Origin of the sequence: Pseudomonas sp. B40(2017) (assembly GCF_002112855.1) — a bacterium.
Taxonomy (GTDB): domain Bacteria; phylum Pseudomonadota; class Gammaproteobacteria; order Pseudomonadales; family Pseudomonadaceae; genus Aquipseudomonas; species Aquipseudomonas pharyngis.
Map to the genome: position 1 here is coordinate 1 of NZ_NEIT01000010.1, position 55,325 is coordinate 55,325.

Genomic DNA, 55,325 nt, shown 5'->3' on the forward strand with positions numbered 1-55,325 from the left:
GGATTGGTTGAGTGGTTGGGGGCGGGGGCGGTGGGTTAAGGCTTGATCTCAAACGCGTATTTTTTAAAATCGAATTTGCAGGAGCGCAACTTGGGAGTTTTTTGAAATGTTTGCTTAGATCAAATCTAACAGATCAAAAAAAAGCACCTTTTTTTTATTTCACAAACATAACAACCAGATCAAAACTTAAACCCTAGAAACAACCTTAGGCAATTTTTAAGCGACAAAGGGGACCCACTTACCTCTTAAACAAAACAAAGAAGTGCCCCCCCTAAAATCACACCGCCCGACAACTAAAACCTTCAACACTAAAGCTTTCCACCAATTTTAAAATCCAGACACGCAACTGCAATCATCATGACAAGTAATTTGAGAGAGATTGCGCCACACTCGAGTAATAAGTTTTAATACAGGGATCTCGATCCAAGTCCACATGCTGAAAATGCTCAGCCATAAAAATATCCGCCATTGCACGTGGCAAGTTCTTCTGACCGGTCAGAGCTTGAAACCCTTCACAAAATATATCATATAGAAACTTAGCAAGTAGTTTTCCATAGCAATCCCTCTCAGAAACAATGCGATCCCCTCCAACATGCCTGAACTTATTGACCCGCCCTGCCTTTATAGTAGTTATAAGTTTTCGGAACGCGTCTTTCTTTACCCTAAGTCGATTGACATCTCGCGAATCTACAAAACTCCAAAATTTTTCCCTATGAATTCCTTGGACACGTTCAAGAGAGCAAAGCACATCCACAAATATCAGACGATTAAAATCAGTAAAAAAATTACGACATTTCATGCGAATTTCATCGGCGACCTCTGCTGGAACGCCACCCGCCGATATTCTATCGAGTTTGGATATCACTGATTCCGCTCGCCACGCATCATTTTCCCAACTGTATCCATATGTGTAAATAATACACGGGTGATTAATGATGCACTGACGATGATGATCATGATCCCTATCCATCACCACGATCGTGTTGGCAATTTTGGCATCAGCGATATCTTTCGCGTAGGGCAAAAGATTATCCTTAGAGCCTAAGGACTTAATTGAATACGAGAGGTCCGGGAGAAATCTCGAAAAAAAACCTTTCCAGAAAACAGCATCAATAGAACTACTGCTTTGACCGACAGCTTTATCAAACGCACCGCCCTCGGAGTAAATTATATAATTCACATCTAGAAAAGCATGCATATTTGACTGACCAGAATTTGTTCTTGTGAAAGTCATTTTATGCAACGATCCATATGAATGAGGCAATCCTGATCAGGACCAACAACGTCCGGAGAGTGTGTAGCAAAGATAATCTGCGCTGCCGGATTTAATATCTTTATATTTTTTGCCAAACTTTCCTGCCAAGCCACATGCAAGGAAATTTCCGGCTCATCAGCCATATAGATAAAATTCTCACCCTCTTGGAGGAGCGCTTCCCCCAAAATAACAATAATTTGTTTCTCTCCTGAAGATAACTGAGTTGGCTTCAGCATCTTCCCAGAAGACGTTTTAATTACCAATTCATTGCGTTCATTCAGCGACAAAGTCTTTTTCAAAAGGAGCTGATTCAAAATATCGATGAATTTATCTCTAGAAGAAAGAATGCTTTTCTTCTCAGCTGTGATGCCTTCCCAGAAATCGACTGTGCTCTCGATTCGATGGAGAGAAAAAAGAGCCATGAAATCATTGGGTTTTAGATCCGCAGTTTTCCCATTCTCCCATCTTCCGCGCAGATCTTCCAAAATCCCAAAATGCCCCTCCAGCTTTCGTTGGTAGTTCTTTTTATCAACTTTGAACTCGGAGAATATCTGAAGCAGAGCTTGCTTTTCGCTGTTAACCTTCGCCTTATCTGGCAAGGCAGTCAACTTGTCACTCTCTTTAACCAAGAGAGATAGAAAAATCTGTTCTTGAAACTTTTCATACAGCAAATTGACGCGCTTGCTCAGTGAAGACAAATACCTAACCAACCTATTAGAAAAATCTTCCAAACACAAATCAACAGGATCATTGCCTCCAGGTATTTTAAGGTTCGCAGCGCGTTGAACAGAAAGCCATGTCAGCGAAACCATTTCTGACAAATGCTTTTGAAGTGTCCTGCCTGCTACAGCGTTACCAGTAAACTGAGCACGTATAAAAAACGAATTCTTTGCAGCAGAGTCATAACCATCGACCTCGCTTAAAACATAGGAATAAGGTTTTTCAGTAGAGGACTCCACAATCTTGTAATCACAATGAAAAAATGGCACACCTAAATTCTTGGATACTTCTATATATGGTTTACGCTTAGACTTTGGATCCCTCAAATTAATTCTTACGGTCTCAAATTCCAAATCAGAAAGGTACTCTTTATCCGCACGTAAAACGCCCGAAATAATTTTCAGCGTAGTAGACTTTCCCGACCCGTTAGGGCCAATTATAAAATTAAGATCTTCTTTAGCTTTGAAGGCGATCTCATGGTTACCCCAGAATCCTTTAATCATCACGCTTTCAATTAAATTCATAGCATCCTACTTAACTGGGTTGAGCTAATGTGGCCTAATGATGCCACGAAAACCTAAAATCCTGCACCTGTCGGAGTTGAGAAATCATCGTGGTTATCAACACCTCGCGTAGCACGGCTGAAACGAGTAGTCGGTCATTCACTGCTTGAGATTTCGGGTGCCTCTGGTCATCGATCCATCTCCCCTACACCCCCAGAAGGAAAATGAGGTCCGCCCGCTCTTATCTTGAACGATGAAGGCAATGTGATAGCATGCATTCATCCCCCCGGAGAGGGGGATTTTTTCTACATCCCGCAAGGAATATGCCCTCGTGAAAGACTTCGTCATCAGCGTTAACAACACCGTCCTGTATCTCTCCCTAGCATTCATCTGGCTGGTCGCTATCGTCGCGATTTTCACCAGTGGGTTCTTGCCGGCGCTGGGTATCTTCGTGGCCGGCACCCTGTGCTGGTGCATCATTTCCGGCTTCTGGTTCGTCCAGTCGGCGACCTACGAAGAACTGCGCAAGCTGAACGCCAGCAAAAACTGAAACATCAGGGTGGAGCCGTAAGTGCCCCCGCCCTACCTTGAGCGCTTGGTTCCGTGCCAAGCGCTTCTCTCTGCTGCGAACTACTCACATAGCCCCCGCCATCTCGACATCCAAATCACTTCGCCCTCTCTCTTTCAGCCAATGAGGGACCGGACTGTTAATGAGCCCTCACCTTTGAGCGCTTAAACAGCACCGTTTAAAGCAACCCGCCGTAACTTCCCCAAGGCTACAACGCCTTGCGTCATTGCCTACGACTACGCCAGAATCCGCCGGCTTGTGCGCCTGGCATGCGGCTTTTATCGTTCTGGGGTCACTGAAAATCAGTGATCGGGTTTGGTAGCCCGGTATTTCCAGGCGCATAGCGCCACCTCTTTGCAGGGATCGTTCTCGTCTCTGCTTTTTTATGGTGGCCGTGCGCAGGGCTTCTTCGGAAGCGCCGGGTTCCTGGACCGGTCTACCAACCTGAGCATGGCCACCACCTTACGTTTGGTAGCGAAGGGTGATGGCTCCTAGATTGCTTTCCAGGAGATACATCATGATCAAACCAACACCCAACCCACCCGAAACCGACCCCACCTCCCCCTACGAATCCCCAAACTCCAAAAAACTCCACGACGCCGCCGAGCGTGCGCTGGATCATTACCTCTTCCCCGCCGCCGGGATCATGTCGTCCTTGAACGAGCCCGAGCGGATGTACCTGGCCAATCCGAAATTCAACACCGAATGCTTGCTGGCCAACGCCAGCGAAAACCTCGGAGCGGCCAGTGAGATGCTCAGTAATTTCGCGGCCACGCTTGATCCCTCGCATCGCAAGACGGCGATCGGTATTACGCAGATCGTGATGATTGCCGAGCTGGCGGTGAATCAGGCGCTGGATCACGTCGAGGTCGCGTAAGTCGGCGATGGCTGTAGGAGCCGTTCGTGGCGGCTTCTACAGCGCGACTTATTGAGTCTCCCGTTGCAGGAAAAAGTCCGGCTCAAGAGGTTATGGAATGCAAAACAGCCCGGGCCGACACCCTCGTTAACGACGAAGGCGTCGGCCCGGGCTGTTTGCGTTTCGAACCACGCGGGGCCTTGATCCAATTACTGCATCAAATGCACATATGAACTGCATTCAACCCGACTAGTGCTCCCCACGCACACCTTTAGACTCTCCCCACGATCAACGTAAGGGAGCGTCCAACATGGTCACCACCGCCGTCATCCATCAAACCGGTGAGCCTAAAGTCATTCAGTTTGCGCAGTCCACCGCGCAAACACCCGGCCCCGGCGAGGTCTGGCTTGAGCAGTTCGCCATTGGCGTCAACCCGCTCGACTTGAGCCAACGTTCCGGTGCCGCGCCGTTGGCGTTGCCTTCCGGGTTGGGGCTTGAGGGCGCCGGGCGGGTTGTGGCGGTGGGGGCCGATGTGACGAACGTGGCGGTCGGCGACCGGGTCGCCTATGCCACGGGCCCCATCGGCGCCTATGCCAGCGCCCGCCTCTACCCGGCCAATCGGCTGGTGAAGATCCCCGACAGCCTGAGTTTCGAGGACGCGGCGGCTGTGCTGTTCAAGGGCATTACCGCGCAGTATTTGCTCAAGTCCACTTACCCGGTCGGGCCGGGTTCGACGGTGCTGATCTACGGTGCGGCCGGTGCGCTGGGGCAGATCATGGTGCCGTGGGCGAAGCATTTGGGGGCGTTGGTGATTGGTGTGGTGTCCAGCGCCGAGAGTATCGAGCGGGCCCGGTTGGCGGGTTGTGATGAGGTGTTGGTGTTCGATGCGGCGACGCTGGCCGACGCGGTGGTCGACCTTACCCAGGGCCAGAAAGTGGATGTGGTGTACGACCCGATTGGCCGGGTGTCTTTCGAGGCGTCTTTGAATTGCCTGCGCCCGCGCGGGTTGCTGGTGTCGTTCGGCATGGCGTCGGGGGCGCCGGCGCCGGTCGAGATAAGCACTCTGAACGCCAAGGGTTCGTTGTTCCTGACCCGACCGTCCCTCGCCGCCCACACCGCCACGCCGGAGGAATACCAGCAGCGCGCAAAGGACGTGTTGCAAGCGATTGACGCCGGTATCATCCGGCCCAATGTCGGGCGTCGTTATCCGCTGGCGGACGCCGCCCGGGCCCATGCCGATCTGCACCGGGGCGGTTTGCCGGGGGCGGTTGTGCTGGTGCCTTGAGTCTTTTTTTCGGGTCATCCACGAGGGTTGTCGTTGCATGGATCTGTTCGATAGCCGTCAGGCCGATGAAGTCGCCACCCTGCTGGCCCTGGCCGAGCACGGCTCGTTTGCGGCGGCGGGCCGGACGTTGCAGCGCCATCCCTCGGTGCTGTCGAAACGGCTCAGCGCGCTGGAGTCGCGACTGGGGGTGCGGCTGATCGAGCGCACCACCCGGCAATTGCGTTTCACCGATGAGGGGCAACGGCTGGTGGCGCGGTTCGGGCATGCGGTCAGCCTGATCGCCGAAGCGGAGCAGGATGCGCGCGAGGGTGCCGCCGAAGTTCGCGGGCGTTTGCGCATCGCCCTGCCGGCCGCCATGGGGCGGCTGTGGCTGGGCGATATCGTTTCGGCGTTTGCCCTGTCCCATCCGAACGTGGCGCTGGAGGTTGAATATGCCGAGCGCTTTGTCGATATCGTCGCCGAGGGTTTCGACGCTGCGATCCGCATCGGCGAGCTGGCGGACAATCGGCTGGTGGCGAAGAAACTCTGCGATCACCGCCGAATCCTGTGTGTCGCGCCCTCCTATCTTCAACAGCACGGCGAGCCGAAAACGCCGGCGGATCTTGCCAATCATCATTGCCTGGGGTTTACCGGGTTGCATTCGTATCCCGAATGGCGACTGACCCGTGGCGACGAGAAACACACTCTGAAAATCCGCAGCCGTCTGGTCAGCAACGACAACGAAGCGCAGCTGTGTGCCGCGCGCATGGGCGTGGGGATTTTGGCCGGAGGCGACTGGCTGATGACCAAGGACCTGCGCGAGGGGCGTCTGGTGCGGGTGCTTCCCGAGTGGCAACTGGACGCCGACACGGGGGTTTATCTGGTGCGGCCGTCGGCGCGGTTCAACACGGCGACGACTGCGGCGTTCAAGGAATGGGTGGAGGGAGCTTTTGCTGAAGGTGCGCCTTGGGTGACGCTGGCCCGCTGATTTGCAAACGGTGATGGGAAATCGTATCGGCCTTTTTGCCCATTCCTGATGGGAATGCCCCCATAAGAAACATGAATTTTATTTAAAGCGCTCAATCTTTTAGCGTGGCCATTCCGCATATGGAGATGACGCTGTGAATGACTCAAGCCTGCGCCTTTACGTCGATGCTCAATTCACCAGTCCCTACGCAATGTCGTGCTTTGTGACCCTTCGGGAAAAGGGAATCGAGTTCGAAATGAGCACCCTGGACCTGGACAAACTGGAGAACCAGGCCAGCGATTACGCCCGTCTTTCCCTGACTCAAAGAGTGCCCACCCTCGTGCATGGCGACTTTGCGTTGTCGGAATCATCGGCGATCACGGAATACCTGGAAGATGTATTCCCCCAGACAGCTGTTTACCCACGGCCCCCCCAGAAGCGCGCGGCAGCGAGGCAAGTTCAGGCGTGGCTACGCAGTGATTTGCTCCCGATCCGACAGGAGCGCTCTACCCTTGTCGTGTTCTATGGTCAGAAATACCGACCCTTGTCAGCGTCGGCCGAGGCTGCCAAGCAAAAGTTGATTGATGTCGCTCAATGGCTGCTGACCGACAATCCAGACTACCTTTTTGGTGAATGGTCGATCGCCGATGTTGATCTCGCGTTGATGCTGAACCGATTGATACTCAATGGGGACACGGTGCCGGCTCAGCTGGAGGATTACGCTCAACGGCAATGGCAGCGCCCGACGGTACAAGAGTGGATCAAGCTGGAACGACCTCGAATTTAGGAAAAATGGGGACAAAAAAAATGGGGACAGATTTATTTTTCAGAAAATAAATCTGTCCCCATTTCTGCACTCTGGGGCGCTACAGCTCCAATGCCTTCTCCATGATGACCGTGCGCTCCGCCCCATGAAACTCGTCTCGTACCTTTTCAAACCCAAGCGAAGCATAGAAGCCTTCTGCAGTGATTGAAGAAGGCACACGCAGCTGGTTCAGACCTGCATTGATGGCAAGTGATTGAAGCCTCTCCATCAGGCGTCTTCCGGCGCCCTTTCCTTGATGGCGCGGATCGACAAACACACTTCGGACAATGCCGTGATCCAGACTCGCTGTTGCAATGATATGGCTGCCGGTTGTAGCCACCAGGACTTGACGCTCACTCAACAGATGAAGGATCGCCGGGGGAGAAAAGCTTTGCGCCACTTGCTCGATGATTTCGGCGGAGTAGTCCTGAACGTTGGATTCGCGCAAAGCACTGATGATCGTTCGACTGATCGCTGGCGCATCTGCATTCGTAGCGTTTCGAATCAAGTAATCCATCAAGGGCCGCTCCTTGCGCGTCATCAAAAAATGGGGAATACGAGCTGCGTTATATAAAACCCATCCCGGACCGGGAGTCGATCATGGTTTCGCGTGTTGCCAGGTAAAGCCGACGATACACCGTCACCAGTGGCGCCTGATTGAACGCCAGATTGCGCCCGCTGGGATTGGGCAGAATCCAGACGTTAGCGCCGCCGAACGTGTCCTCTTGCAGCCCCCACTTGATCGACTTCTTGCCGGATACCCGCTGCCGCCAATAAACCCGGATTGATTCCGCAGAACACCACGTAAAGGTCTTCGGTCAGGATGTCTTCAAGTCCCATTCGCCCCTATCTCCCCAAACCGAACTTTGCCCAAGGCCCACATTCGATTCAGTTGGCAACTGGTCCGTGGATCGGCCTCGAAACTGTAACTGTTCATCCTGCAGACCGTGAGCGAAATTAAGGCCACTCCCCGACCGAAATGAAGTGAGCACACGCCGTGGATCTGACCGTCACCACCCTCCTCGTCACCTTCGCCGGCGTGTTCCTGATCTGCTTCATGAAGGGCGCGTTCGGCGGCGGCTTTGCGATTGTCGGGATTCCGCTGCTGTCGCTGGTGATGGACCCGATCACGGCTGGCGGGCTGCTGGCGCCATTGTTCGTCGCCATGGATCTGTTCAGCCTGCGCTACTGGAAACCTTCCACCTGGTCAAAACCCGACCTGAAGTTGTTGGTACCAGGTTTGATCGTCGGCATCGGCGCCGGCTATTTGCTTTTCCGGGTACTGGACCACCGCGCCATCGCCATCGTCATGGCGGCGATCACGCTGTTGTTTGTCGGTTTGTGGTTCAAGGCGGGCGGAGAAGTGCGAGTGCGGCCGCGCTCCTCACCCAAAGCCGTGGCTGCCGGCATTACTTCGGGTATCACGACGATGGTGGCGCATTCCGGCGGGCCGCCACTGGCGATCTATCTGCTGCCGCTGGGGCTGAGCAAGCAGATGTATGCCGGAACAACCAGCCTGTTTTTCACCGTGGGCAATCTTCTCAAGGCAGTGCCATGGCTGCTGCTGGCCAAACCTACCGGCAACGTGCTGACACTGATGCTCGTCAGCTTGCTCGCTGTACCCTGCGGCGTCTGGCTGGGCTGGCGGCTGCACGCCAGACTGGACCAGCGTCAGATGTACCGCGCCTGTTATGGCTTGCTGGTGGTCACGGCGCTGAAGCTGTTGTGGGATGGAGTCGGGGGATACATGGCCTGAACGAAGTTCAGGCCGGGCCGGGGTTATTTGAACGCCGGCACGGCAACCGATTGATCCGAATGCTGGACGGATGAAATAGGCTTCATACCATTGCGAATCGACAACCTGGAGGTTGATTTGAAAACAGAGAGTGCAAGGCGTGTGATTGTCATCGGTGCCGGCATCGTGGGTGCGTCCGTCGCTTATCACCTGGCTTGCAAAGGTGCGCAGGTCACTGTGATCGAGGCCGGTGAGGTCGCGAGTGGCGTGACCGGGCGCTCGTTTGCGTGGATCAACACGTCGCACAGTGGGCCCGATCCCATTGCGCAACTGCGCGCTGCGGCAATCCAGGAGTATCACCGGCTCGAAGCGGAACTGCCGGACCTGAAGATTCACTGGACGGGCGCCCTGAGTTATCCGCCCGGCACAGACCTGGAAGCTTCAGCCAACCTGCTCACTCAACCACAAATTCTCGACCTTGAGCCGAACCTCAAAAATCCCCCTCGACAAGCCTTTTACAATCCACAGGAAGGCGCATTGGACGCCGTGCAAGCCACCCATGCGTTGATCGCCGGTGCTCAGGCTCTTGGAGCGACGGTACTGGTGCATACCCGAGTGCATGGTTTTACCCTCCGCAATGCAACGGTGACTGGCGTCGAAACCGCAACGGGTGCCATCGAAGCTGACCTGGTCGTATTGGCCGCAGGAACGGCCATCAGGCAACTGACTGAAACTCTGAACCTGTCCCTTCCGATCGAGACCTCGCCTGCTGTTTTCATCCGCTACAGGATGCAACCCGATCGGGTGAATACCCTCATCTCCAGTTCTGAGATGGAAGTCAGACAGGGTTCGCAAGGAATCTTGCTGGCGGCGGAAGACTATCTGGACAACTCCCTGGAGAACCGCCCGCAAGCCATAGCGCAACGAGCCGCAGCGGCCATCCGCAACGAGTTGGCGGGTATCATTTCCATTGAGCCAGAATTGGCGTGTATCGGGCTCAGGCCCATACCTGCGGACGGCGTGCCCATCATCGGTTATCTGCCCGGGATCGGCGCAATGTACGTTTGTACGATGCACCCTGGCGTCACACTCGCGGCAGTCGCAGGCCGCCTGGTCAGTGACGAACTGATCGACGATCAGGTTTCACCTGCCCTGGCGCCATGCCGGCCCGACCGTTTTTTCAAGACGTAAGAACAAGCCCGCGGTGGCCGGGCCGAGCACTCCCATTGACTGCATCAATAACAACCATTAATTCAATGAAGTTCTCATATCAAATCGAAAGCGTAGGATCTGCTCCATACCAACCCACTGCACACGGAGTACAGAACCATGAAACGCCAAACCCTCATCGGCATCGCCTTCTCGCTCTTCGCCCTGAATGCTTTTGCGGCGACTGAAACCGATCCACTGTTCAGCGATGCGGTTGCCGCTGCGACTCAAACCGACCCACTGTTCAGCGATGCCGTAGCTGCGACCGAAACTGATCCGCTTTTCAGTGACGCCGTAGCCGCAACCGAAACCGATCCGCTGTTCAGTGATGCAGTTGCCGCGACCGAAACTGATCCTCTGTTCAGTGATGCAGTTGCCGAAGGTGGTTCTGACCGTCTGATCGAAAGTCGTAACGCCTGAATGCTCGGTTTTACCGCAGTACCCGACGAAAGCCCGGCCTTATCCGCCGGGCTTTTTCATATGGGGACAGATCTATTTTTCAATCAAAGGCGCCATTCAGCACTTCATAAATCAGCCCTGTAGCCAGCGCGACCAGGATCAGATCGGTGCCAACCTGCTGCCATTCATAGCCGTCGTAGTGCGGCAGCCTGCCGACCAGTCGACCATCGAGCTTCTTCGCAATACCGGGCGGCAGCGGTTTGCCCCGCGCCAGGTTCTTCTGAATGCCGGGCGGCAACGCCGGGCCCGGGGTCCAGTAGCCACGATAGCCGTCCACAATCCCGATCACCCCGCCGCGATCGATACTCGGGCCGTGCCCCTGATAACCGCCCCCGCCTTTTTTCCCCTGATTGCCATGATCCTGGCTGTTATGCGGATTGCCTTTGCCCTGCCCCTTTCCGTTACCAGGATCGGCCAGCGCGGTCACCGAACTGCACAGCAGCGCAATACAGGTCGTGGTCGCAATCAACGTGCGTAAACCGGACATGGGTCGTTCCTTGAATGAATGGGTGTGTTTGGATTCTAGTCAGTTTTTTTTACAGGCATGGAGAGATGGCCCTGTCATCGCGGTCACGCGGCGACGCATCTGGAAACCGTGAGCCTCAGAAACATACGAACGGACACGACTGAGCGGTTTGTTCCGGCTGACTTTGCGTTCGGGGTCGTGAAATCATTCATTTGACTTGCTTGCCTAAGGCAACTATATAGTTGCCTAAAGCAAACATATGAGCATCACGCCATGTCCACGATCACCGACCGCGCCGACATCGTCAGGCAGTTCAACCGTTTCTACACCCATCAGATCGGCGTGTTGCAGGAACACTTGCTGCAAAGCGACTACTCGCTGACCGAGCTGCGCATCCTCTACGAACTTGCGTCCCAGGGCGATCTGACCAGCACCGACCTGCGCCAGATGCTGGGCCTCGACGCGGGCTACATGAGCCGGCTCATCAGCGGTTTCGACAAAAAGGGTCTGATCCAGAAAGTACCCTCCACCACCGACGCCCGCGCCAGTCAATTGCACATCACCGACCTCGGCCGCGAGATCCTCGCGCCGCTGGAGCAAGCCTCGCGGCAAGAAGTCATCACCCTGCTCGAACGCCTGTCCGAACCGCAGCAACTGCAACTGATCGCCTCCATGAAGCAGATCCAGACGCTGCTCGAGGGCGGTCAGCCAACGACCTATCTCCTGCGCGATCCGCAGCCCGGTGACATGGGTCTGGTGGTGCATCAGCAGACCGCGATCTACAGCCGTGAATACGGTTGGAATTCAGAGTTCGAAGCGCTGGTGTCAGAGGTCGTCGCCAAATACCTGCGCGAATTCGACCCAACCGGCGAGCGCTGCTGGATCGCGGAGAAGGACGGCAAGGTGGTGGGTTCGGTGTTCGTCATCCGCCACGACGAAACCACCGCGAAACTGCGCATGCTCTACGTGGATGCCAGTGCGCGGGGCTTGGGAATCGGCAATCGGCTGGTCGAGGAATGTCTGCGTTTTGCCCGGAATGTCGGCTACAAAAAGATGATCCTGTGGACCACCAGCAATCTGGTGGATGCCCGCCGGTTATACCAGCGGGCAGGATTTGAGCTGGTCGAGGAAGAGCCGATTCACAGCTTCGGCAAGGATTTGGTGAGTCAGACGTGGGCGATTGAGTTGTAAGGTCTACACCCGCTTTGAGTCGTTGTAGTCAGGCAGGACAATGGCGTCGGCTTTCGGCGGAAGGAATTGCCGAATAGTCTCTTGAGCCCCAGCGCAGCGACCAACCGAAGCACTGCATCAAGCAAAATGACGATAGACGAGGCGCTTGAATTTAGCCAAGGTGTCGAACGACAGAACCCTAGACCATGAATAACCGGGATGAAAACCGAGCATGCATCGATTAATAGCGAATGGATTTACTGTTATCAGCATTGCAATGCTGTTCTCTGGCTGCACTTCATATTCGTCGCAGCCCACAATCAACCAACACGTTGGAGCCGACAACGCAGAAATCATCTCCAGCTACAGTTACGAAATGGACTCTCCATTGAAAGTTAGTCGCTTTGGCAAGGACACATACGCAGCGACACAAAAAACCATTCCAGATGCAAAAGACGTCAGCTCCAAGCCGACAAATTCGCCTCTCCCTACGTTAGAGATAAAAGTCTCAGAGTTCACGTTTGGTGGTGCTTGCGGACAAGAGTATTTAACCGGTTTGAGTCTTGGTTTGATTCCTAGCTGGTGCACAAGGGAAAATCTGTTCAAGTTTGATTTCACGCTAAACAATGAACATGGCTTTTGCAGGCAAAAAACCTACTCAATAAACGCCACGACATTCTCACATCTGGTCTTGATTCCATTTGCCTTGTTTGAGGCTGACAAACGACCGTTAGCTATTTACCAGGCTGGTCTAAAAGATTTCCTTCAAAAAAGTCAATGCGTAACGCTCTGACATAAAACCGAGGGGGACTGTTTTTTTCAGAAAGTAGAAAATAAATCAGTCCCCTTTTTCTAGTCTTTATAGCCAGGCAGAACGGGGCACAAACCACGGGTGATTGCGCCCGAAACGGCTCAGTGCGGACTGGCGGTCGGACGAACCACGATCTCACTCACATCGACATCGTCGGGCTGTTCGATGGCATAGGCGAGCGCTCGCGCAATGGCGTCTGCATTGAGCGCCACACGGCGGAAGGCTTTCATTTCCTCGCGGGCCACATCATCGGAAATCGTATCGGCCAGTTCGGACTCGACGACCCCCGGGCACACCACGGTGACGCGGATCTTGTCCGTTTCCTGACGCAGACCATCCGAGATAGCCCTGACCGCAAATTTAGTCGCGCAGTAGACCGCAGCTGTCGGAGAAACCGCGAGGCCACCAATCGACGAGATATTGATGACCTGACCGAAACCCTGCGCCTGCATGTCCGGCAGGATAGCGGCAATACCGTGCAGTACGCCGCGAACGTTGACATCGAGCATCTGGTTCCATTCGTTGACCTTCAACGAAGCCAGCGGAGACAACGGCATCACGCCCGCGTTGTTGATGATCACATCGACCTTGCCATGTTGCGTCTTGGCGAACGCCACGAAGGCGTGCATCGATTGCAGATCCGTAACGTCCAGTGCGCAGGCACTTGCCGAGCCACCTTCGGCCTGGATCTCGCTGACCAGTTTGTCCAGACGCTCGGTACGGCGGGCACCGAGGACCACATGCGCGCCTTTGGCGGCGATCAACCTGGCGGCCGCTTCGCCAATACCGCTGCTTGCACCGGTAATCAGGACGACTTTGTTTTGAATGTTCGACATATCCGTAGCTCCTGCTGTCTGCATTGAGGTTCAGCACCGACCGCTGAAGACGCGTTCGTTGCTGCGGGGTACGTCGAAAAGATTAAGGGCACGGGCCTCGTCGGCGCGTGCCGAAACCTGCGCAACTTTTGCCTATTCGTGTCTGTGTGCATCGCTTGCAAATTTGTGATGAAGCGCCGCTCACGCCCCACGGAACTCGCTGGGCGTTACGCCCACTTCACGACGAAATACCTGCGAGAAATGACTGGGGCTCGAGTAGCCGACCTCCAGCCCGACGTCGATGATGCTAAGGCGGGTTTCCAGTAGCAGGTGCCGCGCACGAACCATACGCATGCGAATGAAGTACTGCGATGGCGAAAGTCCCGTCGCACGTTTGAACAGGCGGCTGAAGTGGTACTCGCTCAGCTCGGCAAGGCTGGCCAGTGTTGCCAGGCTGAATTCAGCGCTCAGATTTGCGCGCATGGCGTCGGTGACTTTGCGCAATTTGTAGGCTTGCAAGGCGTTGACCCGACGCCCGGGCTGGCTTTCAGCGAGATAGCTGCGCACCAGATGCACGGCCAGCGCCTGCGCCAGAGAGCGGGCGAAAAGCGCGCTGGGCGAGCGTTCCAGAAGCAATTCGGTGCGCAACTGCTCCATGACAAACGCGACGCGCCCGTCCCGTGCCCCTGAAACATCACGCAAACGCACAGGCCCGGCGTGCTGGCCCGACAGCTCTCGAGACGCCTGTTCGATCAGCGGCAGCCCCAAATAAAGATGCATGACTTCAAAGGTATCGCCTCCGTGCGTCTGCCAGCGCATTTCATACGGCTCATCGGAACTGGTGAGGAAAAAATCGCCGGCACTGACCTCGGCAGCTTCCCACTCACCCCCCAATGCGCGCTCCTCTACCGTCGCCGCCCCGGCCAGAACCAGAACGAGCAGCGGTTCCACCACTGCAGGCACGAGAATGGGCTCAGTAACGCTGCGATGGGTAAACAGCTGAATCACCACGTCCGTGATTTCCGGGCGCGAGGGTAACGCCTGCGGTTCACCTGGCAGGAACTCACCCATCGACTCGCCGGTGATGCGCAAGTCTCGAGAGGATGTCGACAACGCATCCTGGGAGGTACGCCGGGTATTTGCCATGAACTCGTCCTTTTCAGATTCGGCTGTGCGAAGCCAGACAGGTCTCCGATGCTTGCCCGCACGCCGTGTCACGGTGACCGGCTCGATGATATCGGGCTTTTCCCGTGGGTTGAATCGAGCGCCGAACCTCCCTCACTGACATTCAGCGCAAAACCCCGACAGCATGGGCAATCTCACGAAAGCCGACTTTGCATCGCTGCGAGACAGTAGGCCCGTCGCCGATGAAAGCGCCTCGCCGGCGCCAACACGGCTTATCCCTACTCGATCAAAAACGCTGGAGAACATCATGACCGACTTCAAGAACAGCACCCCAAACGAAGTAGCCGGTAAAGTCGCACTGGTCACTGGCGCGGCCAGTGGCATCGGCAAGGCCATCGCACTGCTGCTGCATGCCCGCGGCGCCCAGGTCATTGCTGAAGATATAAACCCTGAGGTGGAAGCACTGGCCCGCCCCGGCCTGGTCCCCCTGGTGGCCGACATCACTCAGGACGGGGCAGCCGAACGCGCGGTCGCCCTGGCCGTCGAGCAATTCGGACGGCTGGACATTCTGGTCAACAACGCCGGCATCATCATCAACAAACTGGTCATCGACATGACCCGCGAAGACTGGGAACGCATTCAGGCGGTCAACGCCACGGCGGCCTTTTTGCATAGCCGGGAGGCGGTCAAAGCGATGATGCCCAACAAATCCGGATCGATCGTCAACATCGCGTCCTACGCCTCCTATTTCGCCTTCCCCACCATTGCCGCCTACACCGCCTCCAAAGGCGCGCTGGCTCAACTGACGCGCACCCTGGCGCTTGAGGTCATTGGCCACGGCATCCGCGTCAATGCTGTCGGTGTCGGCGATGTGGTGACCAACATCCTCAACAATGTGGTCGACGACGGCCCTGCCTTTCTCGCCCAACATGGCGAAGCGGCGCCGATCGGCCGCGCCGCCCAACCGGAAGAAATCGCCGAAGTGGTCGCGTTCATCGCCTCGGACCGGGCCAGCTTCATGGTCGGTTCGGTGGTCATGGCCGACGGCGGCATGACTGTCACGGCCGGCTGAGCCGCAGCACAAACGCGCCGCACGACATGCCCGACCAGCCCGACCAGCCCGAGAGGATCAGGCAAATCTGCGGCAGTTTCGTCCTAACACCGCTGCGCTCGGCTACGTAATCTGAAAGCACGCAACGGATGCAGACACAGGCCACGGCAGGCCGCTCAGATGAATAACGTCAATGAGGACTGAACAATGAAAAACGCAAAACGGCTTTCCCTTTCACTGGTGATCGGCGCGATGGTGGCCTGCGCGATCAACCTTTCCTCGACCAGCCTGTACCTGGCCGCTGACGGTGCTGATCGAACCCCCGGCATGCGCGTGAGTGAAGGCGGCAGTGACCGCACTCCAGGGTTCCGCGTTGCCGCTGATGGTTCGGACCGTACGCCCGGCATGCGCGTAACTGAAGGTGGCAGTGATCGCACTCCGGGTTTTCGCGTTGCCGAAAACGGCTCTGATCGCACGGCTTTGGGCCGTATCGGCTCAGTCTGAACATCCGAGGGGAAAAGTGATGAAAGATGCCAAAAAAACCACCCAGAACCATCGCTACGCAGGCATGTGGGTTACCGCGGATGGATTCATCCGTCATGAGCTTCTGACGACTGGTCGTTACGACGAGGCCCGTGGTAAAAACAAGAGCGCCTATCAGGGCCGCTACGAACTGGTCGGTGATTACATCCAGTACTGGGACGACACCGGCTTCACCGCTGACGGCCACTTTCATGACGACGTGCTGTATCACGCCGGAATGATCCTCTATCGGCAATGAGTACTTTGATGATGTCGGGTGAATATCGTCTGCCTGAAAAGCTTCAGGCAGACGCTCATGAACACTTGTGAGAGCCTTGAAATGGAACAGAGCGATGCTTTCATCCTTCAAAACACAGCCGTCTACCGTGACGAACTGGTTCGCCTGCTGACGCAACGCTTTACCACACCCGGGATCTATGAGACCGCCATAGCTCCCCTGCATGTCATCCGTTTCGATGCACCTTCGGAGCTGATCCATACCGTGCACAAACCGGCACTTTGCCTGATCGTGCAAGGGCAAAAGGAAATCGGCCTGAGTGACGACCACTACCTGTACGACCCCCTCAGCTACCTGGTGGTTTCGGTCACCCTTCCGGTGTCGGGGCGCGTGCTGATGGCCAGCCCGGAGGCGCCTTACCTGTGTATCCGGTTTGATTTCGAGCCCACGGAAATCGCTCAGGTCATCGCCGACGCTCCGCCGGCAGGCGTCCCGGACGAGCCGGAGCTTGGTCTTTTCCTCGAGAAAGTCGATGTGCCCCTGCTGGAAACAATGCTGCGGCTGGTCCGGCTGCTGGAAACACCGAAAGACATCGGCATGCTGGCACCGCTCGCCCTTCGCGAGTTGTATTACCGCCTCCTGCGGGGTGTGCACGGCCGTCGTCTGTATGAGCTTGCCCTCGGCGACTCGCAAACACGGCGAGTAACGCGGGCAATCGATTGGTTGAACAACCACTACACCCAACCCTTGCGCATCGAAGAACTCGCCCGGGTCGCCAACTTGGGCAACTCCACATTGCATCATCGTTTCAAGGCAGTGACAGCCATGAGTCCGCTGCAGTATCAGAAACAACTGCGCCTGCAGGAAGCCCGCCGGCTGTTGCTCGGCGAAGGGCTGGATGTGGCGAGCGCCTGTTATCGAGTGGGCTACGAAAGCCCGTCGCAATTCAGCCGGGAATACAGTCGCCAGTTCGGATGCCCGCCCTCCAGAGATGCCAGCCGGGTTCGGCATCCTGCGTGATGGCCTGGCCGGAGCCAGTTCAGGGCAGCAGAGCGCCGGGGAAAGATCCAATACGAAGGTTATTGAAGGAGCCATCGGAGGTTGTTTAAGGGCTTTGGCCTTTGCTGTTTAAAGACACTCAGCGTTACTTCCTCAAGGCTACAACGCCTTGCGTCATTGCCTACGACTACGCCAGAATCCGCCGGCTTGTGCGTCTGGGACGCGGGTTTTATCGTTTCCGGGTCACTGAAAAACAGTGATCGGGTTTGGTAGCCCGAGTTAACTAGTCGCATAGCGCGCTATTCGCAGACCTCCCCAGGTCTGCACTTGATGGTGGCCATGCGCAGGGCACTTTCGAGTGCGCCGGGTTCCTAGTTACCGGTCTACCAACCCGCGTATTGGCCGCCACCCTTCGTTTGGTAGCGAGGGTGAAGGCTCCTTTTCAATAATTAGGAGTTTCACCATGATCAAACCAACACCCAACCCACCAGAAACCGATCCGGTTTCGCCCTACAAATTCCCCGACTCCCGAACCCTCAACGAAGCCGCCGAACGCGCCCTCGACCACTACCTGACTCCGCAGCAACGAGTCATGGGCAGCCACCACAAACACGACCCCATGTACCTGGCCAACCCGGCCTACGACACCGAATCCCTGCTCGCCAACGCCAGCGAATCATTGGGATCGGCCAGCGAGATGCTCAACAACTTTGCTGCGACGCTAGAGCCTGCCCATCGCAAGACGGCGATCGGGATTGCGCAATTGGTGATGTTGAGTGAGTTGGCGGTGAATCAGGCGTTGGATCATGTTGAGGTGAAGAGCTAAACGCTTGTCCTCTACGGGCGGATAAACCGCAACGATAGAGTGAATGAGCGTTGGCCGAAGCTGCCACGATGAATGGCAGCTTTCGGCCAGAAGCGGACGCTCGGGAGTTACCGATTACGGCCAATATCAGTCGACGGAGCCGATTGAGGCTGTTCCATTTTTCTAATCCGCATTGCGCCCCGACACGTGGCCGTTCCACTCCATATCTGTAAATCCACTGGTTTTGAGTTAGCAGCGACGTTTAGGACGACTGTATCCGGCTTGTTCTAGAAGTTTACTAGCCTCGTGAATGTCGAGTGAGTACCTATCTGGATCCATTAGATCGGTGTAGAACTCTGCGCAACCGCCGACTACATGACCGCTCCAGATTGAGACCTCTCTACTTTCTCTGCGAAATAATTGAAGAAAGAAACGTTTAAAGTCAGATGTAAGAGAAAACCTAGCTCTGTAAGGGTTACCCTTGCGCAGATAGTCATCCCAATTTAGCCTAATCGGAAGGCGAAAACCTTCCATTCTAGTGGACAGGTCTAAAATGATATTAAATGTCAAAAACTCTACTCTAACTCCTAAAAGATCCTGCACCAAAATCCTATTCAATACGTTATTTCTTCCTTCGTCGGTATTGTATAAGCTGGTCCATATGCCTTTTTGTGAAGACTGCACCACAACAATGTGGGCTCGTTGTATTGAACCAGAACTATCAACGACTATTGCATATTCTGCTGCACACGGTTGACGATCATTGCCAGCATAAAAAATTTGCTTCACAAGATAATCTCACTCTCTAAGCGGTCAACTCAAAAAAGCCACGAGCTTGCTTCCGAATTTTGTGTTCTGTTTTGACAGGCAACTATCTGCACTTAGAATCATTTCAAGCTGCTTTACCTCAACCAACCCCTTTTGGTAAAGGTCACTCCATATGCTGTCAAGGATTTCATGATTTGCAATTAGTTCGGGCATAGCACTTGCAATAATTTGAGATAGAGATACTGAAGTTTGGTATGGTTTAACACGATTATTCTCTGTAAACCACCGTTCAGGATCCTCGAAAAGCTTTAGGAGCCTAATGTGTGAAACTGTGCACACGTCTACAAAATTAAGGAAAATCTGTCGATAATCATCACTTGGGCATGTAGGTAGCGCAGAGTTTATTACGGCATTTCGTAATGCTTCAAGCTTTTCTGCCTGATGGTTCCTTAGTGAGATATTGCAAACTTCTGCAACCGTACTTATAAATGCTTCATTTTCCTTTAGCCCTGCTTCCGTTACAACCCCTTGATCTATGAGGTCGTTTAAAGCCGCTCCAATCGCAAGCATTGTTTCTGTGCGGCGCTTATTTAAGGGGGCCTCAAGTAAAGAATTAAAAATCTCCAACAACGGACTTCCAACAATGGGTGCTGCACCTATGACAACTCTTCCAATGCGGTGTAGCTTCTCATCAATTGGTTCGACTTTTGGATCAATCGCTTCAAGATTAATTTTTTCCATGATTAGAGACTCCTTGATGCCATACGGCCTATGCTAAATATTGGTATGCTTTCCGTTGTCAAGCATATCAATTTTACCCAACTCAAAGTAGTCCATCGCGGTGAGCCCCAAGTGCTAATCAAAATTAGAAAAGAGGACGCATTTATTTTTAGGATCAACCGGCTGCTTTGGGTCGATAGCAGCCATTCGCGTACGACAGCTTTCGGCCAGAAGCAGACATCTAAACACCCCCACTTGTATATTCCCGACAGACAGATCTTCACCACTAACGCGCGGAATCAGGAAGGCACACATTCATGGATCAGAAAAATGGCCAAGCTGGCAATGCCGACTGGGTCATCCGCAGTGTTCAACCTGGAGGGATCGAGCGTATCGAAGCGTGGTTTGGCAGCCACGGCTACGATCCACATCGCCATGACACCTATTCGATCGGTCGAACGTTGGCAGGCGTGCAGAGCTTTCACTACGAAGGCTCGCTGCGCCACGGTGTTCCCGGCAACACGCTCGTGCTTCACCCCGACGAACTCCACGATGGTATGGCCGGCACCGATGCAGGCTTTCGTTACCGTATGGCCTACGTTGATCCGGCATTAATCCAGAACATCCTGGGGGGAGAACCCTTGCCCTTTATCGCGGGGGGAATTTCGAGCGATCCGCGTCTGTTCCATGCCAGCGCAGCTTTCGTGCAAGCAGTGGATCATCCACTGGAAACACTGGAGGAACAGGACGCGCTATTTGACTTGGCAATGGCGTTGCGTGCCGTCGGTGGCAAGCCACGCGGGCGCAAGCGTCTGGACTACCGCGCAGCCGAGCGCGCCAGAGCGTTCATCCTCGAACATCTGCATTCATGCATTACGCTGGAGATGCTGGAGCATGCCAGTGGGCGCGAACGCTGGAGCCTGTCACGCGACTTCAGAACGCTCTACGGTACGAGCCCTTACCGATTTGTCACCCTGCGCCGCCTGGATCGGTTCCGCGCATTGGTGCTTGAAGGTTTCACCTTGGTGGATGCAGCCCTCGTCGCGGGTTTCCACGATCAAAGTCATATGACGCGACACTTCACCCGCTGCTACGGAATACCGCCCATGCGCTGGCTGGAACGATTGCGGGCCGCGCGCTGACTTGCAGGATCGTACAAGAGCGCCCCGTTCCATGCGCTATAGGCTGGCGACTTCAACCACAGAGGATCCGTCATGTCAGAGCTCCGTCATCAACCATCTTCAGTTCCTGTAAACCTTGCACGTAAGGCTTCACTCATCGAACAGCAATGGAGCCCAAGGGTTGTTGCAGAGATGAATGACTACCAGTTCAAGGTTGTGCGAATCGAAGGCGAATTCATCTGGCACTCACATCCTGAGACCGACGAAGCATTTCTTGTCCTGGAAGGCACTTTGCGCATCGACCTGCCGGCAGGCTGCGTCTATGTGAATCCGGGTGAACTGTATGTGGTACCCCGTGGCGTTGAACATCGGACGGCTGCAAAAGGTGAAGCAAAACTGATGATGATCGAGCCTCGAGGTATTTTGAACACAGGGCATGAAGATGGCGAAAGAACGGCCTTGAACGACGTCTGGATATAATCCAACGCCACCCTGTGCAATCGGCCGGAGATTGCCATTTGTGTACTTCGGAAAGCGGCTATGGCAGTCGATCAAATACGCAAAAACCGGCACTTGATTTGCATGCCACTCAGTAACAACTGGCCATAAGGAAATGATATGGGGAGGCAATGGCGTACAACCGGCAACATTCACGAGAAGGATCTGCGGGCCGTTTCTGACGGCGTCATACAACATGGGCAGAATCTGTCGCGCGGACGTGGCGGCAGTGCGGATCCTATAGCCTGTACGCTGATGGAAGAGGATGACTTGGTCGGCGGCGTCACCGGCCGGACTGAATTTCGCCGTCTTTTTATCAATTACCTATGGGTAGATGTTTCATGGCGTGGCCAAGGTATCGGAACTGAACTCTTGCACAGACTTGAGGCACTTGCTCTGGAGCATGGCTGCTGTGACGCACTTATTGAAACTCTCGATGACAGCGTGGCGCATTGGTACAGGCGGTGCGGCTACCGCCTTGTCGCACATCTGCCTCAGTACTGCGGGCCTTGGAATCGCCACACGCTCTTGAAGGACTTGAGGTCGGACGGCGTTGAATGATTGGAGGGATTTCAAGTTGTATGGGCCTTCTGAAAGATTACTTTGGCCTAACTGTAGTTGCTTATGAGTAATCGCTTTCGGCCAGAAGCAGTCTTTCGAGGCTTAAGTCGGACCTACCTCGAAAGCCCGCTTGCGCCGTCGTCGACCTCACGCAATATTCTCTTCAGCTCAGGCCGCGTCCACTTCTCCCAAGGACATACATCCCGGTCATCGTCGCCGTGCCAATACTCGCCTGCATCAAATGCCTGGTAGATCGCGTGGCAGTCTCTGGGGGCTATCCCATCAGACCTTTAGGGATTCGTCGTTGCGCCGAGCATGGCGACATGCGCAATGCTCAGCGGTATGACTGCAAAGGAGAAGCCGCTCAATGGAACATTGTGAAGTTATCCAAGTACGAGGCGGATGCTCCAATGATTATATCTATGAATTTAATTTCTTTATTTGGTGCTTCTGTAATGTTAACCCATACTCGTCTTTGTTCATCATATGGTGGGGTGGACTGAGTTTTAATTGGCTGTAGGTTTTCGTCATAGCATTTGTATGACGAAGGGATGTTATACCATGAGGCAGTGCCGAATCTAATGCTTTTTGCTGGGTGGTTTAGTGTGATTCTTATAGTGGTGTTGGGGTGCGTGAATAAATGCACTCCGCTTATATGAGGGGCATAACGAGTGGAGAGATGAGAGATGTGTAAAAGTCCTGCTACTACCTTAACGGTCATGCTGGGGAGCTTCTCTTCATGGCCAGGCTGTATGTATTGCTCTCTAGCTGTCTCAAAATCCTCTGAAGTCACTAAAGGGTTTTTCAATAACTTTAAAGTCAAAGTCGGAAACGCAATGGGCGTCAAATTGTTGGTCGCGCTTGGCAATGCTTCAAAGGAAACTTTGAATTCAGTGTCATGCTTCAGGGTTGATAGTTGTTCTCTAGTCAGTATTTCTTTTATTCCAGAGGTTGTTTCCGGATCTGTTATTTTGTGGTTGGTCAATATCGGGATTGTGTGGTCGTTATTGTTATTGTCTTTCCCCGAAAGTGTTAGTTGCACAATGTTTTCAGTGCTGATGCCTGTCCACGGCCGCACGGTAACCTCAGCGTTTCCTTGAAAAGAATTCAAATCCAGCACTTTGTCATCCGGTGCCTGTGGGATTTTTGGCGAGGGTAGCCGCTCATCTCCATCCGCGATCTTCAACAATGTCACCCTGGTCGCATCTGATTTACCCGCTTGTTCACCATTGCGATTCAAATTCCAGCGAAACTCGATCACTTTTCCATGCCGCGCGGAGAGAAACGCCGGGCTCAACACCGTGTTCACCCGCTTATTGCTGTTGAACTCCACCAGCGGAAACTGTGGCGAACCTGCTGGCGGATTGACTTCCACCAGTCGTGCGCGGTCTCCTTTCAGTGCGCCAAGATACTCGATGCGCACAGTCACCCCGTCGGGATAGGCCAGCACATCAATCGGATCAACGGCCGGTGCCACCAGTGTTGGCGGCTCCAGATCGACCGGAGCGGTTCCTGTCACCGTTGCGGTGGCTGTGTTGGAAATCCCCACCAAACCAACTGTGAGCCTGTGCAATTCATAATTCGCAGTCACCTTGCTGCCAGCGAAGACCTTGTCATTGGGCACTTCAAGGAAACAGGGCAGTTTCCCAATGAAAGGATCCTCTTCGACTTTGCCCCGGACTACCACGGGGTCGGATTGCCCTGTAGTGGTATAGGTCGCCACAATCTCGTCACCCACCACAAAGCGGTTGTCTTTGGTGATCACGACCAGCAGCAATGGATTACCCGCCAGTTTTTCCAGATCAATGATGCTCGCGTCATCACCGGGATAGTCCTCTTTACGTTCAAGCAGAATTGGCATTGGAAGTAAGACGCCATCCAGATCCTCATCCACCGTCTGTACCGGCGACCACGGTGCATCGGTGTCCGGGCCGTTGCCGAGCTGGTCGGTGACGGTGTAGGAAAAATGCAGCTTTTTATCCAGCCGTTTTGCCTTGTCCAGATAGTCGCGGGTGATGGTGAAGCAAATGGTAATGGGGATTTCGTCACCGGGATTCGGCGGTTGCGGCGCCTGATTCGGATTGACCCTGGGCTTGGGCTCCAGCAGTTCGCCATTGCACTTGAGGGTGATGAGGTCATACGCCCGGCAATACGGGTAGGCCACGCAGACTTCGGCGCTGACGAAGTCCGGGCCGACGCCGTTCTTGATCTCATCGGGCAGTAGCAATTTGAGTTCGGAGTGGCCACCGGGGTCGGTCAGGCGATCCTTCAGGCCGGGACGGATGCGGTTGTAGAGCATTTCGAGCGGGGGCGTGGAGGTCCCTAAATTGCTGCTTCCACGCCTGATCGTGTAGTACAGCTTGTTGACCCGGTCCGGATGTAGTCGACCCTTGGGAATACGCAGCGTGGTGCGTGCGTTCGGATCGACAATGGTTTCGCTGTCCAGTGCTGCCGGTTCCTCCTCAAGCCAAAGCTCCATGACATCTCCGGGATCCATGGTGCCCGTCGACGGCGGATCGACGAGAACGACTGCACCTTCACCATCGGTGACCAGATCATAGGCGACCAAGGGCACTCCGATATGTGCACCTTCCACGGGCGTGGTCTGGCCATTGACGATTGGCGGATAGAGAACGAAAACGGTGTCGTCCGGTGGGGTTGAAGTGGTCACGGTTGAGGCTCCTGGGCGGTGGGAACGGGCAGGAGCTATCAGAGCGCTAAACGATGAATTTCGCACCTGTCAGATCTGACAGGTGACGGCGGTTTTGCGACGAGTGGTCGTGTACTGTATGAAAAAACCGCCGTCCCGGTTGATTCGCAACGGCGGTTCTTTTTGTCTGGAAAGATGTGTTGCCTGTAAGTCAGCCGTCTTGAGCAAGCTCACTCCCACAGGAGGGCAACAGTGGCATAACGCGATAGGGATGACGGCAAGCCCGACTTCGATAAAGAGGGTAGCAGGACACAATCTATTTGCCCTTAGTCTGTCCACCGAATGCTTTTGGCCGAAACCAGCCACTCCCATCCAAACCACCAACGTAGAGTCCCCATGAAAACTGCCCTAATCTCCGACACCCACAACCTCCTCCGCCCCGAAGCCCTCGCCGCGCTCCAGGGCTGTGACCAGATCATCCACGCCGGCGACATCGGCAACCCGGACATCCTCGCCCAACTGGCCAAAATCGCCCCCGTCCACGCCGTGCGCGGCAACAACGACCTCAACAGCCCGTGGGCCGAAAACCTCCCCGGCCTCCTGACCTTCACCCTCAACGGCTGGCCAACCCTCCTCGTCCACGACATCGCCGACGTCCCCGCCGATCTCGATCCGGGCATCAAGCTCATCATCACCGGCCACTCCCACAAACCCCGCATCGAATGGCGCGGTGACCGTCTCTACGTCAACCCCGGCAGCGCCGGCCCTCGGCGTTTCAAATTGCCGGTCACGCTGGCGATCCTCGAGATACAACCCGACCGCATCGAACCGCGCCTGATTTCACTGCTGGATCCCCCCGCCTGAAATCGCTACCGTTCCCGCATCCAGAACAGGGAACCCACGCACCATGTCCATCGCCGACAACCTCCTCGCCTTCACCCTCGCCGCCACGCTGTTGACCCTGACACCCGGCCTCGACACCGCACTGGTGCTGCGCACCGCCACCGTCGAGGGCAAGCAGCAAGCGTTGCGCGCGGCGTTGGGGATCAATGCCGGTTGTCTGTTGTGGGGCGCGGCGGTGGCGTTTGGGTTGGGGGCGTTGATTGCGGTGTCGGAGCTGGCCTACAACCTGTTGAAGTATTGCGGCGCGGCGTATCTGGGGTGGCTGGGGTTGAACATGCTGCTGCGCCCTCGCCGTTCGCTGGCACCGGCCGAGGCCGATGGCAAACCGGGGGCGAACTGTTTTTTCAAGGGCATGCTGGGGAATGTGCTGAATCCGAAGATCGGGATTTTCTACGTGTCGTTCCTGCCGCAGTTCATTCCGCAAGGTCAGCCGCTGGTGCCGTGGACATTCGGGCTGGTGAGCATTCATGTGGTGCTCGGGCTGATCTGGTCGCTGGTGTTGATTGGCGCGACGCAGCCGCTGTCCGGGTTTCTGCGCCGGGAGAAGGTCATTCGCTGGATGGATCGCACCACCGGGATGATTTTCGTGTTGTTTGCTGCGCGGCTGGCGTTCAGTAAGCGTTGAAGCGCCTGCGCTAAACAAATCTTCGGTCGAGAGCTGCCGCCTTCATCAAACTCGAGGCTTGCCCATTACATATGGATATCCGTATATTCGGACAACCATATGTACTCAAGGCATCGTCATGCTCACCCCCGCCTCCGTTTTCAAATGCCTTGCCGACGAAACCCGCGCCCGGGCCACGCTGCTGATCACCCGTGAGGGTGAGTTGTGTGTCTGCGAGCTGGTCTGCGCGCTGGACGACAGTCAGCCGAAAATCTCCCGCCATCTCGCGCAATTGCGCACCTGCGGTCTATTGCTGGATCGCCGTCAAGGCCAGTGGGTTTATTACCGGCTCAACCCTGATTTGCCGACATGGATTCGCACGCTGCTTGAAACCACATTGGCCGCCAACACCGCCTGGCTGGAAGAAAACAGCGCACGGCTGGCGGCTATGGGCGATCGCCCGCTCAATACGTCTGCCTGCTGCTGAGGATCGAAAATGCGAGTTCTATTCATGTGCACCGCCAACAGCTGCCGCAGCATCCTGTCGGAAGCGATGTTCAACCATCTGGCGCCGGCCGGTTTCGAAGCAGTCAGCGCCGGCAGTTTCCCCAAGGGCCAGGTGCTGCCGCGCAGCCTGACCATGTTGCAGGCGGCCGGCATTTCCATCGCCGGGTTGAGCAGCAAGGGCAACGAGGCCTTCGAGGACAACCCGCCGGATATCGTCATCACCGTCTGCGACAAGGCCGCCGGTGAGGCCTGCCCGGTGTACTTCGGCCCGGCCCTTAAAACTCATTGGGGGCTGGAAGATCCATCGGATGTGGTCGGCGATGAACGGACCATCGATGCCGCCTTCCGCGCCACCCTCGCCCGCATCGAAACCCGCTGCCGAGCCTTCCTCGCCCTGCCCTTCGCCCAACTTGACCGTGATGCCCTCAAGCGCGAGCTCGACCGTATCAGCGCGCTGTAACCGGAGCCGACATGACCGATTTGCCCAACCTCGACCCTTCACTGGTTCAAACAACCACGCGTGACGAAGGCGCGCACAAGCCGCGCATCCTGCTGCTTTACGGCTCGACCCGACCGCGCTCCTTCAGCCGCTTGCTGGTCGAAGAAGCCGCCCGCCTGCTGGAGCACTTCGGTGCCGAGACGCGGATCTTCAATCCTTCCGGCCTGCCGCTGCCGGACGATGCGCCGGGCGATCACCCGAAAGTCCAGGAACTGCTCGAGCTGATGCAATGGTCCGAAGGCCAGGTCTGGTGTTCACCGGAACGCCACGGTGCAATGTCGGCAGTGTTCAAGGCGCAGATCGACTGGGTGCCGCTGGCCCTTGGCGCGGTGCGTCCGACCCAGGGCAAGACCCTCGCGGTGATGCAGGTCTGCGGCGGTTCGCAGTCGTTCAACGTGGTCAATCAACTGCGCGTGCTGGGCCGCTGGATGCGCATGTTCACCATCCCCAATCAGTCATCGGTGCCCAAGGCTTATCTGGAATTCGACGAAGGCAACCGCATGAAACCCTCGGCGCTGTACGACCGGGTGGTGGACGTGATGGAAGAGTTGGTGAAGTTCACGCTGTTGCTGCGTGATCGCCCGGATCTGGTGGATCGTTATTCCGAGCGCAAGGAATCGGCGGAGGAATTGATGCAGCGGGTCAATCAGCGCTCGATCTGAATAACCGCAACGCCGCGAACGGTGGCCCGTCGCCCGGGTCACCGAAACTTTTCCGCGCCCTCCGGCCCCATCACCTAACCTCAATGTTTGTGTGATCAACCGGAATCGCCCAGTCCCATGCGTAATGCATTGAAGTCATTGATGTTCATCACCCTGACGCTGCTCTGTCCGGGTGTCTCGATGGTGTCGGCCGCCGACCTGCCCGGCACGCCCGATGTCGGCGCCCCGCTCCCCGGCGTCACGCAAAGCGATCTGCAAGCCCTTCAACTGCGCCTCGACGGCCTCAAGCAGCAGATCTCGTCCGCCAACAATTACAACCAGCTCGAAGGCCCGCAGGACCGGGTGCAGACGTTCATTCTGGACATCGATCGGCTGTCCGCGTCGCTGTTGCCGCAGCAGGCGCAACTGACCGTGCAACTGGGCGTGCTCGGTGCCGCGCCGGCCGAAGCGGTCGCTGCCGAACAAGCCGATATCGCCGCGCAACGGGCGACGTTGATCGAGCAGAAAACCAAAGTCGATACGGCGCTGAAGAACCTCGCCACCCTCAAGCAAAGCGCCACGGAGCTGATCACCCAGATCGCCGGTATCCGCCGCACCTTGCTCGAAAGCGAACTGACGCTCAGCACCCACAGCATTCTGAATCCCGGCTTCTGGGCGCCCCTTGTCAATCCGTCGGCGGATGATCGCCAGCGTCTGCGCTCTTTCGTCGATCAAGTGCAACAGACCGGCGCCGAAGCCTGGCAACCGGGTCAGCGCTTTTACACCGCCCTGCTGGTGGTACTGGCCTTTATCGTCTGGACGCTGGGCCGGCGGCTGGCCGATCGCTGGCTGGCGTGGGTGTGCATTCACCGCATGCCGGAGGGTCGACTGCGCCGCAGTTCGCTGGCGTTCGCCTCGGCGCTGGCGACTCTCGCGACCACCGCCATCGCCCTGCAACTGCTCTATTACGCCTGCACCCGTCACGTGCCGTTGCCGCCGATGCTGGCGACATTTTCCGATGAGTTCGGGAAAGTGGTTTATGCCTGCGTGCTGATCACAGGGCTCAGCCGCGCGTTGCTCTCGACCGAGCATCCGTCCTGGCGACTGCCGGCGGTGGCTGACCCGGTGGCGCTCGCGCTGCATCCCTACGCGCGGTTCCTCGCCGCAACGCTGCTGGTGCTGGTGACGGCGGTGCAAGTCAGCAATGCCGCCGGCATGAGCAGTCAGATTGTGCTCGCAGGCCGGGGCATCATTGCGCTGGCGGTGCTGGGCATCGTCACCACGCTGCTGATGCGCGTCGGCAGGGTGCGCAAAACACTGGCCGCAGCCGGTGACACCCAAGTGGCGGGCAACACCTTCGCCGGGGTGGTTTACACCGTTGCCACCCTGGCTATGGTGCTGTCGTTCGGCGCCCTGCTCACGGGTTACGTATCGCTGGCGCGGTTCATCACCTATGAACTGGTGTGGGCGTTTATCGTGTTTTCCGGGTTTTACCTGCTGATGCAGTTGCTCAAGGACAGCTGCGAGTATTTCTTCTCACCCCGCCATTCCAGCGGCAAGGCGCTGAAACAGCTGCTGGGTGTCGGCGACCGACGCCTTGAGCAGGCCTCAACGCTGCTGGCCGGTTTCGGTCGAGCCGCGCTGTTGCTGCTGGCGGTCATCACCCTGTTCGTCGGCGGGATCGGCACCACCCTGGGCCAACTGGCCAACAACATCGGCACGATCCTCGGCGGCGCCGGCCTGCGCAAACTGAACATCGTCCCCGGCCATTTGCTCAACGCGGTGCTGGCGCTGCTGATCGGCATCTACCTGATCCGCGCCCTGCGCCGCTGGCTCGACAACGAGTTCCTGCCCAAGACCGACATGGACCCGGGCATGTGCGCCTCGCTCAGCACGCTGTTTTCCAACATCGGTTATGCGGTGGTGATCCTGCTGACCCTGTCATCGCTGGGGGTGCAATGGACCAACCTGGCGTGGATCGTCAGCGCCCTGTCGGTGGGCATCGGCTTCGGCTTGCAGGAGATCGTGAAGAACTTCGTCTCCGGGCTGATCCTGCTCACCGAACGCCCGGTCAAGGTCGGCGACCTGATCAGCATCAGCGGCGTCGAGGGCGACATCCGCCGGATCAACGTGCGCGCCACCGAGATCCAGCTCAGCGACCGCTCGATCGTGATCGTGCCCAACTCGCAGTTGATCTCGCAGAACCTGCGCAACGTCACCCTCGGCGGCAGCGCCCAGGGCGTGGCGACGCTGGAGCTGATGTTCCCGCTGGATATCGACCCCGAACAGGTGCAGAACCTGCTCTTCGACACCTACAAGGAACACGAAACCATCCTCGAAAAACCGGCGCCGTTCGTGCGCTTCAGCAAGCTGACGCCGGACGGGATTACGTTGACGGTGACCGGGTATGTGGCGAGCCCGAGGATTGTCGGGACGACCAAGAGTGATTTGCTGTTCGAGATTCTCAAGCGGCTGGGGGCGGCGGGGATTGAGCTGGCGAAGCCGCCGAGTACCTGAGGTAAAACCTGCTGCGCGCCTGCCTGATCAGGCCTCAGGGGTTTCAATCGACTCTGGAGCCGCTTGCGCCTCGAGCTTCAGGCGATCAGCCTTGCTGATGTACTTCGGCTTGTTGCTCTTGGGTGCCAGTTTGGCGTTGGCCTTTCTGGATTTTTCTTTGAAGAGCTGTTGCAGTTTTTTCTGACGGTTCATGGTGTTTTGGCCTGCTTGAAAGTTGTTGGATGATATCAGCGTTGGGCCTGCTTCACCCCAGCACGTCAGTAATCCAGCGCACCTGCTGCGTCAGCTCCTGCACCTTGTGTTCACAAACGGCATGCCGAGCCCGTCCAAAATGAGCCAGCGTCTGCTGCTTGTGCCGCAGCCGGTGCTGCCACTTACTGACAAACGCCGGACTGCGCGCCTGCAACTGCAGCGGCCCGAAGTACAGTTCCTCGGCGGTATAGGAAACCGGCCCGCCCCGCTCGGCCACGATGACTTCGTAGTCGAAGCGGTTCTCCCGAAGGATTTCCTCACAGAGGATTCGGTAGTCGTTGTCCATCAGCCATTGGCGCAGCGGTTGCTCGCCGCCGTTGGGTTGCAGGATCAGCCGTTCGCGGCCGCTGAGGCGTGCCTTGCCGGCTTCGAGGATGTCTCGGATGGTCTCGCCGCCCATGCCGCACACGGTAATTGCCGTGATCCCGTCGACAGGATCGACAGCCATCAAGCCATTGGCCAGGCGCACGGTGATCTGCTGCTCAAGATCGTTTTCGCGCACGGTGCGTTGCGCCGAACGGAACGGCGTCACAGCCATCTCACCCGCCACCGCCGCCGTGATCGCGCCACGGCGCATCAGGGCCACCGGCAGGTAGCCGTGATCCGAGCCGATATCGGCCAGCCGCGCACCGGCGGGCACATGCGCCGCCACCCGCTCCAGGCGCAGGGACAATGTCTGTTCGTTCAACCGCAACCCCTTTCACTCTGAACGCCTGGCACTGGTGGCCGGATCGGGGCGCGATTCTGGGGGGATACGCCGGGGAATTCAAATGTCTGCGACCAAATCACTTTGATCGATCCGCGCTTCTCCTCAACTGCCGATAGTTGCCAGGAGCCGGCCGGCCCGCTCGGCCAGAACAGGATTTTCCCCCTGCGCCAGAATCCGCAGCTTTTCCCTGGCGTTGTCAGTTCCGATATCACACAACGCATGGATGCATTTGACCCCCAAAGCGTATTCGGAGCCGATATAGGAATACTCCGCCAATGCGGCCTCGAACAGACTATCGACCGACGCCGGACATTTGAGAATCTGCAAGGCACTGGCGATATCTTCATGCCGCGTGTGCCAGCGCTCACCCAACAGGCGACTCAATACATTTGAACAGTCTGCTGGCAACGAAAACAGATAACCAAACGTCAGCGCACACTCAACGCTATCGGCGTCCTTGTCGCCAAGTGCTGTCTCCAGTTCCTGACGTACATAGTTTTCGGGGATATCGCCTCCCGAAAAAAACAACTCGAGGAATGTCTCCCGCGACACTCTTTTCAAAGCGAGATCGATCACCAGGTCTTGCTGTTCGTTATTCACCGTTAACTCGCCCTCCAGCCGGACCAGGACGCGATTGTGTCGGATAACGCGTTGAATTCAAGAGGGCTCTACGCCTGCGACCGCAGAATTAGTAAAGTGGCCACCCTGCACCCGGACAACTACAGAAAGGATCATCGCGTGACATCTCCAAAGGACTGGCTGGACCGGCTGAGAAACAAACCCGTGACCGAGCCCACATGGGCGGAGCACCGGCGCAACGAAGCGCTGGAACTGCTCGCGAATGCCAACGGCAGCGGTACGTGGATAGAACTCAGCACCCACTACAACGGCTTCGTCCGCGAAGTCGCCGTGAGAGAACTCATTCGCGACTGTTCTCCAGAAGCGCTTGTAGCCCTGATAGAACGACTCAACGATTGGGTGCCGCAGATTCGCGATCTGGCGCTGTCCGGGCTGAACAACTACCTGAACCCCGCTCAGGCGCCTGCGTTGCTGTATGCGCTGGACTCGATCATGGCGCTGGCGGCGCGGCAGCGGGTTGACCATGCCCCCACCTACACCGCCGCACGCACTGTTCTTCAATCACCGGAAATCCGCGATAAGGTTTTCGCAAACTTTCTCACGCGGCAAGGCAAAGCCGCGCGCTACCTGTTCAGTTTGCTGCTGGAAACGGATTTCGACCCGGAGAGACTCCTGCGTAGCGCCCTGGCCCATCGGGAGCTGACTGTAAGGCTAGCTGCGGTGTCGGTCTGTCAGGATCTATCGCCAGCGCAGGCCTCGCCTTTGCTGATTGAGGCCCTGTCGCGGCCGGGTGCCAAGGTGCGTGTCAACATACTCCGCGCGCTCCTTCCCTTGTCTGATGATCCAGGCCAACTGTTGCGGATGGCTTTACTCGATCCTTCGCCCTCGATCCGCAGCCTGGCGCGTTGGGCTGCACCTCGTCACGGCGTCGATGCACCTGAGGTACTGGCGCAGCGACTCAGTCAGGATTTCCCCACCCGCAAACGCGAATGGCTTGGCGTACTGGGCCTGGCTGCCGAGCTGGAAATCAGACTCCAGAAGCACTGGCTTACTGAAGCGCTGAGCTCGATCTATCCCTCTGTGCGGCAGGCTGCGGTTCGCCTGCTGGGCGACGAAGATCTGCCGCTGATGCTCGGGGCGTTGGGTGATTCTTCGGAAAAAGTGTACCTCGCCGCCTACGCGCTAACAGACAAGCAGCCCTGGGCCGCGCTGAATGCCGGGGTCGCCGCGAAACTGGATTGCGAATGGCATGACCTGCCCCCGCAACGCAGCCGGGCAATCTTGCACTTGATGTCGAGTTGGCAGCAGGTCGCCTATCTGTTGAAACGGCTGGAAGCAGAACCCGTGATCGAGACATTCTGGCTGCGGCAGGTGGATCTCTGGTGCGATCGTCAGTATCAGGCGGTCGACCCGGTCACCTCAAAAGACCAGCGCAACGCGTTGGTGCAACGGCTCAGAGCGCTGGCCGCCAGCGGCCTTATCCAGAGTGACAGGGTTGCGCTCTTTACCGACTGATATCTGAACCGATCTACACCAACACCGCCAACCAGGCCGACAGCAACAACAAAAACGCCAGCCCGGCATTCATGCGCCGCAATGCCCGTGGCGAGCCAAAAAACCGCGCACTGCCCACGCCCAGTAGCGCCCACGCCGTCATGCACGGCAGGCAGACCATTAGAAAAACCGCCGACAACAGCAGCATCCGCGCGCTGTCGTCGCCGTTGCCGCCAAACACACTCACCACCGCCACGGCCATCATCCACACCTTGGGATTGATCAATTGCAGGCCGGCGGCGCCGAATACGTTGAAGCCTTCGTCACTCGACGTTGAAGACTCCAGCGACGGCGGCGTGCTGCGAAAGATCTGCCACGCCAGCCAGCTCAGCCACAACACCCCGGCCCAGGCCATCGCCTGCTGGACACGGGGATAGCGCAGCAAGGTTTCCCCCACGCCGAGTCCGACCACCAGCACCACCAACGCCGCCGACACACACGCGCCGAAGATGATCGGCACGGTGGCCGTCAGACCGCGCCGCGAGCTGTGGCTCATCACCAGAATATTGGTCGGCCCCGGGGTGATCGAGGCGACGAAGGAAAACAGCAGAAAAGGCAGCAACGATTCCATGACAGGACTCCCGAATCAAAACAGGAGGCCATGGTCGCGGTTGCGCGGGGGTTCAGTCTGGAAGGTTTGAGCAGCGCTTGCGGTAGTCCGCCGGCGTCAGGTGATAGGCACGGCGAAACCAGCGCCCGAGATGGCTTTGATCGGCGAAACCAAGGGCGCTGGCGACGGTCGCGGGTGTTTCGCCGCGCGCCAGCAACTGGCGGGCGCGGGCCAGGCGCAACTGGATCAGATACGCATGCGGCGCCAGTCCGAAAGCGGCCTTGAATGCACGGGTCAGACGAAAGCGATCGACCCCGCAGGTCTGGGCCAGGTCGTCCAGCCCGATGTCCTCGAAGGCGTGCCCATGCAGATAATCCCGCGCCACCTGGGCCACCCATGGCAGGCGCGGATCGAACGGCTGGCGCTTACGCCAGTCGAGGTGGGACGTCAGCGCACCGAGCAAGGTGTCGATGGCGGTCTGGCGCACGATGCGCAAGTCGCCTTGATGCAGGGCGTTGAAGGCCTGATTGATGGCCGTGGACAGGCGCGAATCCTGGCTCAGGGTATCGGTGAACCCGAGCTGGCTGTTGTCCGGCGCATGCTCGAACAGCACGCGCAATTCGCGCTCCAGCCAGTGCGGGTCGAGGTAGAGCATGGAATAGGTGAAACCCTCCTCCGTCGGCGCGTGCCCGTCGTGGATCTCCCCCGGTTCCAGCATGAAAATCTTGCCCGGCGTACTCAGATGGCGCACGCGCCGGCAATGAAACTGCTGCACACCCTGCTCGGTGACGCCCACCAGAAAGCTGTCATGCCAGTGCGGATCGTAGGCATGCCCCTGGAAATGGGCACGAATCGACTCGATCCCGGTGTCGGCATCCTGAGACAAGTCGATCCAGTTGCGTTTGTCCACGCAAGGCTCCGAAGGCAGTGGTTGTTCGTCAAGGACGTCTACGTTACCGCGACTTTGCCGATGGGTTTAGAACATTTGTGCACGTGAGCCAGGCAGGCCATCCAGTAAATTTAATGAACCCTGAGTGTCACGGCCCGCCTAAGCCAAAGACCATCAGGAGGTAGCTCATGCAAATTGAAACCACGTGGATCGTACTGGCCGTCGTGCTTTTGCTCATCGAATTGTGGGCGATCAACCGGGTGCGCAAGAGTGGGGGGAAAGCCAGCAACAAAGGTGTCTGGATCGTATTGATCGTGTTTGTGCCGCTGTTCGGGCTGATCGCCTGGGCGCTGGCCGGGCCCAAGCACGTCACGCAGGCCTGAAGCCCAAGGCAAGCAAGAGCCCCGAACATTCGGGGCTTTTTGTTGGCCGCTGGTTTGTATCGCAGTGTGTACGAACGCCTCCCGGATACATGCCCGCGCATCAGCTGATGAAAACGGAAACAGCGCAGATACGTGGCCAGTCTTTAATGGGCTCCAGATTCGAAGGGTTCAGCCAGAACCCGGCCCTCGCCGATCATAAGGAGACTTGCCATGAAGCACGCACCACACGCTACCGTCACCACCGGGAAAAACCGTCACCGTCTGCTGGGCCTGTCGCTTCTCGCCACTGCGCTGCTGCAGTTTGGCGCCTTCGCTCAAGCGCAAACCGCAGCACCCGAGCCGATCAAGACCGCAGCCGCCAGCGTCACGGCTGACCTGCCATTCGGCCCGCTCAAGCACGTGAAGGCCGGCGTATTGGACGTGGCCTACGCCGAAACCGGCCCGGCCAATGGCCCGGTGGTGATTCTGCTGCACGGCTGGCCGTATGACATTCACAGCTACGACGACGTCGCGCCGCTGCTGGCGGCCAAGGGTTATCGGGTGCTGATGCCGTACGCCCGGGGTTATGGCGACACGCATTTCCTATCTGAAAAGACTGTGCGCAACGGCCAACCGGCGGCGCTGGCCAGTGACGTGATCGATTTCATGGATGCGCTGAAGATCAAGCAAGCCGTGCTCGGTGGCTACGACTGGGGCGCGCGATCGGCAGACATCGTTTCGGCGCTGTGGCCGGAGCGGGTCAAGGCGCTGGTCTCGGTCAGCGGTTACCTGATCGGCAATCAGGCCGCCGGCAAGAATCCGCTGCCGCCCAAGGCCGAACTGCAATGGTGGTATCAGTTCTACTTCGCCACTGACCGTGGTGAGGCGGGCTACACCAGGAACACCCATGATTTCGCCAAGCTGATCTGGCAACTGGCGTCACCGAAATGGGCGTTCGACGACGCCACCTTCGACCGCAGCGCCAAGGCGTTGCAGAACCCGGATCACGTCGCGATCACCGTGTTCAACTACCGCTGGCGTCTGGGCCTGGTGCAGGGTGAAAAACAGTACGATGCGCTGGAACAGAAACTCGCCACCGCGCCTTCGATCAGCGTGCCGACCATCACCCTCGAAGGCGATGCCAACGGCGCACCGCACCCGGCGCCCGAGGATTACGCCAAACGCTTCACCGGCAAATACCAGTTCCGCCTGATCAACGGCGGCATCGGGCACAACCTGCCGCAGGAAGACCCGAAAGCCTTCGCTCAGGCGATCATCGACGCCGATCACCTCTGAAGCGGCACGCCGAACGGCTCGTCATTTGACGAGCCGTTTTTCTTTGGACGGGCGATAACCGAAATAGGCGCTGTAGCACTTGCTGAAATGACTCGGCGAAACGAATCCGCAGGCCACCAGCACGTCCACTTGGGACAGCTCGGTGTGTTGCAGCAGGCGCCGAGCCTCGGTGATGCGCAGTTCCATGTAATAACGCTGCGGCGTGGTGCCCAGTTGTTCCTTGAACAGCCGCTCCAGTTGACGCCGGGAACGCCCGGCATACACCGCCAGTTGTTCCAGCTCCAGCGGTTCCTCCAGATTGGCGTCCATCAGCTTCACCACTTCACGCAACGGCGCGCTGACGCAGAGGTTCTCGGTCGGTTTGATCCGCCGGTAACGGGATTCCTCGAACGCCAGAATGTCTTCGATGCCTTCGACCAGCGCCTTGTCGTGCAGGCCCTTGATCCAGTCCAGCGCCATGTGGAACGCGCCGGACGGACTGGACGCGGTCAACCGGTCGCGGTCGATCACGTAGGGTTCGCTGCTGACCTGCGTCGCCTTGGAAATCTCTGCCAGCGCCGGTCGATGCTCCGGGTGAATCGCACAGCGATAGCCTTCCAGCACCCCTGCCCGACCCAGGAACCACGCGCCGTTCCACAACCCGGCCAGTATCACGCCAGCCTCGGCGGCCATTTTCAGCAGGTTGATGAGCTCATCGCTCGCCTTCAATTCCGTGCGGTAACCGCCGCAGATCACCAGCAGATCCAGTTCCTGCAACACGCTGGTTTCCAGACGCGAGTCCGGGCGAATCACCAGCCCCAGGTCGCTGATCACTTCACCGTCGCTGAGGCCGAAGGTGCGCGTGGAAAACAGACCGGGGCGCAGCAGATTGGCGGTGACCAGGGTGTCCAGCGCCTGGGTGAAGGCCGGCAGGGAAAAATGCTCCAGCAGCACAAACCCGGTGCGGGTCATGCGTCCCGGCCCGCTGGCGGGCTCGTTCAGGTAGCGAAGGTTCTTGCCCTTCATGCCACCGCTGAATTGGCGTCGTTCGATCAAGGTGGGGTCCATCGTTTCGTTGTTATGCCGCCATGCTAACCGGCGCCGCAGCAAATTACTCGCGAACGACGCAAGCACCTCAGTGCGATCGCTGCTGATACCAGCGAGCCTGCGTCCCAACGTCGCAGGCCCGGCACCTTGGCAAACGCCACACAAGGCTTAAAATCGCGCCTCCTCTTGCAGTCGCCCGAACGGCGCCTGCCCGCAGCCATGACAACCCTCAGGTTTGAACAGCCGGCCACTTTCACGAAGTGCGCCAGGCTCAATCGTCCTGCCCGTTCGGCGGTCGTTTGTCTTCAACACACTTCGGCTTGGCACTCGCATGCGCAGAGGCGCACGTTCCGCTGTTCGATCACTTGAGGTTTTTATGACACCGCGTTTGCTGGCCATGGCGCTGGCGCCCCTGCTCGGGCTGTTCATTGTTGCCCTGGGCAACGGCTTTCTGTCTTCTTTGACCACCCTGCGCCTGGGCGCTGCCGGCGAATCGGCGACGATGATCGGCATCGTGTCCTCGGCCTATTTCATCGGCCTGACGCTGGGCGCGATCTTCAACGACCGGCTGATCCTGCGCATCGGCCATATCCGCGCCTATAGCAGCTTCGCCTCGCTCATCGCCGCGACCATCCTGCTGCAAGGGCTGTTTTATGACACCTGGGGCTGGGTCGTCCTGCGCCTGATCAACGGCTGGGCCACGGTCGGTGTGTTTCTGGTGATCGAGAGCTGGCTGCTGCTGGCCGGTGACGCGAAGATTCGCGGCCGTCTGCTCGCGTTGTACATGATCGTTCTCTACGGCGCCGGCGTGCTGGGTCAGGCGTTTTTGGGAAAAATCACCGGGCTGGGCGACACCGCGCCGTTCATGGTCGCCGGCATGCTCGCCACCCTGTCGGTGCTGCCGATCGTGATCCTGCCGCGGGTTTCACCGCTGCTTGAACAGGTCGAACCGCTCAAGCCACGGGCGCTGCTGGGTGTGTCCCCCACCGGACTGGTCGGGTGCTTCGGCTCCGGCGTGACCATCGCGGCGATCTACACCCTGCTGCCGCTGTACCTGCAACGCATCGGCCTGAACGTCGGCGAAGTCGGCAGCATGATGGCCTGGACGATCCTCGGCGCGATGCTGCTGCAATACCCGGTCGGGCGCTGGTCCGACCGCAAGGATCGCCTGCAAGTGCTGACCGTGCTCTGCGCCGCGTGCACCGTGCTGTCGCTGGTGATCGTGCTGGTGCCGCTGTCCTCGGCCATGCTCGCGGCGATGTTGTTCCTGCTGGGCGGCGGCGTGTTCGCGTTGTACCCGGTTGCGGTCAGCCACGCTGCCGACCGTGCGCCGGTCGAAACGTTGGTGCCGATGATTCAGGGCATGTTGCTGATTAATTCGCTGGGCTCGGCGATGAGCCCGCTGCTGATCTCGCCGGCGATGAACGCCCATGGCGAAACTGGCCTGTTCTGGGCCTTCGCGCTGGTCAATCTGAGCATGGTGACGTTCTTCTTCTGGCGCCGTGGCAAGCGCCCGGTGCCGGCCAATCCGGCGCCGTTTGCGGCGGCAGCGACGTTCTCGCCAACCGGCGCCGAGCTGCGAGTGACCGAGGATCTGCGTCAGGCGGCGCAGGACCATCCGCCGATGGTCGATGCGTTGAGTGGCGAAGCGGCGCCGCAGACAGGATCGCGCTACGAAGCCAGTTGAGTTTCTGGCAGGCATAAAAAAACCGGTGACTTTCGTCACCGGTTTTTTATTGCCTCTGAATCAGTGCGGCGCGCGCGGGATCGTTTTCATCAGATCCTCAGGGCTGATATGCCCCACCACACTGCCCGGCTGCGGCAAATTCAGGATGTGGCCCTTCATCTTGCCGATCACGTGCATTTCGCACGGTTTGCAGTCGAACTTCAGGGTCAGCACTTCATCGCCGTGAATCAGCTGCATCGGCGCGACCTTGGTCTTCACACCGGTCACGCCTTTGGCCTGTTTCGGGCACAGGTTGAAGGAGAACCGCAGGCAGTGCTTGGTGATCATCACCGGCACTTCGCCCGCCTCTTCGTGGGCCTCGTACGCGGCGTCGATCAGCTTCACGCCGTGACGGTGGTAGAAGTCGCGAGCCTTCTGGTTGTAGACGTTGGCCAGGAACGACAGATGCGCCTCCGGATACACCGGCGGTGGCGTGGTCTCGGCCTTGCGCGAACCGCGCGGGTGGGCGGCAACGCGGGCGGCGGTCAGCGCTTCGATCACTTCGCGGCGCAACGACTTGAGCTGCGAGTTCGGGATGAAGAACGCTTGCGGCGCATCCAGTTTGATCGAGGTCGCGTGGTACTCGGTGGTGCCGAGTTGGCCAAGCAGATCGTGCAAGGTCTCCAGCGCCTGTTCCGGTTTGTTGGCGACGCCGAACGGGCCTTCCAGCGCGACGCTGGCGCTGATGCCCTCTTCGCTGGTCACGGTCAGTTCCAGACGCGCTTCACTCAGCTTCGCCAGCCAGCTCACGCCGATCCGACGCTCGGCAGAAGTCTTGAGCAAGGCCTGCTGCCAGTTGTGGTCGAGGTTGCGGTTCAGCGGGTGGTTCGGGCGCAGCTTGTACAGGCCTTCAGGCATTTCGTTCGGCTCGACGCGGTAGCGGTAGCGCTTCTCGCCTTCTTCCTCGAACTCGCCCTTGGCTTCGGCGATGTTGGCGCGAAACCCCACCACTTCGCGCTTGACCAGCACGTTGAGGCCGTCGCCGTTGGACAGCGGCTCGTGGGTGATGACCTGCATGTCACGCTTGCCGACTTTCTCGACCACGCCCACCGCCAGACCGGTGAAGGTCGGCGAATCGAAGGCGCCGATGTCGATCTTGCGCTCGCTGACGAAGTAGTCGGTGCTGCCCCGGTGGAAGGTCTTTTCCGGGTCCGGCATGAAGAAATGCGCGGTGCGGCCGCTGGAGGCGCGGGCCAGGTCCGGACGGTCGTTGAGCACATCGTCGAGGCGCTGGCGGTAATAGGCGGTGATGTTCTTCACATAGCCCATGTCCTTGTAGCGACCTTCGATCTTGAACGAACGCACACCGGCCTCAACCAACGCGCGGATGTTGGCGCTCTGGTTGTTGTCCTTCATCGACAGCAGGTGTTTTTCGTAGGCGATCACGCCACCCTTTTCGTCTTTCAGGGTGTACGGCAGACGGCAGGCCTGGGAGCAGTCGCCCCGGTTGGCACTGCGCCCAGTCTGCGCGTGGGAAATGTTGCACTGACCGGAAAACGCCACGCACAACGCGCCGTGGATGAAGAACTCGATGGCGGCATCGGTTTCATCGGCGATCGCGCGGATTTCCTTGAGGTTCAGTTCACGGGCCAGTACCAGTTGCGAGAAACCGGCCTGATCGAGGAACTTCGCCCGCTCAAGGGTGCGGATGTCGGTCTGGGTGCTGGCGTGCAGCTCGATGGGTGGAATGTCCAGCTCCATCACGCCCAGGTCCTGGACGATCAGCGCATCGACGCCGGCGTCGTACAACTGATGGATCAGCTTGCGCGCCGGCTCCAGTTCGTTGTCGTGCAGGATGGTGTTGATGGTGGTGAAGATGCGCGCGTGATAGCGACGGGCAAATTCCACCAGTTCGGCAATTTCGCTCACCTCGTTGCACGCGTTATGGCGCGCGCCGAAGCTCGGGCCGCCGATGTACACCGCGTCGGCGCCATGCAGGATGGCCTCGCGGGCGATGGCCACGTCACGGGCGGGGCTGAGCAGTTCCAGGTGATGTTTGGGCAAGGACATATGTTTTTTTAGTCAGGCTGTCACGGTCGAGGCGCGCATTGTACCTGCGAACGGCCTGACCGGCACCCATGGGGCGATGTGATGCATAAAGTCACTAGCACAGTTTCGGGAATGGCATAACTGTAAGTTCTGTCAGTTGTTGGGTCGGCTTATATGAAGCACTCTTTTCGCCAGGTATTCCAGCGTATTGCAGTGCCTTTTCCATTTTTCGATTCATAAAAAAGGATTTCGATAATGAACACTGAAATTTACAAAGCATTAAATATTAATGAAAAAGACATGACGGCCGGTGACGCACATTCAGTAATGAACAATTATTGCGAGGCAACGTTCAGTCCACCCATTCCGGGCGTAGGGGAAAAGTTTTCAGCTGGCACATTCATCTATGCTTCGTTAGTTCCAGAATTTTTAAGTGTCCTGGGTCGTAGCCTGCCAACTGAGGAACACGTACAGCTCGGGCTCATAATCCCCAAAACGCTGGAAGACGGTACATACAAAATAGAGCGCGAAGGTACTGGCGTTGTATCGGGCCACCTAACAGCAGGCTTTTATAATGTGTCGGGTTTTAAGGGTAAGGTTACGTTCAAAAGAGACAGGATCAGCAACACTATTGAAGCGAATTTTGAAATGTATGTTATTTATGAAGGCGTCGAATACCATGTGAAAAACGCACAACTTTTTCTAAATGCCACCGGCCCACTGGACGATAAATAGCCTTAATAGAAAGTTCGAAGCGCAGCCAGGCTCGGAGCGGCCGTATTGGCTGCGCTGGTCTGTAGGGAAGTTTGCCCGTAAAAACGCCGGCACAATACAGCAGCAATGAATGACTGACTTGGAACACCTGCTCCTGCGGGGAGCAGCTGTGCTGAAGTCAGGCCTTGGCGGCCATCGCAGTCACTTCCACCTTCATCCCCTCAACCGCCAGCGCCGCCACGCCCACCGCCGCACGCACCGGCCATGGCTTGGCGAAGTAGCGCTTGTACACCTCGTTGAACGCAGCGCGATCAGCCATATCGGTCAGATAAATGGTCAGGTGCAACACGCGATCCATTGAGCTGCCGGCCTTTTCCAGCGCCACTTTCAGCGCCTGCAACGTGCATTCGCTTTGCGCGATGATGTCGCCCAGTTCCAGGCTGCCGTCGGCACGGGTCGGAATCTGGGTCGACATCAGGATGCCGTTGAATTCGGTCACGTCCGAAGAGATTGAGTCTGCATCCGGGTCCGGGGTGTAAGTGATGTCTTGGTTGGCCATGGGAAAGTCCTTCGCTGGCAGTGAGGACGGCGCCATCGCGCGCCGTTTCGGGCGGCCAGTTTACAGACCCGGTCGGCGGTGGGAAGTCCCGACGCGGTGTGTCAGCCCTGCGCCAGTATCCGCCGCAGTTCCAGCGCATTGCCGAGTGCCGCGCCGCTGGCGGTGTTGTCGAAAATGCACCAGGTGTCGACGCCGTCGACAGCCGCCACCTGCAAATCGCCGGCGAGCGTTTCCAGATACGCCGAGTCGTAGGGGCTGTGATAAATCCGTGGCGAACCGTGCAGCCGCCAGTAGCGCACGCCCGGCCAGCCGCACGGAGCCGTGTCGGTGCTGATTCGCGAGGGATCGACCACCGCTTGCGCGATGCGATACGCCATCAACAACAGTTCGGCGGCGGTCCAGGATTCGTGGCGCGGCTCCAGCACCACGGCCCCGGAATAGCGCTGGCGCAAGCCGATGAAAAACGCCTCGGCAACCGCTTCGTCAAACGCCAGCGACGGTGGCAACTGCAGCAGCAGGCAACCCAGGCGATCACCCAGTCCCGAACACTGCTCGAGAAAGGCGTCGAGCTCAGGTTCACAGTCCCGCAGGCGTCGCTCATGGCTGATCGATTTCGGTATCTTCACGCAGAAGCGAAATCTGTCCGCCACCGACTCGGCCCAACGGGCATAGGTTTGCAGTTTGTGCGGACGGTAGAAGGAGCTGTTGATTTCCACGCCATTGAGCAGCGCGGCATAACGTTGCAGATGAGTGCCCTGCTCCGGAAAGGCCGGCCAGTGCTGCCGGGGCAGGCTCCAACCCGCGCAACCGATGAAGATCGACGACACATTCAAAACAGCACCTTGCCCGCTTCACGCATGAAGATTTCCACGGTTTTCGGGCCGATCCCTTCGAAGGCTTGCAAACGCTTTTCGAAGTCCTGGCGGTCGGCGCTCGCCTCGACCATGTTCATTACCCGCCCGGCATATTCGTCATTCAGTCTGGCGGCCAGGGCCAGCAAGCGTTCGGCGGTGGTTTCGTCGTAACGCACGTAATGCGCCTGGCCGAGCATCCGCACCAGCTCGCGGTGGGTGCAATGGCCGAGTTTGCGCGGCGTATCGCGCTGGTGTCGTTCAACGATCACTCGGTAGGCTTCGGCGGCGATGTCGGCCTGGATGCGTTTGCCCATCAGGAAACTGGCGAGCAGCCATTTGAACAGCGCTGATTCGTTCAGCGGATGCAGGTCGATGTGCAAGTCTTGGGCGTTGATGGTTTTGGTCATGCAGCTTTTGAGCGAGGGGCGGCGTGATGAGTGCGGGGCTGGCGACGAATGGTTTTGGGGCTTAACGCGTCAGGTTTCTCCTCGTCGGGCGATGATTGATAAACAGGTTTGAATCACGCCGTTTAAAGACATGTCGGAATGCTTCCGGATGCCTACAAATCCTTGCGCCAGAGCCTACCGCTACGCCAGAATCCGCCGGCTTGTGCGCCTTGGGGTCGGCCGGTAACTTGGATCGGGTCACTGATTTGCAGTGATCGGGTTTAGCAGCCCGGCAGATATTCCCCGGTTGTACGAGTCTCATCAGTCAGGCGGTCGCCTGCACTTGATGGTGGCTGTGTGCTTGGCACCTTCGGGTGCGCCGGGTTTTGGGGATGTCTACCGGTCTGCTAACTCGCACACAGCCGCCACCCCCTTCGTTTAGCAGCGAAATGGATGCGGCCTTATAGAAGGATGACATCCCATGTTCAAAATAACGCCAAATCCCCCGGTCACCGAACCGGCCAGCATCACCAATCCAACATCCCCCTACGAATGCCCTGACTCCAAAAAATTCAACGAAGCCGCCGAACGCGCCCTCAACTACTACCTCGGCCCGCCCGCCCCCTACATCATGGCCGCGCCCTACGTCCCCAACCGCCTCTACCAGGCCAACCCGGCCAGCAACACCGAATCCCTGCTCGCCGACGCCGTCGAAACTCTCGGCTCGGCCAACGTCATGCTCAACAACCTCGTCGACGCCCTCGAAGGCCCCCACCGCAAAACCGCACAAGGCATCGCACAGATCGTGATGCTGGCGGAACTGGCGGTGAATCAGGTGCTGGATAACGTCGTGCCGACGGAGTAATCAAAAATGTGACGCGGGCAATCCTGCGTCACTTTTTCTGTTTTTTCATATCGTTTCAGGGAGCGTACAAGTCCAACGCTCCTTCCACCCTTTTTTCACATTGAAAACCGTTCACAACGCCTAGCAGCGTGCCCTTGTAGTTGTTAGCGATCGTCGTGGGTTTCGTATTGACCGTTACTGAGGTCTTTGCTGCCGAAAACGTCTGGTTAGCCGACGTGAGTATTGAACCCGGCCCTTGAAAACCAGTGAATTGCACCACACCACTAACACTCCCCAGCAAATCGCTGCGTACTGTCACCTCGACTTCAATGGGCGACCCTCTGGCTACATCGGGAGTCATCAGAACGACGACAACTCCATCGCAAATGCTTGGAGCTGCTTGCACCAGCGCAGGTGCGCATAGAGCGACAATCGACGCTACAACTACACTCGCGACAGATTGATTCATAGGATCACCTGTGTTGCATACGAGGGCGGACCAGAGAAACGAAATTAAAAAGATAATTAAAAGGACGGACAATCAAAGGAACCAACCAAAGGGAGCAGATTTATTTCCCAAGGGACGATTAAATAAATCTGTCCCCCTTCGATTACACCCCAGAGTTAAAGAGCGTACAGGTCCAGCACCTCAACAAACATCAACATCATTAATAGACTGGATCACCATAAGCATAAGTACCAAAGCCGCCGCAGCCACACTTACAACCGTAACCATGCCACTGAGTTTGGCGGCCACTTCCAATCCCATGTCCTCCACTCGCACCTCCGGACCCAGACCCGACTTCTATATTCGGTGAAGGCTTATCCCCCAAGAACCCCTTTCCTTGTATCGTAATCGCAGTCGCATCAGTAATATTTTCCCGCAAAACATCTTTTGGCTTCCCATCCGAGAGATCATTAATAACAACTCCCTCACGTGTCACGCTTTCAATTAGACCCTCAACAACCTGTCCACTGAGAAGCGTAATCTTATGACGAGTCCCAACTACAAAATCCTTAGTTAAATCCACCATAATAAATCTCCTTCTTTCACCAGACAGCCATAAATATTAAAAACATCCCACTACCCAATCACAGCCTACATAAAGCCACCAACATTGCCACCTGTCATAAATGACAGGTTTTAATAATTAATAGAAATAAATCAAATTCCAACCAAGAATTAGGCGAAACGCATATCCGCAGCGGTGACTCAGTAAACGGTCTGGGAAGACGCGCTAGGGCTAGGGAAGGCCCAGTCTGCTACTCCTTGTCGTTGGGCAACTGCACCAGAGGTAGAAGCGGCAATTCTTTAATGAAAAAACTCCCGGTAGACGATGCGCAGGTGGATTCCCGCCGCGAATGTATCGTTGTCAAATCTCCCCAACTGGATATCCCCCCAATCCCAATTATGCTCAATGAAACCCCGCCCTCCCGCGCGGGGCGGTGATTCTGTGCACGCTCCACGAAATACCTGAACCGGCATCCGCCACAGGCCTTGGGTACGCGACGTTGATGAAGTGCTCCGGCCTACAAAAACAAGCACGACGGAGAACACCCATGGCAGTACTCGACAGCATGTCCACAGGCAGTGCCCCGCACCACAGCGTCAGCCGGGAGGAGCGCAAGGTCATCTTTGCGTCGTCGCTCGGCACGGTGTTCGAGTGGTACGACTTTTACCTCTACGGCTCCCTGGCGGCGATCATCGCCAAGCACTTCTTTGCCGGGGTGAACGAGACCACGGCGTTCATCTTCGCCCTGCTCGCCTTCGCCGCCGGTTTTGCGGTGCGGCCGTTCGGGGCGATTGTGTTCGGGCGGCTGGGCGACATGATCGGGCGCAAGCACACGTTTCTGATCACCATTGTGATCATGGGTGTGTCGACGGCGATTGTGGGGTTCCTGCCCGGTTACGCGACCATCGGGGTCGCGGCGCCGATCATTCTGATTACCCTGCGCTTGCTGCAAGGCCTGGCGCTGGGCGGTGAGTACGGCGGTGCGGCGACGTATGTGGCCGAGCATGCGCCGAAGGGCAAACGCGGTTATTTCACTTCCTGGATTCAGACCACCGCGACCCTGGGCCTGTTTATGTCGTTGCTGGTGATCCTCGCCTGCCGCACCGCGCTGGGCACCGAAGCGTTCGAGGCCTGGGGCTGGCGGATTCCGTTCCTGCTGTCGATCCTGCTGCTGGCGGTCTCGGTGTACATCCGGCTGCAACTGAACGAGTCGCCGGTGTTCAAGAAAATGAAGGAAGAAGGCAAGTCGTCGAAAGCGCCGCTGACCGAGTCCTTCGCCCGTTGGGACAACCTGAAAATCGTGATCATGGCCCTGCTCGGCGGCACCGCCGGGCAAGCGGTGGTCTGGTACACCGGGCAGTTCTACGCGCTGTTTTTCCTGCTGCAAACCCTGAAGATCGACCCGCAGACCGCGAACCTGCTGATCGCCGGTTCGCTGCTGATCGGTACGCCGTTCTTCGTGATCTTCGGCAGCCTGTCCGACCGCATCGGGCGCAAGGGCATCATCATGGCCGGGTGCATTCTGGCGGCGGTGACCTACTTCCCGATCTTCCACGCGCTGACCCAATACGGGAATCCCGACGTATTCGTGGCCCAGGAGAAGAACCCGGTCAAAGTGATCGCCAACCCCGAGCAGTGCTCGTTCCAGTTCGATCCGGTGGGCAAGGCCAAATTCACCAGCTCGTGCGATCTGGCGAAAACCATCTTGGCCAAACGGGCGATCCCGTACGAAAACGTGGTGGCGGAACCGGGCACCGTGGCTCAGGTGCGCATCGGCGACAAGGTCATCGAAAGCTTCGAAGGCACACCCCTGCCGGCCGCTGACTTCAAGACCCGTAACGACGCGTTCACCGCCAGCCTCGGCACGGCGTTGAAAGAAGCCGGTTACCCGGAAAAAGCCGACCCGGCGAAGACCAATTACCCGATGGTCTTGCTGCTGCTGACCATCCTCGTAATCTACGTGACCATGGTTTACGGCCCGATTGCGGCGTGGCTGGTCGAGCTGTTCCCGGCGCGCATCCGCTACACCTCGATGTCGCTGCCGTACCACATCGGTAACGGCTGGTTCGGCGGGTTCCTGCCGACCGTGGCGTTTGCGATGGTTGCGGCCACCGGGGATATCTACTACGGCTTGTGGTACCCGATCGTGATTGCGGTGATGACGGCGATTCTCGGGATCTTCTTCATGCCGGAGACCAAGGATCGGGACATTCATCACACCTGAAATGACTTCACTCGATGCTGTGCATGGCGTCACGCACAGCATCGAGCGTTGTCACATCAGCGTCATTCTCCCTTGGTAACGTCCTCGCGCCCCTATGCCCCGACCACCAAGGTGAACCTCCCGGTGTACTCAAGCCCGACACGCCAAACCCTCATCCTGCGATCCGACAACATGGCCAGTGACGACTTCGGCGCCCTGTTCTCACGAATGTTCGGCAACCGTTATGGCGACACACCACCGCCGCCCAAAGACATCATCATTGGCGGCGTTTACGGGCGGTACGAAGGCGTGAGTTTCCGGCGCATGCATTACCGGGGCGATTTCACCGTCGCCTTCCCCGAGCCGTTCGATGAAATCACCTTCGTCATTCCCACCGCCGGCAAGATCGTGTTCAACCATGAATCTGTCGGGCTGTGCGATGTGGGGCTGGCCATCGACAAGGCTGACCTGCGTTCGACGCGTTTTATCGACAATCATGCCCAGCACGGCATGTCGATCAGCCGTGCGGCGCTCACCGAACGGCTGTCGACCCTGTTGGGCAAACCGATCGTGCACAAGCTGCATTTCGAGCCGAGGGTGGATCTGAACAGCCCGGCGTTTCAGGGCATTCGTGCGCTGATTGATCTGGCCACCGGCACCGAGTTCGATCTGCTGCTGAACGCCGGTTCGCTGATGCCCTCACGGCTGCGGGAGATGCTGGTGGACGCGGTATTGGAGGCCTGGCCGCACAACTTCAGCCAGGCCTTGCGCGGTCCAGAGGCGTTGATTGCGCCGAGGCATGTGCGGCAGGCGATCGATTACATTCAGGCGCATCCCGAGATTCCGGTAAGTGGCACTGATCTGGCGCGGCTGGCCAACGTCAGCCTGCGCGCGCTGCAAGAGGGTTTTCGGCGATTTGCCGGGACGTCGATTGTCGGGTATCAGCGACAGGTGCGGCTGGAGCGCGCTTACGAAACGTTGCGTCAGGGCGTTTCGCCCTCGGTGACCGAGGTGGCGCTGCGATTGGGCTTCAGCAATGTCGGCCGATTCAGCCAGTATTTCCAGAATGCCTACGGCGTGAGCCCGGCTGATGTGCGAAAGGGACTGCGTTAGCACAGCAGACCATTGTGGGAGCGAGCAGGCTCGCCCCCACAGTTTTTAGAACTGATAACTGGCCTTGAGCGCGCCACTGAAACCGTGGCTGTCGCCCCCACCGCTGGCACCGACTTCAGCGCCCAGGCTCAAAGCACCGAGATTGGCCATCAGGTTGACGCCCCCGCTGAACTGATCGCGGTTGTCGAACGCCGCGCGCTGCTCGATATCCAGCCCCAGTAGATGCCCTTCGCTGTCGACCTGATGATCACCCAGCACACGCTCGTAACCAATCCGAACGCCTGGCACCAGTTGCCACGCGCCCATGGGCATCGGGGCAAACGAGACGTCGAGATTGGCCACCGCACTGCGGCGGGTTTCCTGAATGTCATCGACATTGAGGGCCAGTTCGCTGCCCTTCTCCTGGAAGCCTGACAGGTCCAGACGACTGACGCGCACGCCAAGGCTTGGCTCCAGAATCACAGTGTTCAGCGGCATGCGATACCCCAGCGCCAATGTGGCGCCGCTGAGATTGCCGTGAGTGTCGCCCTTCGCCGAACCGAGGCCGCCGCCGAGATCGCGTTTGCTGTCGTAGTCGATATAACCGGCGCTGATGTTGGCGTCGACAAACAGGCCTCGTTCCAGGCTGGTGAAACCATAACGGGCGCCAAGGTTGAAGAACGTGAAATCGGTATCGGCCTCTCCGCCTGCGCCACCCACCGAACCCTTGCTGTAACCGATGCCGCCGCGCGCACTGAGTTGTTCGGAGAAGCGCTGGGTGACGCCGACCATCAGGCCCTGGCTGTGTTCATTGCTGCTTTGCGCATGGGCCGAACCGTCGGTGCCCAGATAACCGGCGAGCGCGGTGCTCCACAACCGGTACTGGCCGACCTTGAGGTCGGTGCCGCTGGAGAACGGCGCGGCGGCTTGCTCGATCATTGCGTTCTGACGCAGCAGGTAACTGGCCGCATCGGCGTGCACCTGGCCGCCGACCGTGGACTCGACACCGCCGAGGGTGCCGGCGTCGATGGCCGATTGCAGGTAGTAGTTGTAAGCGCTGTAGGTGCCCGACAGGCTGCTGTTCTGTAACTCCTGCAACAGTTGCGCACCGGCCGCGGCGTTGCCGATCAGCCCTGCCTGGCCGGGCAGGCTGTTGTACTCGACCATTTTGCCGCGCAGTACATAAATGGTTTCCTGGGACAGACCCAGCCCCTGCTTGAGGTAGTTGTCCATGCTGCCGTATTGCGCGGTGACCTGATCCAGACCCGCTTGCAGGTAACTGGCTTCGACGCCCAGCAGCGGCGCGTAGATCGCGGCCATGCTCGGCGGCATCATCGCCAGGGTCTTGGCGACCCGTTCGGCGGTGTAGTCGTTGGTCGCCAGGTAATTGCTCATGATCGTGGCGTTATCCACGCCGGCGATGCTCAACAGAACGGCAGCGGTCCAGCCGGTGCGGTCCTTGCCGGCGGTGCAATGGAACAGCGCGGCGCCGTCGACACCGGCCAGCTCGTTGAACAGTACGTTGAACTGACCACGCATGCCGGCATCGCTGACAAACGCGCGGTTGGTTTCCTGCATCATCGCAATCGCATCGGCCGCGCTTTTGAACGACACGGTGGTGATGTTCGCGCCGGAGGTGGTGCTGCCGATGATGTCGATATTCTGGTAGGTCGCACCGCTTGGCATCGTGTCCGGCGTGCTGGCAATTTCGCTGGGCGTGCGCAGGTCGTACACCGACTTGATCCCCAGACCGTTGAGGGTCGCCAGGTCCGCCGCCGTCGGCGTCAGGGCATTGGAGCGGTAGAACACACCGGCGCGCATTGTGCCGTCATGGGCCGTGGAATAGGCGGTGGTGGTGCCGGCGATATCCCGGAAGTTGTCGATGCCTGCCAGGCGCGGGGTATCGAGGTCAGCCGCCTGGGCGGCAGCAATGGACAGACTCAGCACGGACAGCGAACAAACAAGACGTTGAAACACGGGGCAGCCTCACTGGAAACAGGTTGGGCTGCCCACTATCTGCATTGAAATGTGAGGGAATATGACAAAGCGACGAAGCCCGGAAATCACGGCGCGATCTGTCCATCGGCAGCGTTTTTTGTCCGTTGAACGTTCACTAACCGTTTAAATACTCAAGGTGCTTTGACGTTTTTTTTGCAAGCGGCAACGTAAAATGCCCTCCCCAGCCATCGTGGAAACCGTCAATGACCGACGCAGACGAAGAAATCCTGAACCAGGCAGCGCACTGGTGCCTGCGCCTGCAGGAGGACGATTGCACACCTGACGAACGCCAGGCGTTTGAGCAGTGGATTCAGCAAAGCCCGCGCCACGCCTTTGAATACGCGAAAATGCTGGAAATCTGGGACATCAGTGAGCAATTGCCGAACCACTCGACGACTCGCAAAAAACTGCTGACCGATCCACAACGGCCCACGCAAAAGGAGCAATCCTCACGTTGAGCATTCGGGGTTAGAATCCGCGGGGTTCGGCTTACAGTTTAAGGATGATCCCGGCATGGCCACCCCCGACATTTCCCTGCAAGACACCGCCGCCCCCGAGGGCGTCTGCTTCGGCTGCGGCAGCCGCAACCCCCACGGGCTGCACATCAAAAGCTTCTGGCACGAAGACGGCGTACACGTCATGGCCGAGCACGTGCCCGAGGCCAAGTACAGCGGCTGGCCGGAGCTGGTCTACGGTGGGTTGATCGCCATGCTGGTCGACTGCCACTCCAACTGGACCGCAATGGCTTATCACTACCGCGCTGAAGGGCGCGACCCCGAAAGCCTGCCGCGCATCAACTGCGTCACCGGCAACCTGGGCATCAAGTTCATCAAACCAACGCCAATGGGCGTGCCGCTGACATTGAAGGCAAAAGTCGAAGGTGACGTCGGGCGCAAGACCCGGGTGATCTGCGAGGTCTACGCCGGGGATGTGCTGACGGCGGTGGGTGATTCGGTATTCGTGCGGGTGGATACCGAGCAGTTGGCAGCGGCCGCGCACGGTCGCTGAAATCCGTCATTGAAGGAAAACACCATGCCAGATCGCAAAATCATCATCCCCGAATCCATGAAACCCATCGTCGAACGCGCCGGATACGCCCCGGCGGTTCTGGTCGGCGATACGCTTTATTGCGCTGGTCAGGTGGGCCGCACCGCTGATTTGCAAGTCATCGAAGACCCCGAGCAGCAATTCATCCGCGCCTGGGAAAACCTCGACGAAGTGCTGAAGGCCGGTGGCTGCACCTTCAACGATGTGGTGGAGATGACCACCTATCACGTCGACATGAGCCAACACATGCCGGTGTTTCGCGAAGTGAAAAACCGCGTATTCCCCAAAGGCTTCTGCGCGTGGACCTGCATCGGCGTCAGCGAACTGGCCCATCCGGGGCTGCTGGTGGAAATCAAATGCGTGGCGGTACGCAGGCGCGCTACCTCTGGGTAACGCCATTCCGCTCACCCTGTTGTTGAACGATGAGCCTGACCTTCTGCTGGCGAACCTGAGCGATCCATGACCGGTGCGTGACGGGCCATCACTTCGGCGATCCAGTCGATGAACACCCGCAACTTGCGGCTGATGTGGCGGTTTGGCGGGTACGCGACATACAGCGGCATCGGATCGAGGCGCCAGTCTTCAAACAGCGGCACCAGATCACCGCTCGCCTCGTGTGCTTTCGACATGTACGTGGGCAACCACAGCACGCCCAGCCCTGCGAGGCCCGCCGACAGATAGGCGTTGCCATCATCGACCGCCAGGACGTGGCGCCCCTTGATCTGCAAATCTTCGTGTTCGTTGTGCAGGGCGTACGGCACCGGTTTGCCGGTACGCGCCCACAGGAAACCGACCACCCGATGATGGCTGTCTTCCAGTTCACGGGGATGCATCGGGGTGCCGGAGCGGGCCAGATAACTCGGCGCGGCGTACACGCCAAGTTGAAGATCCGCCACCTTCCGCGCCATCAGCGACTGATCCCGCAGCTCGCCGCCACGGATAACGCAATCGACGTTTTCATCGATGATGTCGACGATCCGGTCGCTGACGCCCATGTCGATCTGGATCTCCGGGTAACGCGCGTAAAACTCGGGCAGCGCCGGCACCAGAATCAGATTGGCCAAGGGGCTGGGTACGTCGACCCGCAAGCGCCCCTTGGGCTGCGCCGCCGCGCCAGGCAGGCTGGTTTCGGCGTCGTCCATGTCCGCCAGCAACTTGACCACCCGCTCGTAATAGGCCACGCCGTCCGCCGTGGCGTTGACCTTGCGCGTGGTGCGGTTGAGCAACTTGACCCGCAGGCGCGCCTCCAGTTGCTGAATGAGCTGGGTCACTGTGGTCTTGCTCATGTGCAGGGTTTCGGCGGCCTTGGTGAAACTGCCCGCCTCCACCACCCTGGCGAAGGCTTGCATCGCGTCAAAACGGTCCATATCCCACCTCTGATAGCGACTCGATTGTTTGGAATTTGCAAACAGTGATCGCCAAGGTTGCGCGTTTATCGCGCCGAGGCAAGTCCCTAAAGTTTCTCCATCGCAGGTTTTCAACCCATTGAAGGAGACTCCCCATGACTAACGCCCAGCCAAAACGCGACGTGGTTTTCCCGCCCGGACGCCATGCGCTTTACGAGCGCAACCGTTATTCCCCGGCGGTTCGTTCCAACGGTTTTCTGTTTGTCTCAGGCCAGGTCGGCAGCCTTGAGGACGGCTCGCCGGAGCCGGATCTGAAACAACAGGTGCGACTGGCCTTCACCAACCTCAATGCGATCCTCGGTGCGGCCGGTGGCAGCTTCGACGACGTGGTGGACGTGACGGTGTTCATGGTCGATCCGCAATCAACTTTCGAAACCATCTGGGAAGTGGTGCCCGAGTTCTGGGGCGAGGCGCCGCATCCGACCATTACGGCGGTCGGCGTGACGTGGCTGTACGGGTTTCAGTTCGAGATCAAGGTGATTGCCAGGTTGCCGGAGGAGACACGGGCGTAGGCTTGCGGCAATTGCTCACAATCCGTGTTCAACGGCTTCACTGAAGCACTCTTGATGCCGTTTCCGCGATCAATATGCTGGCGTTATGTTGTTTTTGCCCGGACAGAAAAGAGCGCAAGCCATGCCCAGCCCGAGAACGCTGTACCAGAAGCACATCGACAGTCACACCGTCTGCACCCTCGACGATCAGGGCCACGTGCTGCTTTACATCGACCGCCAGGTCGCCAACGAATACACCAGCCCGCAAGCCTTCAGCGGCCTGCGCGAGGCCGGGCGCACGGTGTGGCGGCCCGGGGCGACGCTGGCGGTGGTCGATCATGTGAACCCCACCGCACCGAAACGCATCGCGACCATGCCCGACGCCGGGGGCGCCCGGCAGGTGTCGTACTTCGAAGAAAACTGCCGCGATTTCGGCATCGAGCTGTTCGATGTGCTGGACAAGCGCCAGGGCATCGAACACGTCGTGGCGCCGGAACAGGGTTTCATTCTGCCGGGCATGGTGGTCGCGGCCGGTGACAGCCACACCACCACTTACGGCGCACTGGGCGCCTTCGGTTTCGGCATCGGCACTTCGGAAATCGAACACCTGCTGGCGACGCAGACCTTGGTCTACAAACGCCTGAAAACCCTGCGGGTGACGGTCAACGGTGAGCTGGGCGCAGGTGTCACGTCCAAGGACATCATCATGGCGCTGATCGAGAAGATCGGTGCGTCCGGCGCCACCGGTTACGCCATCGAGTTCACCGGCCCGGCCATCAGCGCCCTCAGCGTCGAAGCGCGCATGACCATCTGCAACATGGCCGTCGAGGCCGGTGCCCGTGGTGCGTTCATGGCGCCGGACGACAAGGTGTTCGCCTACCTGCAAAACAAGCCGCGCGCGCCCAAGGGCAAGCTCTGGGAGCAGGCCGTCGAGCGCTGGAAAACCCTGCACAGCGACGAGGGCGCGGTGTTTGATCGCGAAGTCATCCTCGATGTCGCCGCGCTGGAGCCGATGGTGACCTGGGGCACCAGCCCCGATCAGGCCGCGCCGATCAAAGGGCGCGTGCCGGACCCGGCCACCCAGCCCGATCCGATCTTGCGTCAGGGCCTGCAGCGCGCCCTCGACTACATGGGCCTGACACCCGGCATGCCATTGAACGAAGTGACGATCAGCCATGCCTTCATCGGCTCCTGCACCAATGCGCGGATCGAAGATTTGCGTGACGTCGCCCGGGTGGTGCGCGGCAAGCGTGTGGCGGCCCACGTGCGGGCGATGATCGTTCCCGGCTCGACCCTGGTGCGCAATCAGGCCGAGGACGAAGGCCTGGCGCAGATTTTTCTCGACGCCGGTTTCGAATGGCGGCAATCAGGCTGCTCGATGTGCCTGGCGATGAACGACGACGTGCTCGCGCCGGGGGATCGCTGTGCGTCGAGCACCAATCGCAACTTCGAAG

The 55,325-nt window shown here is 58.0% G+C and carries 60 protein-coding genes and 1 pseudogene (1 of these 61 running past the window's edge); 38 read left to right on the forward strand and 23 right to left on the reverse strand.

Annotated features, from left to right (window positions below; translation table 11 throughout):
• Window positions 1-355: 355 nt before the first annotated feature.
• The gene (locus CAF76_RS25610) at window positions 356-1,234 is read right to left on the reverse strand and encodes a DUF4435 domain-containing protein (RefSeq protein WP_085649049.1); all 879 of its coding nucleotides are present in this window, start codon (window positions 1,232-1,234) and stop codon (window positions 356-358) included.
• Entirely contained in the window at window positions 1,231-2,499 is a 1,269-nt protein-coding gene (locus CAF76_RS25615) for an AAA family ATPase (protein WP_085649050.1), read from the reverse strand. Before CAF76_RS25615 ends, CAF76_RS25610 begins: the two co-directional genes overlap by 4 nt.
• 310 nt (window positions 2,500-2,809) lie before the next feature.
• Between CAF76_RS25615 and CAF76_RS25620 the strand changes: the two genes are divergently transcribed.
• The 5 genes from CAF76_RS25620 to yfcF all read left to right on the forward strand — a co-directional run bounded on the left by CAF76_RS25620 (window position 2,810) and on the right by yfcF (window position 6,920).
• Window positions 2,810-3,028: a hypothetical protein gene (locus tag CAF76_RS25620; protein ID WP_011333849.1), complete on the forward strand. Its 219-nt coding sequence runs from the start codon at window positions 2,810-2,812 to the stop codon at window positions 3,026-3,028.
• Between the two features lie 535 nt (window positions 3,029-3,563).
• Complete coding sequence (locus CAF76_RS25625; RefSeq protein WP_039773181.1) at window positions 3,564-3,923, forward strand: DUF6124 family protein; 360 nt, start codon at window positions 3,564-3,566, stop codon at window positions 3,921-3,923.
• A gap of 289 nt (window positions 3,924-4,212) precedes the next feature.
• Entirely contained in the window at window positions 4,213-5,187 is a 975-nt protein-coding gene (locus CAF76_RS25630) for a quinone oxidoreductase (RefSeq protein ID WP_085649051.1), read from the forward strand.
• 37 nt (window positions 5,188-5,224) lie between these two features.
• Complete coding sequence (locus CAF76_RS25635; protein ID WP_085649052.1) at window positions 5,225-6,154, forward strand: LysR family transcriptional regulator; 930 nt, start codon at window positions 5,225-5,227, stop codon at window positions 6,152-6,154.
• Window positions 6,155-6,287: 133 nt separating this feature from the next.
• Window positions 6,288-6,920, forward strand: a complete 633-nt coding sequence (gene yfcF / locus CAF76_RS25640) for a glutathione transferase (protein ID WP_085649053.1) — start codon at window positions 6,288-6,290, stop codon at window positions 6,918-6,920.
• 79 nt (window positions 6,921-6,999) lie between these two features.
• Here yfcF and CAF76_RS25645 read toward each other — a convergent pair whose 3' ends face one another.
• Together CAF76_RS25645 and CAF76_RS29165 are read right to left on the reverse strand one after the other, a co-directional pair.
• Window positions 7,000-7,455 (reverse strand): GNAT family N-acetyltransferase, encoded by a 456-nt coding sequence (locus CAF76_RS25645; protein WP_085649054.1) that lies wholly within the window; start codon window positions 7,453-7,455, stop codon window positions 7,000-7,002.
• A gap of 185 nt (window positions 7,456-7,640) precedes the next feature.
• On the reverse strand, window positions 7,641-7,778 hold the full coding sequence (locus CAF76_RS29165) for a hypothetical protein (protein ID WP_371857936.1): 138 nt from the start codon (window positions 7,776-7,778) through the stop codon (window positions 7,641-7,643).
• Window positions 7,779-7,935: 157 nt separating this feature from the next.
• Between CAF76_RS29165 and CAF76_RS25655 the strand changes: the two genes are divergently transcribed.
• The 3 genes from CAF76_RS25655 to CAF76_RS25665 all read left to right on the forward strand — a co-directional run bounded on the left by CAF76_RS25655 (window position 7,936) and on the right by CAF76_RS25665 (window position 10,302).
• Complete coding sequence (locus CAF76_RS25655) at window positions 7,936-8,694, forward strand: sulfite exporter TauE/SafE family protein (RefSeq protein ID WP_064595945.1); 759 nt, start codon at window positions 7,936-7,938, stop codon at window positions 8,692-8,694.
• Window positions 8,695-8,811: 117 nt separating this feature from the next.
• The gene (locus tag CAF76_RS25660; protein WP_085649055.1) at window positions 8,812-9,864 is read left to right on the forward strand and encodes an FAD-binding oxidoreductase; all 1,053 of its coding nucleotides are present in this window, start codon (window positions 8,812-8,814) and stop codon (window positions 9,862-9,864) included.
• Between the two features lie 138 nt (window positions 9,865-10,002).
• Entirely contained in the window at window positions 10,003-10,302 is a 300-nt protein-coding gene (locus tag CAF76_RS25665) for a hypothetical protein (RefSeq protein WP_039773167.1), read from the forward strand.
• A 79-nt stretch (window positions 10,303-10,381) separates the two neighbouring features.
• Here CAF76_RS25665 and CAF76_RS25670 read toward each other — a convergent pair whose 3' ends face one another.
• Window positions 10,382-10,828 carry an anti-virulence regulator CigR family protein gene (locus tag CAF76_RS25670; RefSeq protein WP_064595936.1) on the reverse strand — a complete coding sequence of 149 codons (447 nt, stop codon included), beginning with the start codon at window positions 10,826-10,828 and terminating at the stop codon, window positions 10,382-10,384.
• 90 nt (window positions 10,829-10,918) lie between these two features.
• Between CAF76_RS25670 and CAF76_RS28920 the strand changes: the two are divergent.
• The 3 genes and pseudogenes from CAF76_RS28920 to CAF76_RS25680 all read left to right on the forward strand — a co-directional run.
• Window positions 10,919-11,023, forward strand: a pseudogene (locus CAF76_RS28920) (phytanoyl-CoA dioxygenase); the annotation flags it as partial.
• Between the two features lie 57 nt (window positions 11,024-11,080).
• A complete protein-coding gene (locus CAF76_RS25675) occupies window positions 11,081-11,998 on the forward strand; it encodes a helix-turn-helix domain-containing GNAT family N-acetyltransferase (RefSeq protein WP_085649056.1) in 918 nt (305 codons plus the stop codon).
• Between the two features lie 211 nt (window positions 11,999-12,209).
• Window positions 12,210-12,770 (forward strand): hypothetical protein, encoded by a 561-nt coding sequence (locus tag CAF76_RS25680; protein WP_085649057.1) that lies wholly within the window; start codon window positions 12,210-12,212, stop codon window positions 12,768-12,770.
• Between the two features lie 119 nt (window positions 12,771-12,889).
• Here CAF76_RS25680 and CAF76_RS25685 read toward each other — a convergent pair whose 3' ends face one another.
• Both CAF76_RS25685 and CAF76_RS25690 read right to left on the reverse strand, forming a co-directional pair.
• Window positions 12,890-13,624 carry an SDR family oxidoreductase gene (locus tag CAF76_RS25685; protein WP_085649058.1) on the reverse strand — a complete coding sequence of 245 codons (735 nt, stop codon included), beginning with the start codon at window positions 13,622-13,624 and terminating at the stop codon, window positions 12,890-12,892.
• A gap of 180 nt (window positions 13,625-13,804) precedes the next feature.
• Window positions 13,805-14,749 (reverse strand): AraC family transcriptional regulator, encoded by a 945-nt coding sequence (locus tag CAF76_RS25690; RefSeq protein WP_085649059.1) that lies wholly within the window; start codon window positions 14,747-14,749, stop codon window positions 13,805-13,807.
• 286 nt (window positions 14,750-15,035) lie between these two features.
• Here CAF76_RS25690 and CAF76_RS25695 point away from each other — a divergent pair, with 286 nt between their 5' ends.
• The 5 genes from CAF76_RS25695 to CAF76_RS25715 all read left to right on the forward strand — a co-directional run bounded on the left by CAF76_RS25695 (window position 15,036) and on the right by CAF76_RS25715 (window position 18,364).
• Entirely contained in the window at window positions 15,036-15,800 is a 765-nt protein-coding gene (locus CAF76_RS25695; RefSeq protein WP_011333890.1) for an SDR family NAD(P)-dependent oxidoreductase, read from the forward strand.
• Between the two features lie 186 nt (window positions 15,801-15,986).
• Entirely contained in the window at window positions 15,987-16,283 is a 297-nt protein-coding gene (locus CAF76_RS25700; RefSeq protein ID WP_085649060.1) for a hypothetical protein, read from the forward strand.
• Window positions 16,284-16,302: 19 nt separating this feature from the next.
• On the forward strand, window positions 16,303-16,560 hold the full coding sequence (locus tag CAF76_RS25705) for an Atu4866 domain-containing protein (protein WP_085649061.1): 258 nt from the start codon (window positions 16,303-16,305) through the stop codon (window positions 16,558-16,560).
• A gap of 81 nt (window positions 16,561-16,641) precedes the next feature.
• Window positions 16,642-17,559 (forward strand): AraC family transcriptional regulator, encoded by a 918-nt coding sequence (locus CAF76_RS25710; protein WP_085649062.1) that lies wholly within the window; start codon window positions 16,642-16,644, stop codon window positions 17,557-17,559.
• Between the two features lie 442 nt (window positions 17,560-18,001).
• Complete coding sequence (locus tag CAF76_RS25715; protein WP_074690824.1) at window positions 18,002-18,364, forward strand: DUF6124 family protein; 363 nt, start codon at window positions 18,002-18,004, stop codon at window positions 18,362-18,364.
• A gap of 792 nt (window positions 18,365-19,156) precedes the next feature.
• Here CAF76_RS25715 and CAF76_RS25725 read toward each other — a convergent pair.
• Window positions 19,157-19,852, reverse strand: coding sequence for a hypothetical protein (locus tag CAF76_RS25725; RefSeq protein ID WP_085649064.1), 696 nt, complete (start codon window positions 19,850-19,852; stop codon window positions 19,157-19,159).
• Window positions 19,853-20,148: 296 nt separating this feature from the next.
• On the opposite strand from CAF76_RS25725, the gene CAF76_RS25730 reads away from it, so the two are divergent.
• From CAF76_RS25730 to CAF76_RS25740, 3 genes are all read left to right on the forward strand, one after another.
• Window positions 20,149-20,973 carry an AraC family transcriptional regulator gene (locus CAF76_RS25730; protein ID WP_085649065.1) on the forward strand — a complete coding sequence of 275 codons (825 nt, stop codon included), beginning with the start codon at window positions 20,149-20,151 and terminating at the stop codon, window positions 20,971-20,973.
• Between the two features lie 72 nt (window positions 20,974-21,045).
• A complete protein-coding gene (locus CAF76_RS25735) occupies window positions 21,046-21,432 on the forward strand; it encodes a cupin domain-containing protein (RefSeq protein ID WP_085649066.1) in 387 nt (128 codons plus the stop codon).
• Between the two features lie 138 nt (window positions 21,433-21,570).
• Window positions 21,571-22,011, forward strand: coding sequence for an N-acetyltransferase (locus tag CAF76_RS25740; RefSeq protein WP_085649067.1), 441 nt, complete (start codon window positions 21,571-21,573; stop codon window positions 22,009-22,011).
• Window positions 22,012-22,375: 364 nt separating this feature from the next.
• Here CAF76_RS25740 and CAF76_RS25745 read toward each other — a convergent pair whose 3' ends face one another.
• The gene (locus CAF76_RS25745) at window positions 22,376-24,682 is read right to left on the reverse strand and encodes a hypothetical protein (protein ID WP_085649068.1); all 2,307 of its coding nucleotides are present in this window, start codon (window positions 24,680-24,682) and stop codon (window positions 22,376-22,378) included.
• A 375-nt stretch (window positions 24,683-25,057) separates the two neighbouring features.
• Here CAF76_RS25745 and CAF76_RS25750 point away from each other — a divergent pair, with 375 nt between their 5' ends.
• The 6 genes from CAF76_RS25750 (at window position 25,058) to CAF76_RS25775 (ending at window position 30,332) form a co-directional block, all read left to right on the forward strand.
• Window positions 25,058-25,525 carry a metallophosphoesterase family protein gene (locus CAF76_RS25750; RefSeq protein ID WP_085649069.1) on the forward strand — a complete coding sequence of 156 codons (468 nt, stop codon included), beginning with the start codon at window positions 25,058-25,060 and terminating at the stop codon, window positions 25,523-25,525.
• 43 nt (window positions 25,526-25,568) lie between these two features.
• Complete coding sequence (locus tag CAF76_RS25755; RefSeq protein WP_085649070.1) at window positions 25,569-26,189, forward strand: LysE family translocator; 621 nt, start codon at window positions 25,569-25,571, stop codon at window positions 26,187-26,189.
• A gap of 118 nt (window positions 26,190-26,307) precedes the next feature.
• Entirely contained in the window at window positions 26,308-26,655 is a 348-nt protein-coding gene (locus CAF76_RS25760) for a metalloregulator ArsR/SmtB family transcription factor (protein WP_064595873.1), read from the forward strand.
• A 9-nt stretch (window positions 26,656-26,664) separates the two neighbouring features.
• Window positions 26,665-27,135 (forward strand): arsenate reductase ArsC, encoded by a 471-nt coding sequence (locus CAF76_RS25765; RefSeq protein WP_085649071.1) that lies wholly within the window; start codon window positions 26,665-26,667, stop codon window positions 27,133-27,135.
• Window positions 27,136-27,146: 11 nt separating this feature from the next.
• Window positions 27,147-27,836 (forward strand): arsenical resistance protein ArsH, encoded by a 690-nt coding sequence (gene arsH, locus CAF76_RS25770; protein WP_064595868.1) that lies wholly within the window; start codon window positions 27,147-27,149, stop codon window positions 27,834-27,836.
• A 117-nt stretch (window positions 27,837-27,953) separates the two neighbouring features.
• Window positions 27,954-30,332, forward strand: a complete 2,379-nt coding sequence (locus tag CAF76_RS25775; protein WP_085649072.1) for a DUF3772 domain-containing protein — start codon at window positions 27,954-27,956, stop codon at window positions 30,330-30,332.
• Window positions 30,333-30,359: 27 nt separating this feature from the next.
• On the opposite strand, the gene CAF76_RS25780 is transcribed toward CAF76_RS25775, so the two are convergent.
• From CAF76_RS25780 to CAF76_RS25790, 3 genes are all read right to left on the reverse strand, one after another.
• Window positions 30,360-30,524, reverse strand: a complete 165-nt coding sequence (locus CAF76_RS25780; RefSeq protein WP_064595861.1) for a DUF2986 domain-containing protein — start codon at window positions 30,522-30,524, stop codon at window positions 30,360-30,362.
• A gap of 52 nt (window positions 30,525-30,576) precedes the next feature.
• The gene (locus CAF76_RS25785; RefSeq protein ID WP_085649073.1) at window positions 30,577-31,272 is read right to left on the reverse strand and encodes a tRNA (adenine(22)-N(1))-methyltransferase TrmK; all 696 of its coding nucleotides are present in this window, start codon (window positions 31,270-31,272) and stop codon (window positions 30,577-30,579) included.
• A gap of 123 nt (window positions 31,273-31,395) precedes the next feature.
• Window positions 31,396-31,893, reverse strand: a complete 498-nt coding sequence (locus CAF76_RS25790) for a hypothetical protein (protein WP_085649074.1) — start codon at window positions 31,891-31,893, stop codon at window positions 31,396-31,398.
• Between the two features lie 96 nt (window positions 31,894-31,989).
• Between CAF76_RS25790 and CAF76_RS25795 the strand changes: the two genes are divergently transcribed.
• A complete protein-coding gene (locus tag CAF76_RS25795; RefSeq protein ID WP_256579665.1) occupies window positions 31,990-33,387 on the forward strand; it encodes a PBS lyase in 1,398 nt (465 codons plus the stop codon).
• 13 nt (window positions 33,388-33,400) lie between these two features.
• Here CAF76_RS25795 and CAF76_RS25800 read toward each other — a convergent pair whose 3' ends face one another.
• Window positions 33,401-33,997: a LysE family translocator gene (locus tag CAF76_RS25800; protein WP_064595853.1), complete on the reverse strand. Its 597-nt coding sequence runs from the start codon at window positions 33,995-33,997 to the stop codon at window positions 33,401-33,403.
• Window positions 33,998-34,049: 52 nt separating this feature from the next.
• Complete coding sequence (locus tag CAF76_RS25805; protein WP_085649075.1) at window positions 34,050-34,886, reverse strand: AraC family transcriptional regulator; 837 nt, start codon at window positions 34,884-34,886, stop codon at window positions 34,050-34,052.
• Window positions 34,887-35,053: 167 nt separating this feature from the next.
• Between CAF76_RS25805 and CAF76_RS25810 the strand changes: the two genes are divergently transcribed.
• Window positions 35,054-35,248 carry a PLDc N-terminal domain-containing protein gene (locus tag CAF76_RS25810; protein ID WP_085649076.1) on the forward strand — a complete coding sequence of 65 codons (195 nt, stop codon included), beginning with the start codon at window positions 35,054-35,056 and terminating at the stop codon, window positions 35,246-35,248.
• Between the two features lie 210 nt (window positions 35,249-35,458).
• Entirely contained in the window at window positions 35,459-36,523 is a 1,065-nt protein-coding gene (locus CAF76_RS25815; protein ID WP_085649077.1) for an alpha/beta fold hydrolase, read from the forward strand.
• Between the two features lie 21 nt (window positions 36,524-36,544).
• On the opposite strand, the gene CAF76_RS25820 is transcribed toward CAF76_RS25815, so the two are convergent.
• Complete coding sequence (locus CAF76_RS25820; RefSeq protein ID WP_085611847.1) at window positions 36,545-37,570, reverse strand: GlxA family transcriptional regulator; 1,026 nt, start codon at window positions 37,568-37,570, stop codon at window positions 36,545-36,547.
• Between the two features lie 355 nt (window positions 37,571-37,925).
• On the opposite strand from CAF76_RS25820, the gene CAF76_RS25825 reads away from it, so the two are divergent.
• Window positions 37,926-39,236 (forward strand): MFS transporter, encoded by a 1,311-nt coding sequence (locus CAF76_RS25825; protein ID WP_085649078.1) that lies wholly within the window; start codon window positions 37,926-37,928, stop codon window positions 39,234-39,236.
• A 60-nt stretch (window positions 39,237-39,296) separates the two neighbouring features.
• On the opposite strand, the gene CAF76_RS25830 is transcribed toward CAF76_RS25825, so the two are convergent.
• On the reverse strand, window positions 39,297-41,285 hold the full coding sequence (locus tag CAF76_RS25830; RefSeq protein ID WP_085649079.1) for a U32 family peptidase: 1,989 nt from the start codon (window positions 41,283-41,285) through the stop codon (window positions 39,297-39,299).
• A 234-nt stretch (window positions 41,286-41,519) separates the two neighbouring features.
• Between CAF76_RS25830 and CAF76_RS25835 the strand changes: the two genes are divergently transcribed.
• Window positions 41,520-41,999 carry a hypothetical protein gene (locus CAF76_RS25835; RefSeq protein WP_085649080.1) on the forward strand — a complete coding sequence of 160 codons (480 nt, stop codon included), beginning with the start codon at window positions 41,520-41,522 and terminating at the stop codon, window positions 41,997-41,999.
• Between the two features lie 157 nt (window positions 42,000-42,156).
• Here CAF76_RS25835 and CAF76_RS25840 read toward each other — a convergent pair whose 3' ends face one another.
• The 3 genes from CAF76_RS25840 to CAF76_RS25850 all read right to left on the reverse strand — a co-directional run bounded on the left by CAF76_RS25840 (window position 42,157) and on the right by CAF76_RS25850 (window position 43,798).
• Window positions 42,157-42,537, reverse strand: a complete 381-nt coding sequence (locus tag CAF76_RS25840) for a RidA family protein (RefSeq protein ID WP_085649081.1) — start codon at window positions 42,535-42,537, stop codon at window positions 42,157-42,159.
• 101 nt (window positions 42,538-42,638) lie between these two features.
• Window positions 42,639-43,370, reverse strand: coding sequence for a DUF72 domain-containing protein (locus CAF76_RS25845; protein ID WP_085649082.1), 732 nt, complete (start codon window positions 43,368-43,370; stop codon window positions 42,639-42,641).
• Complete coding sequence (locus CAF76_RS25850; RefSeq protein WP_085649083.1) at window positions 43,367-43,798, reverse strand: DNA methylase; 432 nt, start codon at window positions 43,796-43,798, stop codon at window positions 43,367-43,369. The genes CAF76_RS25845 and CAF76_RS25850 overlap by 4 nt, the downstream gene beginning before the upstream one ends.
• A 460-nt stretch (window positions 43,799-44,258) precedes the next feature.
• Here CAF76_RS25850 and CAF76_RS25855 point away from each other — a divergent pair, with 460 nt between their 5' ends.
• Window positions 44,259-44,642: a DUF6124 family protein gene (locus CAF76_RS25855; RefSeq protein ID WP_085611853.1), complete on the forward strand. Its 384-nt coding sequence runs from the start codon at window positions 44,259-44,261 to the stop codon at window positions 44,640-44,642.
• 55 nt (window positions 44,643-44,697) lie between these two features.
• Here the strand turns inward: CAF76_RS25855 and CAF76_RS25860 are convergent, their stop codons facing one another.
• Together CAF76_RS25860 and CAF76_RS28605 are read right to left on the reverse strand one after the other, a co-directional pair.
• Window positions 44,698-45,090 carry a hypothetical protein gene (locus CAF76_RS25860; protein WP_143491852.1) on the reverse strand — a complete coding sequence of 131 codons (393 nt, stop codon included), beginning with the start codon at window positions 45,088-45,090 and terminating at the stop codon, window positions 44,698-44,700.
• 199 nt (window positions 45,091-45,289) lie between these two features.
• On the reverse strand, window positions 45,290-45,655 hold the full coding sequence (locus CAF76_RS28605) for a hypothetical protein (RefSeq protein ID WP_143491853.1): 366 nt from the start codon (window positions 45,653-45,655) through the stop codon (window positions 45,290-45,292).
• 526 nt (window positions 45,656-46,181) lie between these two features.
• Here CAF76_RS28605 and CAF76_RS25865 point away from each other — a divergent pair.
• A complete protein-coding gene (locus CAF76_RS25865) occupies window positions 46,182-47,858 on the forward strand; it encodes an MFS transporter (RefSeq protein WP_085649085.1) in 1,677 nt (558 codons plus the stop codon).
• A gap of 171 nt (window positions 47,859-48,029) precedes the next feature.
• Window positions 48,030-48,950: an AraC family transcriptional regulator gene (locus tag CAF76_RS25870; RefSeq protein WP_371857939.1), complete on the forward strand. Its 921-nt coding sequence runs from the start codon at window positions 48,030-48,032 to the stop codon at window positions 48,948-48,950.
• Between the two features lie 45 nt (window positions 48,951-48,995).
• On the opposite strand, the gene CAF76_RS25875 is transcribed toward CAF76_RS25870, so the two are convergent.
• Window positions 48,996-50,906: a tyrosine-protein phosphatase gene (locus CAF76_RS25875; RefSeq protein WP_085649087.1), complete on the reverse strand. Its 1,911-nt coding sequence runs from the start codon at window positions 50,904-50,906 to the stop codon at window positions 48,996-48,998.
• 224 nt (window positions 50,907-51,130) lie between these two features.
• Here CAF76_RS25875 and CAF76_RS25880 point away from each other — a divergent pair, with 224 nt between their 5' ends.
• Genes CAF76_RS25880 through CAF76_RS25890 form a run of 3 tightly spaced genes read left to right on the forward strand, consistent with a single transcriptional unit; the run spans window position 51,131 to window position 52,367 of the window.
• A complete protein-coding gene (locus tag CAF76_RS25880; RefSeq protein WP_085611857.1) occupies window positions 51,131-51,385 on the forward strand; it encodes a DUF4880 domain-containing protein in 255 nt (84 codons plus the stop codon).
• A gap of 55 nt (window positions 51,386-51,440) precedes the next feature.
• Window positions 51,441-51,935: a PaaI family thioesterase gene (locus CAF76_RS25885; RefSeq protein WP_085649088.1), complete on the forward strand. Its 495-nt coding sequence runs from the start codon at window positions 51,441-51,443 to the stop codon at window positions 51,933-51,935.
• A gap of 24 nt (window positions 51,936-51,959) precedes the next feature.
• Window positions 51,960-52,367 (forward strand): RidA family protein, encoded by a 408-nt coding sequence (locus CAF76_RS25890; RefSeq protein WP_085649089.1) that lies wholly within the window; start codon window positions 51,960-51,962, stop codon window positions 52,365-52,367.
• Between the two features lie 11 nt (window positions 52,368-52,378).
• Here the strand turns inward: CAF76_RS25890 and CAF76_RS25895 are convergent, their stop codons facing one another.
• Window positions 52,379-53,341, reverse strand: coding sequence for a LysR family transcriptional regulator (locus tag CAF76_RS25895; RefSeq protein WP_085649090.1), 963 nt, complete (start codon window positions 53,339-53,341; stop codon window positions 52,379-52,381).
• Between the two features lie 134 nt (window positions 53,342-53,475).
• Between CAF76_RS25895 and CAF76_RS25900 the strand changes: the two genes are divergently transcribed.
• A complete protein-coding gene (locus tag CAF76_RS25900) occupies window positions 53,476-53,892 on the forward strand; it encodes a RidA family protein (protein ID WP_085649091.1) in 417 nt (138 codons plus the stop codon).
• 121 nt (window positions 53,893-54,013) lie between these two features.
• Window positions 54,014-55,325 carry the 5' portion of a 3-isopropylmalate dehydratase large subunit gene (leuC, locus tag CAF76_RS25905; RefSeq protein WP_085649092.1) on the forward strand. Its footprint extends 110 nt past the window's final position, so only the first 1,312 of its 1,422 coding nucleotides appear in the window; the start codon lies at window positions 54,014-54,016; its stop codon lies beyond the right edge, outside the window.

Bases quoted from the DNA above. Each gene is read 5' to 3' on its own strand.
- CAF76_RS25610 (WP_085649049.1), bottom strand. From the start codon at position 1,234: ATGACTTTCACAAGAACAAATTCTGGTCAGTCAAATATGCATGCTTTT.
- CAF76_RS25615 (WP_085649050.1), bottom strand. From the start codon at position 2,499: ATGAATTTAATTGAAAGCGTGATGATTAAAGGATTCTGGGGTAACCAT.
- CAF76_RS25625 (WP_039773181.1), top strand. From the start codon at position 3,564: ATGATCAAACCAACACCCAACCCACCCGAAACCGACCCCACCTCCCCC.
- CAF76_RS25630 (WP_085649051.1), top strand. From the start codon at position 4,213: ATGGTCACCACCGCCGTCATCCATCAAACCGGTGAGCCTAAAGTCATT.
- CAF76_RS25635 (WP_085649052.1), top strand. From the start codon at position 5,225: ATGGATCTGTTCGATAGCCGTCAGGCCGATGAAGTCGCCACCCTGCTG.
- CAF76_RS25645 (WP_085649054.1), bottom strand. From the start codon at position 7,455: ATGGATTACTTGATTCGAAACGCTACGAATGCAGATGCGCCAGCGATC.
- CAF76_RS29165 (WP_371857936.1), bottom strand. From the start codon at position 7,778: ATGGGACTTGAAGACATCCTGACCGAAGACCTTTACGTGGTGTTCTGC.
- CAF76_RS25665 (WP_039773167.1), top strand. From the start codon at position 10,003: ATGAAACGCCAAACCCTCATCGGCATCGCCTTCTCGCTCTTCGCCCTG.
- CAF76_RS25670 (WP_064595936.1), bottom strand. From the start codon at position 10,828: ATGTCCGGTTTACGCACGTTGATTGCGACCACGACCTGTATTGCGCTG.
- CAF76_RS25675 (WP_085649056.1), top strand. From the start codon at position 11,081: ATGTCCACGATCACCGACCGCGCCGACATCGTCAGGCAGTTCAACCGT.
- CAF76_RS25680 (WP_085649057.1), top strand. From the start codon at position 12,210: ATGCATCGATTAATAGCGAATGGATTTACTGTTATCAGCATTGCAATG.
- CAF76_RS25685 (WP_085649058.1), bottom strand. From the start codon at position 13,624: ATGTCGAACATTCAAAACAAAGTCGTCCTGATTACCGGTGCAAGCAGC.
- CAF76_RS25690 (WP_085649059.1), bottom strand. From the start codon at position 14,749: ATGGCAAATACCCGGCGTACCTCCCAGGATGCGTTGTCGACATCCTCT.
- CAF76_RS25695 (WP_011333890.1), top strand. From the start codon at position 15,036: ATGACCGACTTCAAGAACAGCACCCCAAACGAAGTAGCCGGTAAAGTC.
- CAF76_RS25700 (WP_085649060.1), top strand. From the start codon at position 15,987: ATGAAAAACGCAAAACGGCTTTCCCTTTCACTGGTGATCGGCGCGATG.
- CAF76_RS25705 (WP_085649061.1), top strand. From the start codon at position 16,303: ATGAAAGATGCCAAAAAAACCACCCAGAACCATCGCTACGCAGGCATG.
- CAF76_RS25710 (WP_085649062.1), top strand. From the start codon at position 16,642: ATGGAACAGAGCGATGCTTTCATCCTTCAAAACACAGCCGTCTACCGT.
- CAF76_RS25715 (WP_074690824.1), top strand. From the start codon at position 18,002: ATGATCAAACCAACACCCAACCCACCAGAAACCGATCCGGTTTCGCCC.
- CAF76_RS25725 (WP_085649064.1), bottom strand. From the start codon at position 19,852: ATGGAAAAAATTAATCTTGAAGCGATTGATCCAAAAGTCGAACCAATT.
- CAF76_RS25730 (WP_085649065.1), top strand. From the start codon at position 20,149: ATGGATCAGAAAAATGGCCAAGCTGGCAATGCCGACTGGGTCATCCGC.
- CAF76_RS25735 (WP_085649066.1), top strand. From the start codon at position 21,046: ATGTCAGAGCTCCGTCATCAACCATCTTCAGTTCCTGTAAACCTTGCA.
- CAF76_RS25740 (WP_085649067.1), top strand. From the start codon at position 21,571: ATGGGGAGGCAATGGCGTACAACCGGCAACATTCACGAGAAGGATCTG.
- CAF76_RS25750 (WP_085649069.1), top strand. From the start codon at position 25,058: ATGAAAACTGCCCTAATCTCCGACACCCACAACCTCCTCCGCCCCGAA.
- CAF76_RS25755 (WP_085649070.1), top strand. From the start codon at position 25,569: ATGTCCATCGCCGACAACCTCCTCGCCTTCACCCTCGCCGCCACGCTG.
- CAF76_RS25760 (WP_064595873.1), top strand. From the start codon at position 26,308: ATGCTCACCCCCGCCTCCGTTTTCAAATGCCTTGCCGACGAAACCCGC.
- CAF76_RS25765 (WP_085649071.1), top strand. From the start codon at position 26,665: ATGCGAGTTCTATTCATGTGCACCGCCAACAGCTGCCGCAGCATCCTG.
- arsH (WP_064595868.1), top strand. From the start codon at position 27,147: ATGACCGATTTGCCCAACCTCGACCCTTCACTGGTTCAAACAACCACG.
- CAF76_RS25775 (WP_085649072.1), top strand. From the start codon at position 27,954: ATGCGTAATGCATTGAAGTCATTGATGTTCATCACCCTGACGCTGCTC.
- CAF76_RS25780 (WP_064595861.1), bottom strand. From the start codon at position 30,524: ATGAACCGTCAGAAAAAACTGCAACAGCTCTTCAAAGAAAAATCCAGA.
- CAF76_RS25800 (WP_064595853.1), bottom strand. From the start codon at position 33,997: ATGGAATCGTTGCTGCCTTTTCTGCTGTTTTCCTTCGTCGCCTCGATC.
- CAF76_RS25810 (WP_085649076.1), top strand. From the start codon at position 35,054: ATGCAAATTGAAACCACGTGGATCGTACTGGCCGTCGTGCTTTTGCTC.
- CAF76_RS25815 (WP_085649077.1), top strand. From the start codon at position 35,459: ATGAAGCACGCACCACACGCTACCGTCACCACCGGGAAAAACCGTCAC.
- CAF76_RS25820 (WP_085611847.1), bottom strand. From the start codon at position 37,570: ATGGACCCCACCTTGATCGAACGACGCCAATTCAGCGGTGGCATGAAG.
- CAF76_RS25825 (WP_085649078.1), top strand. From the start codon at position 37,926: ATGACACCGCGTTTGCTGGCCATGGCGCTGGCGCCCCTGCTCGGGCTG.
- CAF76_RS25830 (WP_085649079.1), bottom strand. From the start codon at position 41,285: ATGTCCTTGCCCAAACATCACCTGGAACTGCTCAGCCCCGCCCGTGAC.
- CAF76_RS25835 (WP_085649080.1), top strand. From the start codon at position 41,520: ATGAACACTGAAATTTACAAAGCATTAAATATTAATGAAAAAGACATG.
- CAF76_RS25840 (WP_085649081.1), bottom strand. From the start codon at position 42,537: ATGGCCAACCAAGACATCACTTACACCCCGGACCCGGATGCAGACTCA.
- CAF76_RS25850 (WP_085649083.1), bottom strand. From the start codon at position 43,798: ATGACCAAAACCATCAACGCCCAAGACTTGCACATCGACCTGCATCCG.
- CAF76_RS25855 (WP_085611853.1), top strand. From the start codon at position 44,259: ATGTTCAAAATAACGCCAAATCCCCCGGTCACCGAACCGGCCAGCATC.
- CAF76_RS25860 (WP_143491852.1), bottom strand. From the start codon at position 45,090: ATGAATCAATCTGTCGCGAGTGTAGTTGTAGCGTCGATTGTCGCTCTA.
- CAF76_RS28605 (WP_143491853.1), bottom strand. From the start codon at position 45,655: ATGGTGGATTTAACTAAGGATTTTGTAGTTGGGACTCGTCATAAGATT.
- CAF76_RS25865 (WP_085649085.1), top strand. From the start codon at position 46,182: ATGGCAGTACTCGACAGCATGTCCACAGGCAGTGCCCCGCACCACAGC.
- CAF76_RS25870 (WP_371857939.1), top strand. From the start codon at position 48,030: ATGGCCAGTGACGACTTCGGCGCCCTGTTCTCACGAATGTTCGGCAAC.
- CAF76_RS25880 (WP_085611857.1), top strand. From the start codon at position 51,131: ATGACCGACGCAGACGAAGAAATCCTGAACCAGGCAGCGCACTGGTGC.
- CAF76_RS25885 (WP_085649088.1), top strand. From the start codon at position 51,441: ATGGCCACCCCCGACATTTCCCTGCAAGACACCGCCGCCCCCGAGGGC.
- CAF76_RS25890 (WP_085649089.1), top strand. From the start codon at position 51,960: ATGCCAGATCGCAAAATCATCATCCCCGAATCCATGAAACCCATCGTC.
- CAF76_RS25895 (WP_085649090.1), bottom strand. From the start codon at position 53,341: ATGGACCGTTTTGACGCGATGCAAGCCTTCGCCAGGGTGGTGGAGGCG.
- CAF76_RS25900 (WP_085649091.1), top strand. From the start codon at position 53,476: ATGACTAACGCCCAGCCAAAACGCGACGTGGTTTTCCCGCCCGGACGC.